54 protein-coding genes, 1 tRNA gene, 1 other RNA gene and 2 pseudogenes (1 of these 58 running past the window's edge) are annotated in these 57671 nt (G+C 29.9%); 27 read left to right on the forward strand and 31 right to left on the reverse strand.

Annotated features, from left to right (window positions below; all coding sequences use genetic code 11):
- The first annotated feature begins 294 nt into the window (after positions 1–294).
- Positions 295–1923 carry a multidrug ABC transporter permease/ATP-binding protein gene (locus tag L8X40_RS05885; protein ID WP_263667517.1) on the forward strand — a complete coding sequence of 543 codons (1629 nt, stop codon included), beginning with the start codon at positions 295–297 and terminating at the stop codon, positions 1921–1923.
- A gap of 9 nt (positions 1924–1932) precedes the next feature.
- Entirely contained in the window at positions 1933–2406 is a 474-nt protein-coding gene (locus L8X40_RS05890; protein ID WP_263667518.1) for a GlcG/HbpS family heme-binding protein, read from the forward strand.
- A gap of 24 nt (positions 2407–2430) precedes the next feature.
- Here the strand turns inward: L8X40_RS05890 and cgb are convergent, their stop codons facing one another.
- Complete coding sequence (gene cgb / locus L8X40_RS05895; protein WP_263667519.1) at positions 2431–2859, reverse strand: single-domain globin Cgb; 429 nt, start codon at positions 2857–2859, stop codon at positions 2431–2433.
- Positions 2860–3049: 190 nt separating this feature from the next.
- On the opposite strand from cgb, the gene L8X40_RS05900 reads away from it, so the two are divergent.
- From L8X40_RS05900 to L8X40_RS05915, 4 genes are all read left to right on the forward strand, one after another.
- On the forward strand, positions 3050–4054 hold the full coding sequence (locus tag L8X40_RS05900) for an extracellular solute-binding protein (RefSeq protein ID WP_261545168.1): 1005 nt from the start codon (positions 3050–3052) through the stop codon (positions 4052–4054).
- 19 nt (positions 4055–4073) lie between these two features.
- Positions 4074–5657 (forward strand): ABC transporter permease, encoded by a 1584-nt coding sequence (locus L8X40_RS05905; RefSeq protein WP_263667520.1) that lies wholly within the window; start codon positions 4074–4076, stop codon positions 5655–5657.
- Positions 5657–6637 carry an ABC transporter ATP-binding protein gene (locus tag L8X40_RS05910; protein ID WP_261545166.1) on the forward strand — a complete coding sequence of 327 codons (981 nt, stop codon included), beginning with the start codon at positions 5657–5659 and terminating at the stop codon, positions 6635–6637. The genes L8X40_RS05905 and L8X40_RS05910 overlap by 1 nt, the downstream gene beginning before the upstream one ends.
- Positions 6638–6721: 84 nt before the next feature.
- Positions 6722–7945: an HD domain-containing protein gene (locus L8X40_RS05915; RefSeq protein WP_263667521.1), complete on the forward strand. Its 1224-nt coding sequence runs from the start codon at positions 6722–6724 to the stop codon at positions 7943–7945.
- 4 nt (positions 7946–7949) lie between these two features.
- Here L8X40_RS05915 and ffs read toward each other — a convergent pair.
- An RNA gene (gene ffs, locus L8X40_RS05920) (signal recognition particle sRNA small type) lies at positions 7950–8047 on the reverse strand.
- Between the two features lie 52 nt (positions 8048–8099).
- Here ffs and L8X40_RS05925 point away from each other — a divergent pair.
- Complete coding sequence (locus L8X40_RS05925) at positions 8100–8543, forward strand: hypothetical protein (RefSeq protein WP_087699830.1); 444 nt, start codon at positions 8100–8102, stop codon at positions 8541–8543.
- A 10-nt stretch (positions 8544–8553) separates the two neighbouring features.
- On the opposite strand, the gene L8X40_RS05930 is transcribed toward L8X40_RS05925, so the two are convergent.
- Genes L8X40_RS05930 through L8X40_RS05950 form a run of 4 tightly spaced genes read right to left on the reverse strand, consistent with a single transcriptional unit; the run spans position 8554 to position 13284 of the window.
- Positions 8554–10179 (reverse strand): flagellar hook protein FlgE, encoded by a 1626-nt coding sequence (locus tag L8X40_RS05930; RefSeq protein ID WP_087699832.1) that lies wholly within the window; start codon positions 10177–10179, stop codon positions 8554–8556.
- A 4-nt stretch (positions 10180–10183) separates the two neighbouring features.
- On the reverse strand, positions 10184–11191 hold the full coding sequence (locus L8X40_RS08595; protein WP_214100422.1) for a flagellar hook capping FlgD N-terminal domain-containing protein: 1008 nt from the start codon (positions 11189–11191) through the stop codon (positions 10184–10186).
- A 50-nt stretch (positions 11192–11241) separates the two neighbouring features.
- On the reverse strand, positions 11242–12942 hold the full coding sequence (locus L8X40_RS05945) for a flagellar hook-length control protein FliK (protein WP_263667523.1): 1701 nt from the start codon (positions 12940–12942) through the stop codon (positions 11242–11244).
- Positions 12943–12945: 3 nt separating this feature from the next.
- A complete protein-coding gene (locus tag L8X40_RS05950) occupies positions 12946–13284 on the reverse strand; it encodes a hypothetical protein (protein WP_039619431.1) in 339 nt (112 codons plus the stop codon).
- Between the two features lie 126 nt (positions 13285–13410).
- Between L8X40_RS05950 and typA the strand changes: the two genes are divergently transcribed.
- Both typA and L8X40_RS05960 read left to right on the forward strand, forming a co-directional pair.
- Positions 13411–15219: a translational GTPase TypA gene (gene typA, locus L8X40_RS05955; protein ID WP_039629177.1), complete on the forward strand. Its 1809-nt coding sequence runs from the start codon at positions 13411–13413 to the stop codon at positions 15217–15219.
- Positions 15219–15851: a poly(A) polymerase gene (locus L8X40_RS05960; RefSeq protein WP_263667524.1), complete on the forward strand. Its 633-nt coding sequence runs from the start codon at positions 15219–15221 to the stop codon at positions 15849–15851. Before typA ends, L8X40_RS05960 begins: the two co-directional genes overlap by 1 nt.
- Positions 15852–15862: 11 nt before the next feature.
- Here L8X40_RS05960 and L8X40_RS05965 read toward each other — a convergent pair whose 3' ends face one another.
- Complete coding sequence (locus L8X40_RS05965) at positions 15863–16603, reverse strand: carbonic anhydrase family protein (protein ID WP_263667526.1); 741 nt, start codon at positions 16601–16603, stop codon at positions 15863–15865.
- A gap of 118 nt (positions 16604–16721) precedes the next feature.
- Here L8X40_RS05965 and L8X40_RS05970 point away from each other — a divergent pair, with 118 nt between their 5' ends.
- On the forward strand, positions 16722–17105 hold the full coding sequence (locus L8X40_RS05970; RefSeq protein WP_263667527.1) for a GNAT family N-acetyltransferase: 384 nt from the start codon (positions 16722–16724) through the stop codon (positions 17103–17105).
- Here L8X40_RS05970 and L8X40_RS05975 read toward each other — a convergent pair whose 3' ends face one another.
- The 9 genes from L8X40_RS05975 to L8X40_RS06015 form a co-directional block, all read right to left on the reverse strand.
- Positions 17106–17735, reverse strand: a complete 630-nt coding sequence (locus tag L8X40_RS05975; RefSeq protein WP_263667543.1) for a protein-L-isoaspartate(D-aspartate) O-methyltransferase — start codon at positions 17733–17735, stop codon at positions 17106–17108. It abuts the gene before it with no gap.
- Between the two features lie 90 nt (positions 17736–17825).
- Positions 17826–19343 (reverse strand): disulfide bond formation protein B, encoded by a 1518-nt coding sequence (locus L8X40_RS05980; RefSeq protein ID WP_263667528.1) that lies wholly within the window; start codon positions 19341–19343, stop codon positions 17826–17828.
- 11 nt (positions 19344–19354) lie between these two features.
- The gene (locus L8X40_RS05985; RefSeq protein WP_087699845.1) at positions 19355–19522 is read right to left on the reverse strand and encodes a dihydroneopterin aldolase; all 168 of its coding nucleotides are present in this window, start codon (positions 19520–19522) and stop codon (positions 19355–19357) included.
- A 124-nt stretch (positions 19523–19646) separates the two neighbouring features.
- Positions 19647–20669 carry a ribonucleotide-diphosphate reductase subunit beta gene (locus L8X40_RS05990; RefSeq protein ID WP_087699847.1) on the reverse strand — a complete coding sequence of 341 codons (1023 nt, stop codon included), beginning with the start codon at positions 20667–20669 and terminating at the stop codon, positions 19647–19649.
- Positions 20666–21082, reverse strand: coding sequence for an RDD family protein (locus L8X40_RS05995; RefSeq protein ID WP_087699849.1), 417 nt, complete (start codon positions 21080–21082; stop codon positions 20666–20668). The genes L8X40_RS05990 and L8X40_RS05995 overlap by 4 nt, the downstream gene beginning before the upstream one ends.
- Entirely contained in the window at positions 21082–21690 is a 609-nt protein-coding gene (gene pyrE / locus L8X40_RS06000; protein ID WP_263667529.1) for an orotate phosphoribosyltransferase, read from the reverse strand. The genes L8X40_RS05995 and pyrE overlap by 1 nt, the downstream gene beginning before the upstream one ends.
- 2 nt (positions 21691–21692) lie before the next feature.
- A complete protein-coding gene (gene frr, locus L8X40_RS06005) occupies positions 21693–22250 on the reverse strand; it encodes a ribosome recycling factor (protein ID WP_066006378.1) in 558 nt (185 codons plus the stop codon).
- 13 nt (positions 22251–22263) lie between these two features.
- Complete coding sequence (gene secG / locus L8X40_RS06010; protein WP_087699853.1) at positions 22264–22608, reverse strand: preprotein translocase subunit SecG; 345 nt, start codon at positions 22606–22608, stop codon at positions 22264–22266.
- Between the two features lie 101 nt (positions 22609–22709).
- A complete protein-coding gene (locus L8X40_RS06015) occupies positions 22710–23411 on the reverse strand; it encodes a Bax inhibitor-1/YccA family protein (RefSeq protein WP_087699855.1) in 702 nt (233 codons plus the stop codon).
- A 160-nt stretch (positions 23412–23571) separates the two neighbouring features.
- Here L8X40_RS06015 and L8X40_RS06020 point away from each other — a divergent pair, with 160 nt between their 5' ends.
- Both L8X40_RS06020 and L8X40_RS06025 read left to right on the forward strand, forming a co-directional pair.
- Positions 23572–24210 carry a carbonic anhydrase gene (locus L8X40_RS06020; RefSeq protein WP_087699857.1) on the forward strand — a complete coding sequence of 213 codons (639 nt, stop codon included), beginning with the start codon at positions 23572–23574 and terminating at the stop codon, positions 24208–24210.
- Positions 24207–26078: a mechanosensitive ion channel family protein gene (locus tag L8X40_RS06025; protein WP_087699859.1), complete on the forward strand. Its 1872-nt coding sequence runs from the start codon at positions 24207–24209 to the stop codon at positions 26076–26078. Before L8X40_RS06020 ends, L8X40_RS06025 begins: the two co-directional genes overlap by 4 nt.
- Here the strand turns inward: L8X40_RS06025 and L8X40_RS06030 are convergent.
- Positions 26075–26389, reverse strand: coding sequence for a hypothetical protein (locus tag L8X40_RS06030; RefSeq protein WP_261545158.1), 315 nt, complete (start codon positions 26387–26389; stop codon positions 26075–26077). The two genes, L8X40_RS06025 and L8X40_RS06030, sit on opposite strands and share 4 nt — an antisense overlap.
- A gap of 31 nt (positions 26390–26420) precedes the next feature.
- Positions 26421–26783, reverse strand: a complete 363-nt coding sequence (locus tag L8X40_RS06035; RefSeq protein WP_263667530.1) for a hypothetical protein — start codon at positions 26781–26783, stop codon at positions 26421–26423.
- Positions 26784–26881: 98 nt separating this feature from the next.
- Between L8X40_RS06035 and L8X40_RS06040 the strand changes: the two genes are divergently transcribed.
- The 4 genes and pseudogenes from L8X40_RS06040 to L8X40_RS08605 all read left to right on the forward strand — a co-directional run.
- Complete coding sequence (locus L8X40_RS06040) at positions 26882–32167, forward strand: MG2 domain-containing protein (protein ID WP_263667531.1); 5286 nt, start codon at positions 26882–26884, stop codon at positions 32165–32167.
- A gap of 47 nt (positions 32168–32214) precedes the next feature.
- Complete coding sequence (gene pbpC / locus L8X40_RS06045; protein ID WP_318530022.1) at positions 32215–34368, forward strand: penicillin-binding protein 1C; 2154 nt, start codon at positions 32215–32217, stop codon at positions 34366–34368.
- 193 nt (positions 34369–34561) lie between these two features.
- Positions 34562–35191, forward strand: a pseudogene (locus L8X40_RS08600) (hypothetical protein); the annotation flags it as partial.
- A gap of 1071 nt (positions 35192–36262) precedes the next feature.
- A pseudogene (locus L8X40_RS08605) lies at positions 36263–36643 on the forward strand (methyl-accepting chemotaxis protein); the annotation flags it as partial.
- A 23-nt stretch (positions 36644–36666) separates the two neighbouring features.
- Here L8X40_RS08605 and L8X40_RS06055 read toward each other — a convergent pair.
- Both L8X40_RS06055 and dnaG read right to left on the reverse strand, forming a co-directional pair.
- Positions 36667–37650, reverse strand: coding sequence for an argininosuccinate synthase (locus tag L8X40_RS06055; protein ID WP_214100431.1), 984 nt, complete (start codon positions 37648–37650; stop codon positions 36667–36669).
- Positions 37651–37715: 65 nt separating this feature from the next.
- Entirely contained in the window at positions 37716–39503 is a 1788-nt protein-coding gene (dnaG, locus tag L8X40_RS06060) for a DNA primase (RefSeq protein WP_263667536.1), read from the reverse strand.
- Positions 39504–39577: 74 nt separating this feature from the next.
- On the opposite strand from dnaG, the gene L8X40_RS06065 reads away from it, so the two are divergent.
- Genes L8X40_RS06065 through L8X40_RS06090 form a run of 6 tightly spaced genes read left to right on the forward strand, consistent with a single transcriptional unit; the run spans position 39578 to position 44479 of the window.
- Complete coding sequence (locus L8X40_RS06065; RefSeq protein ID WP_261545154.1) at positions 39578–40540, forward strand: hypothetical protein; 963 nt, start codon at positions 39578–39580, stop codon at positions 40538–40540.
- Positions 40537–40977 (forward strand): ribonuclease HI, encoded by a 441-nt coding sequence (gene rnhA / locus L8X40_RS06070; RefSeq protein ID WP_087699143.1) that lies wholly within the window; start codon positions 40537–40539, stop codon positions 40975–40977. The genes L8X40_RS06065 and rnhA overlap by 4 nt, the downstream gene beginning before the upstream one ends.
- Complete coding sequence (gene rnc / locus L8X40_RS06075; RefSeq protein WP_087699145.1) at positions 40970–41638, forward strand: ribonuclease III; 669 nt, start codon at positions 40970–40972, stop codon at positions 41636–41638. Before rnhA ends, rnc begins: the two co-directional genes overlap by 8 nt.
- Positions 41635–42723: a chorismate synthase gene (gene aroC, locus L8X40_RS06080; RefSeq protein WP_087699147.1), complete on the forward strand. Its 1089-nt coding sequence runs from the start codon at positions 41635–41637 to the stop codon at positions 42721–42723. Before rnc ends, aroC begins: the two co-directional genes overlap by 4 nt.
- 54 nt (positions 42724–42777) lie before the next feature.
- A complete protein-coding gene (locus tag L8X40_RS06085; RefSeq protein ID WP_087699150.1) occupies positions 42778–43821 on the forward strand; it encodes a Cj0069 family protein in 1044 nt (347 codons plus the stop codon).
- A 31-nt stretch (positions 43822–43852) separates the two neighbouring features.
- Positions 43853–44479: a trimeric intracellular cation channel family protein gene (locus L8X40_RS06090; RefSeq protein ID WP_087699152.1), complete on the forward strand. Its 627-nt coding sequence runs from the start codon at positions 43853–43855 to the stop codon at positions 44477–44479.
- On the opposite strand, the gene L8X40_RS06095 is transcribed toward L8X40_RS06090, so the two are convergent.
- From L8X40_RS06095 to folE, 11 genes are all read right to left on the reverse strand, one after another.
- Complete coding sequence (locus tag L8X40_RS06095; RefSeq protein ID WP_087699154.1) at positions 44476–44919, reverse strand: GNAT family N-acetyltransferase; 444 nt, start codon at positions 44917–44919, stop codon at positions 44476–44478. The genes L8X40_RS06090 and L8X40_RS06095 overlap by 4 nt on opposite strands.
- Before the next feature lie 63 nt (positions 44920–44982).
- A tRNA-Glu gene (locus L8X40_RS06100) sits at positions 44983–45057 on the reverse strand.
- Positions 45058–45113: 56 nt separating this feature from the next.
- Positions 45114–46268 carry a Na+/H+ antiporter NhaA gene (nhaA, locus tag L8X40_RS06105; RefSeq protein ID WP_087699156.1) on the reverse strand — a complete coding sequence of 385 codons (1155 nt, stop codon included), beginning with the start codon at positions 46266–46268 and terminating at the stop codon, positions 45114–45116.
- Positions 46265–47425, reverse strand: coding sequence for a Na+/H+ antiporter NhaA (nhaA, locus tag L8X40_RS06110; protein ID WP_263667537.1), 1161 nt, complete (start codon positions 47423–47425; stop codon positions 46265–46267). The genes nhaA (L8X40_RS06105) and nhaA (L8X40_RS06110) overlap by 4 nt, the downstream gene beginning before the upstream one ends.
- 85 nt (positions 47426–47510) lie before the next feature.
- The gene (locus L8X40_RS06115) at positions 47511–48482 is read right to left on the reverse strand and encodes an iron-sulfur cluster assembly scaffold protein (RefSeq protein ID WP_263667538.1); all 972 of its coding nucleotides are present in this window, start codon (positions 48480–48482) and stop codon (positions 47511–47513) included.
- Between the two features lie 10 nt (positions 48483–48492).
- Entirely contained in the window at positions 48493–49671 is a 1179-nt protein-coding gene (locus L8X40_RS06120; RefSeq protein WP_087699161.1) for a NifS family cysteine desulfurase, read from the reverse strand.
- A gap of 127 nt (positions 49672–49798) precedes the next feature.
- Positions 49799–50944 (reverse strand): hypothetical protein, encoded by a 1146-nt coding sequence (locus tag L8X40_RS06125; protein ID WP_263667544.1) that lies wholly within the window; start codon positions 50942–50944, stop codon positions 49799–49801.
- Positions 50945–51021: 77 nt separating this feature from the next.
- Positions 51022–51201 (reverse strand): putative motility protein, encoded by a 180-nt coding sequence (locus L8X40_RS06130; protein WP_087699165.1) that lies wholly within the window; start codon positions 51199–51201, stop codon positions 51022–51024.
- 53 nt (positions 51202–51254) lie between these two features.
- Entirely contained in the window at positions 51255–51743 is a 489-nt protein-coding gene (locus L8X40_RS06135) for a hypothetical protein (RefSeq protein WP_087699167.1), read from the reverse strand.
- 54 nt (positions 51744–51797) lie between these two features.
- Complete coding sequence (fliI, locus tag L8X40_RS06140; RefSeq protein ID WP_087699169.1) at positions 51798–53108, reverse strand: flagellar protein export ATPase FliI; 1311 nt, start codon at positions 53106–53108, stop codon at positions 51798–51800.
- Complete coding sequence (folE, locus tag L8X40_RS06145; RefSeq protein ID WP_012662169.1) at positions 53108–53680, reverse strand: GTP cyclohydrolase I FolE; 573 nt, start codon at positions 53678–53680, stop codon at positions 53108–53110. Before folE ends, fliI begins: the two co-directional genes overlap by 1 nt.
- 109 nt (positions 53681–53789) lie before the next feature.
- On the opposite strand from folE, the gene tig reads away from it, so the two are divergent.
- The 5 genes in view from tig to L8X40_RS06170 are tightly spaced (at most 14 nt apart) and all read left to right on the forward strand, a layout consistent with a single transcriptional unit that may run on beyond the window.
- Positions 53790–55109, forward strand: coding sequence for a trigger factor (tig, locus tag L8X40_RS06150; protein WP_214100435.1), 1320 nt, complete (start codon positions 53790–53792; stop codon positions 55107–55109).
- Positions 55109–55699 carry an ATP-dependent Clp endopeptidase proteolytic subunit ClpP gene (clpP, locus tag L8X40_RS06155; protein ID WP_087699173.1) on the forward strand — a complete coding sequence of 197 codons (591 nt, stop codon included), beginning with the start codon at positions 55109–55111 and terminating at the stop codon, positions 55697–55699. Before tig ends, clpP begins: the two co-directional genes overlap by 1 nt.
- Positions 55700–55713: 14 nt before the next feature.
- A complete protein-coding gene (locus tag L8X40_RS06160) occupies positions 55714–56754 on the forward strand; it encodes a GGDEF domain-containing protein (protein WP_087699175.1) in 1041 nt (346 codons plus the stop codon).
- Positions 56751–57275 carry a peptide deformylase gene (gene def / locus L8X40_RS06165; RefSeq protein ID WP_087699176.1) on the forward strand — a complete coding sequence of 175 codons (525 nt, stop codon included), beginning with the start codon at positions 56751–56753 and terminating at the stop codon, positions 57273–57275. Before L8X40_RS06160 ends, def begins: the two co-directional genes overlap by 4 nt.
- Positions 57272–57671: the 5' end (the start) of a YifB family Mg chelatase-like AAA ATPase gene (locus L8X40_RS06170; protein ID WP_087699177.1), read on the forward strand. 1109 nt of this gene lie beyond the right edge of the window; only the first 400 of its 1509 coding nucleotides appear in the window; the start codon lies at positions 57272–57274; its stop codon lies beyond the right edge, outside the window. Before def ends, L8X40_RS06170 begins: the two co-directional genes overlap by 4 nt.

Genomic DNA, 57671 nt, shown 5'->3' on the forward strand with positions numbered 1-57671 from the left:
CGTGAGGTGTTTTTTAGATAAATAATTTAACATAAAGAATCCTTTTTTATGTATTTAATAATTATTACCACGCTGTGTTTTATGGTATTAATTACAAACAAGTTCTTAACAATTAAGTAATGTTAATACTATGTTTATAAATTTAAGCTTAATTATAAAAAATAATAAAATATTAGTGTAATAAGAATATATTACATGAGCTTGAATATATTGAAAAATAGGTTTTTTTAAGGATATATTATATTATCAATAAGTGGTTATAATTTCACATTTATTGCTTGAAAAGGTATCATTGTGAGTTTTTTGTGGATTTTATTTCAAGAAAATAAATTTAAAATCATTCTTTTTTTGCTTTTTAGTATTTTTACAAGCTTGTTGGGTGTATTGACTTTAGTTTTTATCAATGAGTTTTTATTAAAAACTAGTCTTGAAAACTCAAATATTATCGTGTATTTTGTGCTTTTGTTGCTTGTATTTTTTGCAAGTTCTTCTTTTGTAGAAATTGCTTTAAGCTCGTTTGGACAAAGTTTTATTTTTAAAATGCAAAGAAGGGTTGTAAAGCAAATTTTAGATACAAGTGTTTTGAGTATTTTAAACACCACCAAAGCAAAGATTTTAGCTTCTTTAAATAATGATGTGCGTAGTATTTCTTTTGGACTTTTAAGACTTCCTGAATTTATACAATCGAGTGTTTTAATTATTTGTGTAAGTGCTTACATAGCTTACCTTTCTTTGGAAATTTTCTTTTTGTGTTTAGCGTGGATAGTGTGTGTTTTTTTGGTAGATAATTTTTTGATGAGCAAAGTGTATTTTTATTTTAAAAATGCTAGAGAAAATGATGATGCTTTGCAAAAAAACTATCAAAATATTTTACAAGGACATAAAGAATTAACCTTAAATCCTTTAAGGGCGAAGTATTATTATGAAAATGAGTTTGAAAAAAATGCCCTAAAAAAGAAAAAAAGCTCTACTATGGGAAATATCTTGCATATTTTATCTAATAACTGGAGTAATAGTGCTATGCTAGCTTTAGTAGGAGTGGAGTTTTATATAGCTTTAAGCTATGAACTTGCTAGTTTGCAAAGTGCTACGACTATAGCTTTGAGTGTGCTTTTTTTAAGAGCACCGCTTGGAGCTATGATAGGAAGTTTTCCTACGCTTATGATGGCAAAAATCGCTTTGGATAAAATTTCAAATTTAAATTTAGAAAACTATTCTCATGAGTTTAAACTCAGTCAAAATAAAAAAACTTGGCAAAAACTTTCTTTTAAAGATGTGTCTTTTGCATACAATGAAAAATTTGCACTAAAACCTGTAAATTTTGAGCTTAAAAAAGGCGAATGTGTATTTTTAATAGGTAAAAACGGTAGCGGTAAATCTACTTTTTCTATGATTTTAGCAGGGCTTTTTACAGACTTTAAAGGAAATATTTTTTTAGATGATGAAAAAATAACTTCGGAAAATATGTATGAGTATAGAAGTTTAATTAGTGCGATTTTTAGTGATTTTCATTTGTTTGAGCATGTTTTAGAAGATGAGAAATTTAGCAAAGAGGATTTAGCATATTGGCTTGAAATTTTAGAACTTAATGAAAAAGTAGAACTTGTAGAAAATACTTTTAGCACTATAAAACTTTCAGCTGGACAAAAAAAGCGCCTTGCTATGCTTAATGCTTTGCTTGAAAAAAGAGATATTTTAATATTAGATGAGTGGGCTGCTGATCAAGATCCTATGTTTAGGAAGTTTTTTTATACTAAGCTTTTGCCACTTTTAAAGCAAAAAGGTATTACTATATTTGCTATAACTCATGATGATGTGTATTTTGATATGGCTGATAGAATTTTACTCGCACAAAATGGTCAAATTTGTGAATTAAAAGGCGATATAAAAGAACTAGCAAAAAATGCAGTAGAAAAATTTTAAAGGAAAAAAATGAAAAAATTACTTATATTATGTTTATTTTTAGGAGTAAGTTTGATGGCAAAATCTTTTGAGCTTGTAAAAGAGCCTGTTTTAACTACGCAAATGGTTGAAGGGATTTTGGAGCTTGCAAAGAAAGAAGCAAGAAAAAACGGCTTTCATGTAAGTATTACCATAGTAGATAAATCCGGTCAAATTTTAGCAGTTTTAAGAGATGATAAAGCGGGTGTGCATACGCTTAGTGCTAGTTATAAAAAAGCTTATACAGCCACTTCACAAAAAAGAGAAACAGCGGTTATTTTTAAAGGTGTAAAAGAGGGTAAAATACCTGAAGATATTCGTTATTTAGATGATAAGTTTTCCATTATGCCTGGTGGGGTACCGATTTTTATAGATGGAGTTGTTGTTGGTGGTATAGGTGTGGGTGGAGCACACTTAGATGAGGATGTAAAAATAGCTAAAGCAGGAATAGCATTTTTACAATAGGCTTTGAAAATTCAAAGCCTATTGTTACTTAGCTTTTGCATAAATTTCTTTTTCAATGTCTATATAAAATTGTGCGATAGCTTTATAAGCTTCTTCCCAAGCTTTTAGCGTAGTTTCATCTGCATTTAACACTACTTTAATAGCCTTTAAAAGACAAGTGCCGACTATAGGGTAATGCTCTTCTTTGACATTTAATTTCGTATGAGTGATAGCTACTTTATCAACAAAGCTTCTCATATTTTCTAAATTTTCTACATTTTTTGCTGCCATTAAAATAGCCATTGCTAAAGCTTTTGGTTGCTCTCCTGAAGCTTGTTTTTCCATATTAAACATAGGCTTTACTTCAGGATATTCTTCAAACATGATTTTATAAAATTCTTTTGTCAAAACTTCACCATTTTTTTGTAAAATTGGTACACAATCTTTGATGATTTGAATTTGCTCTTGTGTCATTTTATCTCCTTTGTATATTGTATTCTTGATGATTATATAAAAATAAGAGAAAAAATATCTTGATTCATGTTAATTTTGTATTATTTTATTTTAAATTGATTATGTATATCAATTTAAGTAAATATAAAGTGAATTATTAATATAATAATCCTTATCAATTTCAAAATTTAAAATTAAGGAAATTTATAAAATGAAAGCAAAAGTAGTTTTACTATCTTTGTTAGCTGCTATGAGCTTAAGTGCTCAAGAGCTTACGATTTATTCTCATCGTCATTATGATTCTGATAAAGGAATTTTCAAATTATTTCAAGAAAAAACAGGTATTAGTGTAAATGTGGTGCAAGCTAAGGCTAATGAGCTTGCTAAAAGATTAGAAGTTGAAGGTAAAAATTCAAAAGCAGATTTATTTATGACTGCTGATGCGGGAAATTTAGAACAAGTTCGCACAAATAATCTTTTTGTTTCAGTTAGCTCGCCTGAGCTAGAAAAACTTTCTCCAAAAGAGCTAAGAGGCAAAAATAACGAATGGTATGCTTTTACAACAAGAGCAAGAATCATCATCGCTTCTAAAGATAGAATTAAAGATGGAGAGGTTAAAACTTATGAGGATTTAACTGATCCTAAATTTAAAGGTAAAGTTTTAGTAAGAAGTTCAAATAATGTTTATAATATTTCTTTGTTAAGTGCAATGATTGATACTTTGGGTAAAGAAAAAGCAAAAGAATGGGCACAAGGCATAGCAAATAATCTTGCACGCACTCCAAAAGGTGGGGATCGTGATCAAATTCGTGCAATCTATGCAAAAGAAGGCGATGTGGCTATATCAAATAGTTATTATCTAGGACATTTAGCAAATTCAAAAAATCCTAAAGATGTTGAAGCTGCAAATTCAGTAAAAGTGATTTTTCCAAACCAAGATGATAGAGGAACACATATCAATGTAAGCGGTATAGGTGTTTTAAAAACTTCTAAAAATAAAGAAGCTGCGGTTAAATTTATTGAGTTTATGCTTTCAAAAGAAGCACAAGAAATTTTAACAAACCAAAATTATGAGTATCCAGTAAATAAAGAAGTAAAACCTGCTAAAATTTTACAATCATGGGGTGAGTTTAAAATCGAAAAACCAAATTTTGAAGCTTACTGGGGTAATGCTAAAGAAGCTTTAATGATTTTTGATGAAGTTCAATGGAAATAATTTTAAGGAAAAATAAAATTTGAAATTTTTAAGTCTAAGGTGGTCTTTTGCCACCTTTTTTTTCTGTAGTTTAATCATACTGCCTATACTTGCTATTATATTGCACCTTCCTTTTATAGATATTAATACCTTAAAACATTTGAGTAAAAATGTCTTGCCACGATATATTTTTGGTAGTGCTTTTATATTGTTTGGGACTTTAGTATTGTGTTTGATTATAGGTTTAGTTAGTGCTTATTTGATAGCTTTTTATAAATTTTTTGGCTCGAAATTTTTTAAATGGTTTTTGATTTTACCTTTGGCAATACCTTCTTATGTGATGGGTTTTGTTTGGATTGATTTGTTTGAATTTCAAGGCTTAATTCCCACACTTTTAGGTGTTGATAGGCGTATAGATATCATGAATGCTTATGGTGTGATTGTGATTTTATCTTTTGCGCTTTATCCTTATGTGTATTTTTTTGCTAAAAATACTTTTGCTTATGGACTTGGAAATATCATTTTAAGTGCTAAAACGCTTAAGGCTTCTAATTTAAAAACATTTTTTAAAGTGATTTTGCCATTTTGCCGTGTGGGTATAGTGGGTGCTTTGCTGTTGGTGGCTATGGAGGTTTTGAGTGATTATGGCTTAGTGGCGTATTTTGGTGTAGATACTTTTAGTGCAGGAATTTTTAGAACATGGGGAAGCGGTGGTGATGAAGTGAGTGCTGTGGCTTTGAGCGTGGCTTTACTTGTATTTATCGCACTTTTAATGCTTTTAGAAAAAATTCAAAGAGGTAAAAAAGGTTTTAATCAAAATGTATTTTTGCCTACTCCAAAAGATGAGTTAAAAGGCTTTAAGGCATTTTTAGCCTTTTTGTGGTGCTTTTTGGTGGCATTTTTAGCTTTTGTCGTGCCTATTATATGGCTTGTTTATTGGGCTGGGTTTGATTTTATGCAAAATTTAAGCAATGTCTTAACACCTGCATTTTATAGCCTTAGTGTGGCTTTGGCGAGTTCTTTTGCTATTGTGGGAGTGGCATTTTATTTGTGTTTTGTGGTGCGTTTAAATGATACAAAAGCTTCTAAAATCATCCTTTGGCTTACGACTTTGGGGTATTCTTTACCTGGAGCTGTGGTAGCTGTGGGAATTTTAGTGATTTTGGGTGTGTTAAATTATATTTTTGACCTTTTATCTTTTGAATATGCCATAGGTGGTGGATTTTTGGTGTTGTTTTTTGGGTATTTTGTGAGGTTTTTGGCTTCTGGAATTTTTGCAACTCAATCAGGCTATGAGCGAATTTCTAAAAACATAGACTATGCAAATTTAACCTTAAAATCAAAACCACTTAAAATTTTCACTCAAATTCATTTTCCTTTGATGAAACATTATTTAGCTTTAGCTGTGGTGATTATTTGTGTGGATATTTTAAAAGAATTACCTATTTCAACTATACTTTCACCTTCAGGTTTTCAAACGCTTTCATCGCTTGTATTTGCTTATAGTGAAAATGAGTTAATTTATAATGTTTCTTTGCCATCTTTGATTATAGTGTTATTTGGGATTATCCCTACATTTTTAATGCATTATTTGCAAAATAAAAACAACCAAAAAGGACGATAATGGAAATCTTAAAAATTGACAATCTTTACAAATCTTTTGGAAAAACAGAGGTTTTAAAAGGAATTTCTTTGAGCTTAAAAGAAGGTGAGATTGTCAGTATTTTGGGAGAAAGTGGCTGTGGTAAGAGTTCTTTGCTTGGTTGTATAGCTGGATTTTTTGAAATCAATGATGGTAGTATTTATATAGGGGATAAACTAGTTGCTTCTAAGAGTGTGTATTTAGCCCCACAAGAGCGTGATGTGGGGGTTTTGTTTCAAGATTATGCTTTGTTTCCGCACTTAAATGTAGAAGAAAATATATGTTTTGGTATAAGCTCTTTAAGCAAAAACGAGCAAAAACAAAGACTTGATGAAGTTTTAGAAATTTTAAATTTAAATACACTTTTAAAGCGCTATCCAAATGAACTAAGCGGTGGACAAGCTCAAAGGGTAGCGCTAGCAAGAACCATAGTTGCAAGGCCAAAAATCATACTTTTTGATGAGCCTTTTTCAAATTTAAATCACACTTTAAGTGTTAAAATGCGCAAAGAAATCAAAAATATTTTAAAAGAGCATAAGCTTAGTGCTATTTTTGTTACGCATGATAAAGACGATGCTTTTTATTTATCAGACAATATCGCTTTGATTAAGGATGGGAAAATTTTAGACTATGGAAGTGCTAAAGAGCTTTTTTATAAGCCTAAAAATATAGATAGTGCTTGCTTTTTAGGAGAAGCATTTTTTATAGATCCAAATACAATTTTAGATGAGAAATTCAAAGTATATTTACAAAGTAAAAATGGCATTTTACGCCCTAATGATATACAAATTTCAACTTCACAAACTCCTTTAAAAGCTAGCGTTTTAGAATGTGTGTTTTATGGGGATTTTTATGAGATAAGTGTGAGTTTAGAAGGACATATTTTTAGCATTTATCATCATAAAGAGCTTAGTAAAAATGATGAAATTTATCTTAAGTTAAGTGATAGAGAAAAATTTTAATCACTCTAATTCATTTTCAAATATATCTAAAATTTGCTAAAGATTATAAAATAAAGTAAAATCACAGCAAAAAAAAGGAAATAAATGGTTAGCGTAGAATTAATAGAGCATATTTTTAAAGCTGCTTCTATATCAAGATGGAATGATTATCCTAGAATGACAAATTTAGTCGAACTTGATAAACAAGCGCATAAATTTATCATTGCTTATTTCATTGCTAAAATGGAAAAAGATGTGAATATGCGTTTTATTGTAGAAGCAGGGATTTTTGAGTTTTTAAGCAGGGTAGTAGTGACTGATATACGCCCTGATGTGTATCATGAGATAACGCGTGCAAAAAATGAGCAAGTAAGTGCTTGGGTATTAAGCAAAATCGCACCGATGATTCAAGATATTGAAAATGGTGCATTTTTAAAACGCTATGAGCTTTTTTTACAAGGTAAAGATTATTCTAAAGAAAGGCTTATTTTAAAAGCTGCTTCGTATTTTGCGACAAGATGGGAGTTTAATATAGTTTATCAAACTAGTTCATTTTTAAGTGATATTGATGAGATTAAGGCTAAGGTTGAAGAAGAATTAGAAGATTATTATGAGTTAATCGGCGCAAGAAAAATCGCCCTTAATCAAAAAATTTCTAAAATAATTGATCTAAGCGGACGTTTGCGTTTTCAAAAAAGATGGGCGCAAACTCCAAGAATTCCAGAAACTGCGGTTTTAGGGCATATGCTTGTGGTGGCTATTTTGTCTTATTTTTATTCTTTAGAAGTAAAAGCATGTGATGGTAGAATAGAAAGCAATTTTTATTGTGCTTTGTTTCATGATTTACCTGAAAGTTTAACTAGAGATATCATCTCTCCGGTAAAATATGGCATAGATGGTTTAAATGAGATCATCAATGAATATGAGATGAAGCTTATTAATGAGAAAATTTTACCTTTTATACCGCTATCTTTTAGAGAAGAATTTAGTTATATACTTGGTATTAGAGAAGGACAAAATGAAGAAAGCGCCTTTGTAAAAAATGAATTTGAAAATCGTATTTTTAATAATAAGCCAAGTGTTTATAGTGGTAGTTTAGATGCTGTTAATGAAGATCGTTTTAAGGCTATTGATGGAAAAGCTTTGAAGTATTGTGATAAACTAGCAGCTTTTATAGAAGCGGCTTTGTCAATTAGCTATGGAGTAAAGTCTAAAGAGCTTGAAAATGGTTTTTTAGGAATGTGTGAGTATTTCAAAACAAATCCGACCATTAATGGGGTAAATTTCTTTAGAATTTGTGAGGATATTAAAGGATATTTTAAACTTTAAAAACCCTCTCCCAGATGACTGCGGCACACACTAAGTCTAAGTGCTCTGCTGTGTTCCCACCCTGAAGCGGTGCTTAAAAATAGCATTGCACAGGTCTAAGAGAAGGCAGTTGAAATAATATCTTAAAATATCTTAAAAAACATTGAGGTGAAGTATGTTGAGTATATTTGCAAACTTTTTATCTAAATTTAGAGAATTTTTTGTTCCAAGTCATTTGTCTTTAGAATTTAGAGCAAAATCTTTTGCTGCTATTATCGTGGCGAATAAAAATATAAAAGCAGAAATTTGGCAAGTTTTAGCTGATATTGCAAATGAAGTTTATCCAAATGATAAAAGCAGACAAGCAATTTTGGTGCAAACTTCTAAAGAATATGTAGATAGAGTTTTAAAAAATGAGCTTAGTTTGGATGCTTTGCTTAAAAATATTGCCTTGCTTTTAAAGAAAAATCCAAGATATGCAAAAAAGATTAATTTTCATAGACTTGAGCGTTTGATGGATAAAAATGAAGAAGAAGCTTTGATACAACTTAGGGTGTATGAGTTTTTTGAGCAAGAAATAAAATATATTTTAGAGAAAAATTCAAAAGAATCAATATGAAAAGCTGAAATTAGCGTTTCATATTGATTGCTTTTTGTATCATTTGATCAGCTGTTGTGATACTTTTACTGCTTGAATCATAGGCTTTTTGTAAGGTGATTAAGTTTGTAAAAGCTACTGATAAATCCACATTAGATTGCTCTAGTTTTCCACCTTCAAAGGTAGCTGTGCTGAAATTTCCATTAGCATCAAGCAAAAAGGTTGGATTACCACTATTTCCTGTTTGCCCATAAAGATTTTCTCCTAGCTTTTCTAAGCCTTGTTCATTTGTAAAATTAAACAAAGCAAGTTTTGCCATAGCTATTTGATCTCCATTTGTAAAAGTCGCTATGATAGTACCATCTGTATTAATAGAATAGTTATTTAAAAATCCCTCACCCTTGCCATCTGTTTGTGTGTGTACCGAAGGTTGTTTATTTTGTAAAGCATGAAGTCCATCATAACCTGAATTTGGTATATTTGGATCATAATAAGAACCAAGATTTATGTTAACCTTTGTGCCATTATTATCTACTGAATTTAAGGTGTTAGATACCAAGGCTCCAGCCTCGTTAAAGGTAATTAAACCTTCAGTTGTTCCACCTATTTTATTGCCATCATTATCATATACTTGAGCAACTGCTTTGTATTCTAAGTCTGTACCATTTTGTGGTAAAACTCTATCTAATTTAACCTTAACCCAACTAGTAGAACCATCAGGATTAATTAATTTTGCAGAAAGTTCTGTGCTATCTGCTACTTCTTTTTCTACACTTAAATGAGATGATTCTAATTTAGCTGTTTCTAAATCTACTTTATCTAATTTTTGATTATCAATACTAAAAGCCAAATTCTCATCTAAAGTAGCTTGTAATGTTTGACTAGCACCTTTTTCATCAGTGATTTTAAAATATATAGTATCGCCAGGTTTTAAGCCATAAATTTGCTCATCTTTTACACTTCCTGAAATTTTTACACTACCATCTTTGTTTTTGCTAAATTCAAACTTAGAAGCATCTACATCTACATTTACCGCTTCTGTTTTGGTGCTTGTATCTAAATTTCCACTCCAAGTGATATTTTGTGTTGGTTGAGGTGGTAAATAAAGATTTTTAGGTACAGAGATAGGTCCTTGAGTATTAACTCCGCCTATTTGGAAATTTTCTCCAGGCGTTCCACTCCAAGCTGTGGTAACTTTTTGTCCCATAACTTGACCAAACATATTTGAAACCCTATCACTTAGTTGAATTTCTTTTAATGATGGATTCATAGTTCCAAGCACATAGTTTCCGTTTGAATCTACTAAAAAACCATTTGCATCAGGTTTAAAAGCACCATTTCTAGTATAATAAACTCCATTGCCATTACTTACACCAAAAAAGCCTTTTCCTGCAATTGCTACATCAAATTCATTATCAGTAGAAACTAATGGTCCTTGTTCAAAAATATCATTAGTAGCTCCTGCTACACTACCATAACCAGTTTGACCTTTGTTATAGGATTGTGTTGTTATGGTGCTATAAAATACATCTTTGAAAGCTACGTCAGAGTATTTAAAACCAACTGTATTAACATTGCTTATATTATGAGCAGTATTGTCTATACCATAACTTTGGGATTTTACTCCATTTACTCCATTATAAAATGCTGTAAACATGATTTTATCCTGTAATCTCTTTAATATCTTCCCATTTAACCCAGCTACCGCCCATACCAACTAGAGCTTCACCTTCTTCAAATCTAACTCCAGTAATAGGATAAGCACCATAAGTTGAGTTCACTGTTGTTCCATCTTCACCTATATAGCTTGCTCTTACATAGTATTTTCCAGATGGCACAGGATTTCCGCTATCATCGGTTCTATCCCAAACAATTTGTTTCATACCAGCGCTCATATCTTTAACACTCATTGTTCTTACAGGATCTCCTGCTTCATTGTAAATAGTAAATGTTACAGGTTCACTATCTGATTTATAAGCTGAATCAATCTTAGCTGTTTTTATATCAACACTTGGAGTGTGTCCTACTATTTTAAATGTTTGATCTTCTCCAACTATTGCCTGAACTGTTTCTTCTTGTCCTTTATCGTCTTTCAATTTAATATGTATGGTTTCCCCAGGTTTTGCTACTTCTTCATCAACTTTACCACTAATATCAAGTTTATCTTCACCATTTTTATTAAGTTCAAAACCTTCTATATCAATATCAGTCTTTTTACCTTTTTGAGGTTCTTTTGGTAAATACATATTAATTTGAAATTGTATATCATCATCTGCCACTACAAGATAATTATCCTTAACCGTTGCAAGTTTTCCAACCGCAGCTAATGCACTCATACCAGTACTTGCTGCAATAGAATTTTGTAGTTTAGTCATTGCTACTACAAGCTGAGTCATAGTTTTATTAGTATTATCTTGCATTTCAAGTGCTGAAAGTTGTGCTGTTTGAGTAAGCATTTTTTCAGTATCCATAGGATCAGTTGGATCTTGATGTTGAAGCTCTATTAGAAGAAGCTTTAAAAATGCATCCTTGTCAAGCTCTGCTCCAGGGTTATAAATTAATCCACTATCACCTTCTCCAGCTCTAGCATTTCCTTTAGTATTTGGCATATCTTTGGTGTTAAGTGCTGCTAAAGGACCTTGAAGAGTTTGTGTATTTATATTTGACATAAAAATCCTTTTTTATATATTTTTAAAGCTTAAAGCAAAAAATATTCCATTTAAAAATATTTTGCTAAAACCATTTCCAAGCTTGGTTTTTCTTGAATTTCTTTTTCAAAATTCACCTTATCTTCTTTATTATTGCTACTTTTTTGTTTTTGTTGATTATTTTGTTCTTTTCTTTCTTGGTTGTTAAAATTCATTTCTAAATTTGTAAAGCCCATGTTTACAAGAGCATTTTTAAACTCAGCTTGATGTTGTATGAAAAGATTTAAAGTATTTTGATTAGAATTAAAACTGATGTTTAGGTTGGATCCTCTTTGGACTAAAGTAACTTCTACTTCCCCAAGATTATGTGGATTTAAAGTTATACTAAAGCGTGTTATAGGTGCTTTATAACTTTCTAGTTTTTCTTTAAATTCTTGAGCAAAATCATTGAAAGTTTCTTTCATAGGAATATTTTGATTTCTTACAAAATTATTAGAAACTCTATTCATTTCTTTCACGTAAGAATTTAAATTTTCTTCATTATGATCACTATCATCTTTTGTAAGTTCTTTGGTGTTTTTGAAAATATCGTTAAAAACATCTGTGTTCTGAGTATTTTTTTCTGTTTTTAATTGTTTGTCTTGAGTATTTAGTAAATTTTCTAAATTAATTTTCAAATCTTGATTTTGATTTTGTAAATTTTGGATATTTTTTGTATTTGTTAATTCGGTTTTTAAATCTTTTGAATTTTCTAAAACAGAACTTATTTTTTTATTAAAGCTATCTTCACTGGTAGTTAGTTTTTCATTTTTTAATATTTCTTTAAAGTCTATCTTTTCTTTGTCTTTGATTTCTTTTTTCAAGTTTGTATTTTGAGTGAGATTGATAAGCTCAATATCATTGGCTTTATCGTTATGTTTAGTGGTTATATTTTGTATGTTTTTTGTATATTTTATTTCTTTTTCATCTTTATCTTGAATTTTTTCTACTAATTTTTCTTTAAAATCTATGTTTTGAATATTATCTTTATTTGGTGTTTTTTCATTTTTTTTAGGAAGTTCTATATTTTTTAAAGCAGAAGAAAGCAAAGAAATACCTTCATTTTCTTTGCTTTTTATATTTTTACCTGAATTTGGTTCTTCTTTTAAAAGTTTGGTGATTTTTTGATTGATTAAATCTTGAAAAACATTAGTATTGTTTTGTTTTTGTGGTTCAATTAAGTCTTTATTGTTTAAATTTGGTGTTTTAAAAAAGCCTTTTTTATCAAGATTTGGAAAGGCTTCTTTTAAATCTTTAATTTGTTCAAATTTTATATTTTTTATATTTAATCCAAGATCTTTTGCTATGTTAAAAAGCTCATTAATATTTTTTATATTTTTTAGCTTGTGCAAGTTTTTTTCAAGAGTTAAAATAGCAGTATTATCTTGCACGAGTTTGTTTAATTTTATATCCTTGCTATCACTTTGTAAAACCTCTAATAAAGAAAGAATTTGCATAAAACTCGCACCTTCAAAAAGTTTTATAGCATCTTTTTCATCTAGTGAAAGTTTATTATTGGTATCTTTTAAGTCTTTATCTTTGCTTGTGTTTTCTTTTTGTGGTGCCTTAAAATCTTTTGATATACTTCCATCTTTTTCATTTATTGCTTGTAACAAGGAATTTAAAAATTCCTCTCCATCGTTTTGTGAATTAGTACTCTCTTTGTTAAGATTTTCATTTTGTGGAGCGATGCTTAATAAATTTAAAGCATCGCCTGCTTGGATATTTGACATTAATTAACCTACTAAAAAATTATTTTTTGCTAAATTTGGAAATAAATTTTGCAATTGTGCTGCACAATCAAGTTTTAAATTTTCATGAGAAAGATTAAAATTTTTAAATATTACTAACAATTCTTCTATATTTTTAGCGTTTAAAACCGCATTTTCATTATGAGCATCATCTAAAATTTCGCTTACTTTGCTTGAAAGCTTTGCATAGTTTAGTTCTTTTTCTTCGTTTGAATTTACAACTTCTAAATAATTTAAAAGTTCCATAAAATGCTTACTATTTAAAACTGAAGTTCCTTGTTTTTCTAAGTTAGCGTTGAAGATTTGAGTATTTAGGTTTGACATATTTTTCTCCTTAAAAATAATTCTTACCCAAACAAAAGCAACAAGTGTTCCAATTTGTTAATCTTAATTTTTAAGCATTTTTTTTATATAATATTAGATTTTAAATTTAAGACTTTGGAGAAAAACTTGGATAATATTAGAAATATAGCCGTTATAGCTCACGTTGATCATGGTAAAACAACGATGGTAGATGAGCTTTTAAAGCAATCAGGAACTTTTAGCGAGCGTGAGCAAATAGCAGAACGCGTAATGGATAGCAATGATATAGAAAAAGAAAGAGGTATTACTATACTTTCTAAAAATACTGCTATTAATTATAAAGGCACTAAGATAAATATTATAGATACTCCAGGCCATGCTGATTTTGGTGGTGAAGTTGAGCGTGTGTTAAAAATGGTTGATGGGGTTTTACTTTTAGTTGATGCACAAGAAGGGGTTATGCCTCAAACTAAATTTGTGGTAAAAAAGGCTTTATCTTTGGGTCTTAAACCTATTGTTGTTATTAATAAAATCGACAAGCCAGCTGCTGATCCTGAAAGAGTAATCAATGAAATTTTTGATCTTTTTGTGGCTTTAGAGGCAAATGATGAACAACTTGATTTTGCAGTGGTTTATGCAGCTGCTAAAAATGGTTATGCAAAACTCGCACTTGAAGATGAAAGCACTAATATGGAGCCATTGTTTAAGACTATACTTGAGCGTGTGCCTGCTCCAAGTGGTAGTGATGAAAATCCTTTACAACTTCAAGTTTTTACTCTAGGTTATGATAATTTCGTTGGTAAAATAGGCATTGCAAGAATTTTTAATGGCAAAGTAAAGAAAAATCAAAATGTAATGCTTGCTAAGGCAGATGGTTCTAAAATCAATGGAAGAATTTCAAAACTTATTGGTTTTATGGGACTAGAAAAAATGGACATTGAAGAAGCAGGGACAGGTGATATCGTTGCGATTGCAGGTTTTGAAGCTTTAGATGTAGGAGATAGTGTTGTAGATCCAAACAACCCTATGCCACTTGATCCTTTACATATAGAAGAGCCAACTTTAAGCATAGTATTTTCAGTAAATGATGGTCCTTTAGCGGGTACTGAAGGAAAGCACGTAACTTCAAATAAAATCGCAGAACGCCTAGAAGCGGAAATGAAAACTAATATTGCTATGAAATATGAAAGTACAGGTGAGGGTAAATTTAAAGTAAGCGGAAGAGGCGAGCTGCAAATAACTATCTTGGCTGAAAATATGCGTAGAGAAGGTTTTGAGTTTTGTATGGGAAGACCTGAAGTTATCGTTAAGGTAGAAGATGGGGTAAAAACAGAGCCGTTTGAGCATTTAGTGATTGATGTGCCTGATGATTTTACCGGAGTGGTGATTGAAAAACTAGGTAAAAGAAAAGCTGAAATGAAAACTATGACACCAACTGGAGATGGTCAAACAAGACTTGAGTTTGAAATTCCTGCGCGTGGGCTTATAGGATTTAGATCACAATTTTTAACAGATACTAAAGGCGAGGGTGTGATGAACCATAGCTTTTTAGAGTTTCGTCCATTTAGCGGAGCAGTTGAAAAAAGAAATAATGGTGCGTTAATTTCTATGGAAAATGGTGTTGCGCTAGGGTATTCTTTATTTAACTTGCAAGATAGAGGGGTGTTGTTTATCGATCCTCAAACAAAAGTATATACAGGTATGATTATAGGCGAGCATTCACGCCCAAATGATTTAGATGTTAATCCTATTAAAGGTAAAAATTTAACGAATGTTAGGGCAAGTGGTAGTGATGATGCGATTAAGCTTGTACCGCCTAGAAAATTAAGCCTTGAAAGAGCGTTAGAGTGGATAGAAGAAGATGAGCTTGTAGAGGTTACTCCACAAAATATTAGAGTTAGAAAAAGATATCTTGATCCTACTCAAAGAAAAAGAATGGAAAAGGCTAAGTCTTAATGGATTTTGAAGCCATAAGACAAGCTTTAAATAAAAGACTCAAAGCTTTGCAAATTTTAGCATTTGCTGAAGCTTTGGTTATATTTTTTCTTGCTTTTCAATTTAGCAAAGATGTGATTATAGCTTTATTTTTTGCTGTTTTAGCAGGAGTTTTGTTTTTTAGAATTTTAGGAAGAAAGCTTATGTGGGGACGCAACGAGCTTGTGTTTAAAATGTGCGAAGAATTTTTAAAACAAAACAAAGCTAAATTTGACAAACAAGGCTTTGTTCAAAAAGATTTTGAAAAAATTGCGTTTGATTTTTCTTTAAAAACTTATCATTCTCAAAATTCTTTTATTTTTGATGATTTTATTCTTTATGATGTGAAATTTAAAGATGAATTTGGGAATTTCTTTTGTGGAATTTTGCTTTATAGTAAGAAATTAAAAGAAGATATTAGTTCAAATGAAAGTATTTTTGAAAAAGTAAAAGATAAAGAATTTTCTACACAAAGAGTTTTGAAAAAAGATGATTATTTGCTTATAGCAAGTTTGAAAAATCCTTTTTTTGCTGATTTAAAAATTTCAAGCGAGTTAAATTTTAAACTTTTTAGAGCTAATTTAGAAAAAATTCAAGCTTTTATACATGATTAAGTTTAGCTTACTTAATCATTTTGTTCTAAATTATTAATTTCTTGTATTTTTAAATTCTCATTTTTTCCCATTAAATTTTGTATGGTTTGGATTTGCTCTTTAGAGGCATAGCTTATATCTTTTAAAACTATCCAAGTGATTTTTTGATTACAAGGCTTGTTGAGTTTATTTTTAAAGATATAAAAAGATTGAAGATTATTTGGCAATAACTCATTAGCACTTAAGCCTTGAACATAAAGCTTATCGCCTTCTTTTTTAGGAAAAGCACGGATGATTTTTTTAATAAAAGGATTTTCCACACCTTCTTGTAAAAATAATGCAACTACTACTATATCGCCTTTTTGACTTACATGACTAAAATGAATTTCTAAAGGATAAGACTTTTTATCAATAGAAATTTTTGATGGGCTATGAAAGTGAAAATGAGATAAATTATAACTTGTATTATCTAGTACAATGTGGCTTCCATTGCTTGCAAAATACATTTTTATGGTATAACCATCATTTATTAAACCAAAAGAATCATTTGAGTAGTTAAATTCTAAAGAATGATTTTTATTTGTAGCCTTTTTACTATTTATATTGATAAAATCTTGATTTAAACCACTTTCACAATAAATCCAGTTTTTATCTAAATTTTTCCATTTGTCTTTGTCTATAAAATTTCCATGCGAGGCATTTTGAGGCATTTGCTCATAGGCAAAAAGCATGCTAGTGGTAAATAAACCAAAAAGTATTTTTTTAAAACTCATAATATTCCTTTTTTTAGTATAATTATAAAAAAATAAATCCTATAAGAAGCTTATGTTTAAAAATAATTATATTAAAATTAAATATTTTAAAAAAATTACAGATGATATTAAGGATAAATTGATCGATATATGGGAGGATAGTGTAAAACATTCCCATGATTTTTTATCTGATTTTGATAGAGAAAAGATTAAAAATGATCTTTTAAATTCTCAAGTATTTTTTAGTTTAAATTATTTGATTTGTTATGATAAAGACGAAATGATTGGATTTTTAGCATTTATGGACGATAAAATTGAAATGTTGTTTTTAAGGTCAAAATATTTTAACAAAGGTATAGGCACTACTTTAATGTTCAAAGCCGTAAATGATTATCATTTGAAATATGTTGAAGTAAATAAAGACAATTATAAGGCGTATAAATTTTATCAGAAAAATGGTTTTATACAAGAGAGTGAATATAAAGATGAATATGGTTTTATTATTTTAAAAATGAAATTTTAACTATTCTTTGCCATCTTTGATAGGCACAAAAAGGCATTCATCTAAAACTTCTTTGCTAATCTCACCATCTTTTTTGGTAAATTTAGTGATGAATTGTTGATTTCCTATAAGTAAAGGAGCTACTAAAATTCCATTATTTTCAAGTTGATCAAACAATGCATTTGGAATGTGTTCTATATAAGCTGAGAGTAAAATTCTATCATAAGGTGCATAATTTTTCCAACCATTTTGCCCATCATCAAATTTTACATGAATATTAGCATAGTTTAGTTTTTTAAATTTTTCTATAGCACTAATTGCAAGTTTTTCAATGCGCTCTATGGTAAAAACTCTTCTAATAAGCTTACTTAAAATCGCGGCTTGATACCCGCTACCACAACCTATTTCTAAAACACTATCGGCATCTTTAAAATCAAGCGCCATGGTCATTTTTGCTACAGTTAAGGGCGAGCTTATCCATTGATTGCCCATTAGAGGAAGCGCATCAAGTCTATAAGCATGCATTTTTAAAGGTGAAAAAATTTCTCTTGGAGTAGAACAAAAAGCTTCAAATAATTCTTCATTGATGAAAGTATTTTTGCGAATTTCTTCTGCCATAGTTTGACATTGTTTTTGTTCAAATATATGAATCAATAAGCACTCCTTGATAAAAAGCGTTATTTTATCTTAAATTTTATTTATCTAGCTTTAAAATCCTTAAGGCGTAAAAACGCCTTAAGATTAATCAAGTGTATAAAGGATGTTTAACCCATCTTGATAAGATAAGATGTGTGCTTTGCCATCTTTAAAGAATAAGCTTCTTGCATTAGTTATATTTTCTGGATAAGAAATAGTTTTTACAACTTCTTCTTTATCTAGATCAATTACAGCAATAACATTATGCTTTTTACTTAATGCATAAATTTTACCATCTTTAAATGCCATTGAAGTTACATAAAGATCGCCCAAAGTTTTTCCTTCTTTTAGTTCAGCTTTAGGAGTAAATTCAGCTGAAAGAACTCTATCTGCTAAAGAAATTTTAGAAATTACAAAAGTTTTAGCGTCTTTATTATTTGGAACAGTTGCTGTATACATATATTTTCCATCGGTAGTTGTACTTAAAATATGATGGAATTTAGCTCTAACTGTATCAATTCTACCACGACCAAGATCTTTACCTTGCCCTTCGAAATTATTTGCTCCTCTCATAAAATCAGCATATTGTAAAGCTTCATCTGCATTAGGATTTTGAGCAAATCTTAAGAAAGATTTATTAGAACCCATTAAGATGTATTTGTTATCTAAATAAGGAATAATTCCTACGATAGGATTAATTGTGGCTGAAAAATATGGATCTAATAGAAAATCTGCTTTAGTGCTAAAATTATCATCTAAGAAAAATACTTCCCATTTAGAGCTTGCAACATACTCTCCATTAATATAATCAAGAGTATTAATAGGCTTAGGAAAATCAATTTTTGTTTCATTTGTTATTTTTAGATTTTCATCAATACTTGCAAATGGAGCATTGCTGATATTATTATCAAACTGAATGCCTAGTTTTTCACTAGCAGGTGCAAAAGCAAAATCAGGTTCTTTAACATCGCGTTTTCCTAAGAAAGAAATGCTTTTCCAGCTTTTACTCCAACCTGAATCATCCCAAATGATGTATTTAGGATTTAAACTAAAGCGAACTGGATCACCTTGCCCACTATATGGAATAGGACCAGTGCTTACGAAAGCTTGGAATACATTTGAAGCTACAATAAAAGCAACAATAACCATAGCGGCTAAGTTAAATTTAGTTAATTTTCTAAAGTTAGCTCCTTCCATTTCTTTTTCAAAAGATCCAAATTTTGGAGCAAAAGCAAAAATAACACCTAGTAGTAAAACAACCGCCCAAAACACTACTTCAGCCCAAAAATAAGTGTGTAGACCAAAAATAGGTAAACCAAAACCTTGATCAAGATCACGATGTGCGTGACCACTTATATGATTAAATGATTGCCATAAACCAAACGCAGTTGCAAATAAAAGGAATGCTAAAAATTTACCTTTCATGCCATAACGCACAACAAATAAAGCCGCTACACCGATATAAATCATTGATTCTCTTTGACCCCAGCAAGAAGTACAAGGGCTATCACCTAGCATATAGCCAAAAATTAAATTTGCAATTCCAACAGGTAATAAAATTATTAAAAAACCTGCCATGCACATTAAAAAATAAAAGAATTTAGTTTTATTAATATCATACATATTCGTCACCTTTATAGATTCATTAGGCCTAAGATTGCGCCTGATTTACGACCTAAATAGTCAAATACCATAATAGCCCATGAAATTACAAGTATAGAAAAAGCTAACTTTTCTTTTTCAGGTTTAGCTATCATGAGAACTATGGCAACAAAAATTAATAAAAGTTCTAAAAACTCCATAATTACCCCTTTATTAATAAAATAAAATGGCGGATTTTACAATAATGAAATAAATAAAAATAAAATATTAAATAAAAAGAGAATTTTAGTTTAAAAAAATGTAAAATATGGGTAGTTTTGTGACTTAAAAGTCATCAAAACTCAAACTTCCCTTGGAGTAATTTGTAACTTTGCTTTCAAAGAAATTGCTTTTTTGATCATTAAATTTAGAAAAATCATCCACCCATTTAATAGGATGTTTTGCATTATAAATTTTATCAAGATTAATAGCGATTAGTCTTTGATCAACAAGATAGTGAATATACTCTTCTATAATATCATCTGTAAAGCCCATGATTTGATTTTGAGTGATGTATTTACCCCATTTGATTTCAAGTTCGCCTGCTTTTTTAAACATATCATAGATTTTGCTTATATTAGTATCATTAAATAAGTCAGGCCTTTCTTTACGTACAGAATTAATCATATTTTGAAATAATAACAAATGAGTAATCTCATCTCTTTGTATAAAGCGTATCATTTGCGCTGATCCTAGCATTTTCCCTGCGCGTGCTAAAGCATAAATAGCGGTAAAACCGCTATAAAAATATACCCCTTCTAAAATTTGATTTGCTACCATAGCAAGCAAGAGTTTATTATCATCTACTTCGCCAGCTAGTTCTTCATAAATACTTGAAATGAAATCATTTTTTTCTCTTAAAGTTTCATCGTGTTTTTCCATTTCATAAATTAAGTCTGTATTTTCACAGATTGCTTCAACCATTACCGCATAAGATTTTGAGTGGTTTGCTTCCTCATAAGCTTGTCTTGCTAAAACTGCATTGATTTCAGGTGCTGTGATGTAAGGATTAATATTATCAGCAAGATTGTTTGTTTGAAAACTATCCATTGAGATAAGTTGAGACCAAACTAAATCATACATTCTTTTTTCTGCTACGGTTAGATTACAGCGATAATCAAGCGCGTCTTTGGTTGTATCTACTTCTTTTGGAAACCAAGTATTTGCTTCCATTAAATCCCAAAGTTTTAAAGCCCAAGTATATTTTGCTTTGGTGAAATTTAAAATCCCGTGAGGATTACCATTGAATACTTTTCTATCATTTAAAGTTTCATTTGATTTTGGGTTGTAAATTCTTTTTCTATTCATTTTTCTACCTTTGTTACAATAACACTTTGGCTTAAAATATCATGCAAAGCCAAAGTATCTTTTCTTAAAAAACTTACCAAAAAGCCAATTAATAAACCAAAACTTACGATAAAAATAATATAGCGTAAAAGTATTCTAAAAAAATTAAGTTTTTGGCCATTTTTAAGATCAATCAAGTATAAATCATAAGCTTTAAGTCCAGGGCTTTGGGCTTTTTTCGCTAAAAATAAGGCTTGTAAAAGCCCAAAAATTAAAGAACATAAAAAAATTATAAGTTGATTGTTTAAAAAGGCTTCTTTGGAACCAAGTGTAAAATAAAACAAATATAAAATAGGCACATAAAGCAAAAATAGATCAATCAAAAAAGCTTTAAATCTTAAAAAGCGAGTAGCTATTTTTGCTTTAGTTTTCATTAGTTTCCACGACTACCAGGTTTGATAGCTTTGGTGCCTTTTTCACAAAGTGGGCAAGTATTTGCATCATAGATGTCAAATTCGAAATTTCCTAATGCAAAGAGTGGTAAATTTTCAGGTAATTTTGCATTTTCTTTTCTTGGGTTATTTAAATTTTTTACCGCGCAAAAACCACGATTTGCTAAAGCTGCAAAGCCAACTACCTCCCCACCTAAACTCTCGATGATTTTCGCACTCTCAAGTGCTGAACCACCTGTTGTGATAATATCTTCACAAATAATAAATTTTTCACTTTTTTTTACTTCAAAACCACGTCTAAGACTCATCGTTCCTTCTACGCGTTCAGTGAAAATAAAACGTTTATTACAAGCTCTAGCAAGCTCATAACCTGCTAAAATTCCACCTAAAGCAGGAGAACAAATACTATCAAATTTAATGTTAAAACTAGCAATAACTTTTGCAAGCTCCTCACAAAGCTCACCCGCTAGTTTCGGATTTTCTAAAACTTTAGCACTTTGAAGGTAAAACTCAGAGTGTTTTCCTGAGCTCAGTAAGAAATGCCCTTGTAAATATGCCCCACAATCTTTATAAATTTGTTCTAAGTTCATTATCAAACCTTTAAAAGTTCTACTTCTTTATTTTTAACTAATTCATCTACTTTTGCTGTGTAGTTATCAGTTTGCTTTTGAACTTCATCATAAGCTTTTTTAGCCTCATCTTCTGAAATTGCTTTATCTTTTTCTAATTTTTTAACCGCATCATTTGCATCTTTTCTAATATTTCTAATAGCTACTTTAGCTTTTTCTCCCATAGCTTTAGCATTTTTAGCATTTTCTTCTCTTTGTTCTCTTGTCATAGGAGGGAAGAATAATTTTACACTTTCGCCATCATTGTTTGGATTTACCCCTATGTTTGCTGCAGCTATAGCACTTTCTATAGCTTTTAGCATTGATTTCTCCCAAGGAGTAATACTAATGGTTGAAGCATCGGTTGCTAAAACCGTTGCTACTTGATTAAGCGGGGTTGCACTACCATAATAATCTACATGAATATGATCAAGTATGTTGATATTTACTTTACCAGTTCTTATAGTGGTAAAATCTTTTTTTAAAGCCTCTAGACTTTTGTCTGATTGTTGTTTTTGCTTAGTATAAATTTCATTTAGCATGGTATTTCCTTTTTTATTTGCTAGTATTGCTTTCACTAATCGGAGCACTTGGTGCGACTGGAATGCTAGTTGTGTTTGTTTCGGGTGCTTTTGGTAAAATTTGTTCTGCTTTTTCAGCAAGTGAATTAGAATTAGCGTTATTATACATATAACTTAGAGCAATTGTGTTGGCAATAAGTAAAATACCCATCACAAAAGTAAATTTGGCTAAAAATCCTGCAGGACCTTTTGCACCAAATAAACTTTCATTGCTTCCACTATAAGCTCCAAGTCCTATACTTGAACTTTTTTGTAATAAAACCGCAATACAAATAATCACAACAATTGCAAATTGCAAAATAATTAAAAGAGTAGTCATGAATTTTCCTTATTGAAAATAAAATGAGTATTTTAACTTAAAAAGTTTGATAAAAACTTGAAAGAGGTAAATAAAATTTGCGAGAAAAAATCTCGCAAATTTTATCTGCTATTAAAACTTCTTAAAATATTAAGAAGAGAGATGAAAAGGTTGATAAAATCAAGATAAAGTGCAACTGCACCTTCGATTGGTGTTTCATAATTGCCTCTAATGATGTTTTGAGTATCATAAAGGATGTAAAAAGAAAATAAAATCGCACCAATTCCAGAAATTGCTAAACTCACAAGTGAGCTTTGGAAAAATAGATTAATTAAAGAAGCTACTACGATAACGATTAAAGCTATAAAAAGCATTTTTCCCATCATAGTAAAATCTTTTTTTGTATTCATAGCAAATACACTTAAAGCACCAAAAGCTACTGTTGTTAAAGCAAAAGCTTGAGCGATAATACTAGCTCCTGCAGGAAGTGCTAAAACTGAATAAAGAAGTGGTGTTAAAGTAAGTCCTGAAACAAAAGTAAAGGCAAAAAGTAAAATTAAATTAAGTGGAGCCTCTCTTTTTTTCCATTGTAATGCAAACAATAAACCAATTTCAACGATAAATAAAATCCAAAAAGTTGCTTGAGATTGTGCAAATAAATGTGCCAAGGCAAAAATTCCTATGTAAGCACCTGCTGTTGCAGCCAACAATGAAGCAGCAAAAAGCTGATAAGTTTGTTTTATAAAAATGCTCAAATCGCTTCTAGCATAACCTTCAAATTCTTGAGTTTTAGAGTTAGAATAATCTCTATCATAAAGACTCATTAAAATCCTCCAATAATTTTTAAAACTAAAATTTACAAAAAAAAGATAAATGAAAGATTAAAACCACATAAAAATGCAATAAAAAATAAATTTAATCGATTTGTTTTAAGTAAAAATAATTTAGTATAATTCTTTATTAAAATGCAAAAAAGGACTTTTATTGAAAGACTTGATTAATGGTGCTTTAAAATTTATGCAAGAAGATTTTAAAGAGCATGCAGAACTTTTTAAAAGTTTAAAAAATAAGCAAAATCCTCATACGCTTTTTATAGGTTGTGCTGATTCAAGAGTAATACCAAATTTAATTACCAATACGGGTCCAGGAGAGCTTTTTGTTATAAGAAATATAGGCAATATAGTCCCACCTTATAGGGTAGGAGATGATTTTTTGGCAACTACTTCAGCTATTGAATATGCTTTTAATTCTTTGCATATAAAAAATGTTATAGTTTGTGGGCATAGTAATTGTGGAGGATGTGCGGCTTTGTATGCAAATGAAAATGATTTAAAAAATATGCCCAATGTTAAAAAATGGCTTACTTTGCTTGAGTCTATAAAAAGTAAAGTTTTGCAAGTAGCAGGAAGTGATTTAGCTATGCGTGCTTGGATGACAGAAAAAATGAATTTGGTTAATTCTTTACAAAATTTATTAACCTATCCAGGCATAGAAGATGCTTTAAATAAAAAAGAAATCGAACTTCATGCTTGGTATTATATTATCGAGACAGGAGAAATTTATGAATATGATTTTAATTTTGAAAATTTTATTTTAATTCAAGAGAGGATAAAAAAAGCATGAAAAAATTTTTTACTATAGTGATATTATGTTGTTTTATTAATATATTATATGCGCAAGAAAAAAATTCTTTAGAACATAAAGATAGTATTTTTACTTTAGTGCAAAATTACATAGAGCTTAATTTGCTTTTAGAAAGTTTTAAAAATAGTGATGTAAATAATACTGAGTTTCAAGATAATATTAAAGAAATAGAAAAGCAAAAAACTACGCTTTTGACTGCCCTTCCTTTAAAAATGGTATCTCAAAAAATTGATGATAAAGAAGCAAAAGATTTTTTAAAAACTAAAAATATTTTACAAAGAAGTGTTGAAAATGCACAGGCTAAAAAAAGATATTATGAGTATGTAGATAATAAAATAAAGCTTTTAAATTTAACTTCTGCAGAACATTTTTATCTTTGTATCTTTGAGCTAGAAAAGATTTTTGCTCAAGGAGCACAAAGTCAAGAAATAAAAAATGTTATTGATAAAAGTATTGACATGCTTAAGGAAGATTTGGTATTTAACTTTACCTTAGATAAAGAAAAAATTAATGATATTACCCAGCTTAGAACTTTAGAAACTAATGAAAATAATTTAAGAAATACTATCAAATCTTATAATGAAATTTTAGTTTATTTAAGAAACAATGCAAATCTACTTGAGACAAATTTTTTATTTACAGGTTTAGGGTTACAAAATGCAATTAATTACATCAATGAGCAAACTTCTATTAGCGGTGTGAATGTTGGAAAGATAGTTATTTCTGTTATTGTTATTGTTTTATTTTATTCTTTGAAATTTTATCTCGCAAAGATTTTGTATTTTATGTTAATACGTTTGTTTGGAAAAAATTCAGCTAATATGGAAATAAAAACCCATTTTTTGGAAAAGCTTCAAGGGCCGGTAGGTTGGTTTTTATTTGCTTATGCTATTGGAATTTGTTTTACTATTTTTTATTATCCTGCGCCTGTAGATATAAGAGTTAGCAATGTTTTATCTATAGTTTATACCATTTTAACTGCTTGGCTTGTGATAAATATTTTTGATAGCTATGGTATGGTAATAGTGGCAAAGCTTGCTGAAAAAAGTGGTAAGCGTGAAGTTGTGAATTTAATCATTAAAATTTTATATTTTATTATCATAGTAATAGCTGTTTTATTTGTTTTGGCTCATTTAGGTTTTAATATTTCGGCATTGATTGCATCTTTGGGTATTGGCGGTTTAGCTGTGGCATTAGCAGCTAAAGATATTATCGCAAATTTCTTTGCTTCTGTACTTTTGCTTTTTGATAATAGCTTTAATCAAGGCGATTGGGTTGAAATTTCAGGTATAGAAGGAACTATAGTTGAAATTGGACTTAGAAAAACAACCATTAGGACTTTTGATAATTCTTTGGTGTTTTTACCAAACTCAACCATAATGGGAACAAACATAAAAAATTGGAGTAAAAGAAAAATAGGACGCCATGTAAAATTATTTGTTGGTGTAACTTATGATGCAAAACCTGAACAACTTGAACAATGTGTAGAAGATATAAGATATTTACTAGCCACTAGCCCTTTGATAGCTCAAGTTGATGATAGTGCGTTAAATCACGGTGGAACACGTGCTAGATATAGACAAAATTTAGTTTCAGTAAATGATTTAGAAGGTTATAAAAATAGTACTTATGTAGCTGTGAGCGGTTTTGGTGCTAGTTCTATTGATATAGAGGTGTATTTTTATACTAAAGCAGTAGATGCTGCAGGTTTTAGAGCAGCAAGACAAAGCATTTTGCTTGAGTTAATGAAAATTGTTGAAAGAAATAAATTAAGTTTTGCTTTTCCTTCTCAAAGCCTTTATATAGAAAAAATCAACAAAGAAGATAAAGAAGAGTTATTATCTTAATAAGCTCTTCTTTGATCATCGCACTCTACTACTATTTTTTCAGCGATGATAATACTTCCATTTTTGCTGCCTTTAATTTTAACAAGGCTTCCTTTTTTTAGATCTTGCACATTGGCTTGTTTTTTATTGCTTCCAAAAATTCTGCAGTTATAAATATCTATATTTGTTTGGGGTAAAATGGTAATAATTAAGTTATTATCAAAACTTGTTTGAATACTTAATGTGTGTGCAGAGGTGTTTTTTAATATACCTTGAACTTTATAAGCAAATGTAAAAGTGCTAATGCAAATTAATATAAGAAAAAAACGCATTAAAATAACTCCTTTTTAGGAGTTATTTTGCTTAATAAGCTCTTTTTTTGCATTCGATTTTGATTTCTTTAGCGGTTATATTTTGAACTTGATTTGGAGTTTGTGGATTTGGTGTTGTTTGGGCATAGCCGTGAAAAACTTCAGCTTCTATAAAAGTTCCTACTTTTAAGTCTCTAAAGGTGCCGTATTTATCCATACCAAAAATACCACAATCATCCATATCAATTTCTGTATTTGGTAAAATTTTTATATTCATTTTCTCTCCATAAGTAGTGTCAATTAAAATAGTCTTTGCACCATCATTTACATCTACAATTACCCCATAAATTCCATCTGCATAAGCAAAGCCTGAAAGGCTTAAAGCTGTTAATAACGTAGCGATTTTCTTTTTCATTTTTTCTCCTTTATTTTTATGCAAGAATTATATAATTTTTTGAGTGAAGCAAGAGTGAATTTAGATATAATTTGAAAAATTTACTAAATGAGGTATATATGAGAGGATTTTTACACTATTTTTTTGCTTTTTTACTTGCAGGTTTATTAGTTGCTTGTTCTAAAAATGAGGATAAAAGTTCTGCTATAAGAGCTTATGGCTTTAATGAAAATACACAGAGTGTTTTTGTAGAGTTTAACACTAATATTATTAACCAAGAAATAGGTGTTATAAAAGAAAGAGAGATTGTTGTTAATAATCAAAAGACAAAAGTTAAATACGAGTTTGAAACGCCTACAAGATTAAATATTTTAACAACTTTGAAAGCAAACCAAAAATACGATATTTTTATAGATTTAAATGATATTTTAGCTGATGAAAAAGTACATTTAAAAGTACAAACTCCTTTTGAAAAGCTAGATATTAAAGGATATTTTCAAAACATTTCAAATGATGAAAGTATGTTAGTCTTAAATATTCAAAGTTTTTATACTCTTAATAAAGACGAGTTGTTAAAAGCTATTAAAATTACTACACAAGAAAAAGAAATTCAAGTAGATAAAATTATCATTCAAGGTGATATAGCAAGTGTGTATTCTAAAGCACTTAATATTAAAAATACTAATACTAATATAAAAGTAGTTTTTGATAAAAATATTTTAGGTTTAGAAAACAATATAGATTTAGAGTATATTTTGCTTGCAAAGAGTGAATTTGTTTTTCAAAATGCAAATATAGTTAATAAAAACATAGAATTACTTTTTTCTCAAAATATCTCACAAGATCAAAATCTAAAAGAATTGATTTTTATTGACCCTGAAGTAGATTTTAAAGCATTGGCTTTTGGAAATAAAATCAAACTTACAGGTGATTTTTCTCCAAATAAAACTTATGAAATTCAACTTGCTCAAGGAATTAAAAGTGCTAATGGAATTGGCACAAAAGAAAATTATAAAACTCAAGTAAGTTTAAAAGACTATGAGCCTTCTATAAGTTTTACAAATCAAGGAGTATTTTTATCTAGTAAAGCAAGCAAAAAAATAGCTTTTAAGAGTATGAATGTTAAAAAAGTTCATTTGGAAGTTTATCAAGTCTTTTCAAACAACCTAAGTGAATATTTAAGATATAAAAACCTTCAAGGTGCAAAAAATTTAAGTGATTATGATAGTGATATTTTTTCAGAGAGTGATTACACTAGCGAAGTAGTATTAAAAAAGGATTTTGATATAAAAAACACTAAAAATCAATGGCAAGAAAATGAAATAGTACTTGATGGTTTAAAAGATTTAAGTGGTGTATTTATAGTCAAGCTTTATTTTAAAGAAGAAGATGTCGATTATGTTTTTGATGAGGGAATGGAGAGTTGGAAAAAATATAGATTTTTCAACCAAAAGGCAAAAGTAAGTAAGAACTTAATTTTTTCAGATATAGCTTTAATTGCTCAAAATTTAAATAAAAAGCTTTTTGTAGATGTGAGGGATTTTACCACGCAAAAGGCTTTGAGTGGGGTCAGGGTTGATATAATTAGCAAAAGCAATCAAATTTTAGCTTCTAAAATGAGCGATGATAATGGTTTGGCTATTTTTGATGATATTGATGAGTCAAGAGCTTTATTTATCATTGCTTCAAAAGATAAGCAAGCTTCTATTTTACGTTTAAGTTCGCCTTTATTATATGATGGTTTTGATGTTGATGGTTTTGATTTGACTTCTCAAAATAAAGTATTTATTTATACAGAAAGAGGGGTTTATAGACCAGGTGATGCTATCCATTTAACTATGGTTGCAAGAAATGATAAAGGAGCTGTTAATCACCCTATATTTTTAAGTTTTTTTGATCCACGCAATAAAAAGCTTTTAGATAAAATCAAGCTTGATCCTTTGAGTAATGGAACTTTTTATAAAAAGATTTCACTTAGTCAACAAGCTTTAAGCGGAGTGTATTTAGCTAGGGTTGAATTTGCAAATGCGGTTTTTGATAAAGAAATTTTAGTGCAAAATATAGTGCCAAATCGTATAAAAGTATCCATGCAAGCTCCAAAAACCATAAAAGAAAATGAAAAATTAGATTTTAATATTAGCTCAAAATATCTTTTTGGAGCACCAGCAAGTAATTTACAATATCAAGCTGATTTATTTGTGAATAAAAAAGAATATAAAAATTCAAAATATCCAGAGTATATTTTTTCAAATCCTAGTGTTTTAGTGCAAAAATATCAAGATAATTTAAAAGGTATTTTAGATGAAAATGGCTTTGTAAAGCAAGAATTTGCTTTAAATGATTTTTTTAAAAATACTCCATATAATCTTGAAGCTAACATAAGGGCTAGGGTTTTTGAAAAAGGTTCAAGATCGGTTGAAGCGCTTGTGAATTCACAAGTGATATTGCATGAGTATTTTGTGGGTATTAAGCGTTTAAAAAATCACTATTTAAGCTCGGGTTCTATTATCAATTTTGAAGCCATTGTGAGTGATTTAGATGAGAATTTAATAGCAAATAGGGAAATTAAATACACTATTTATGCAAATGATTATTCTTGGTGGTGGGATTATGATAATTATGATGATTTTTTAAAATCGCTCAAAAAAGATAAAAACACACAAATCATTACTCAAGGAACTATTTTAAGCAAAGATAAACCAGTTAAAATTGAGTTTGATCCAAAAGAATACCATGGTGAAATGTTCATAGAACTTGAAGATACACAAAGTAAAACAAGCACAGGAGAGTTTTTTTATATTAGTAGTTTTGGTGCGCCAAGTAATGCTGATATAGTGAGTTCTTTAAAAATAAAAAGCGATAAAAAAGAATACAAACCAAATGAAACAGCTTATATAGAATTTGAAAGTGTTAAGGGTGCAAAAGCTATTGTTACTTTAAATGATAATGCAAAGATTTTAAAACGCTTTGTGATAGATACACATGAAGATATTACAAAGGTTGAAATTCCTATTCTTAAAGAATATATGCCAAATGTTTATGTGAGCGTGATTTTACTTCAAGATTATGATCAATATACTAATGATAGAGCCTTAAGACTTTTTGGCGTGGTGCCTTTAAATGTAGTAGATGAACAAAGTAAAATCGAGCTTGATTTAAAAGCACCGGATAAAATCATGCCAAAACAAGATTTTGAAGTAGAAATTCAAAGTAAAAATAAACAAAGTTATACTTATACACTAGCTATTGTAGATGAAGGTTTGCTTGATGTGAATGCTTTTAAAACTCCAGATATTTGGGGGTATTTTTATCAAAAAATTCGCTTTAACATGAGCATATATGATACCTATGATAAAATCATTGCTAAAAATATTTCTAATGCTTCTAAGGTATTAACTACAGGTGGTGATGTTTTCTTAGAAAGTAGAGCAAATAAAAGCAAAAACGATGAAAAAACAAGACGCTTTAAACCGGTTGTATTGTTTCAAGAGCCAGTGCAAAGTGATGAAAATGGTTATGCAAAATTAAAATTTAATATGCCATCATACTTAGGTTCGGTTAGAGTTATGGTGGTGGCAAACAACTTAGCAGGTTTTGGCAGTGCTTCTAAAGATATCCAAGTTAGTGCACCTGCTGTGATGCTTGAAACTTTACCAAGGGCTTTAAGACTTGATGATGAGTTTAAGCTTTTGGTGCAAGTATTTAAGGTAGATGATGATGTAAAAAATGCAAAACTTAAACTAAAAACAAAAAATTCACTCATAAATTTTGAAAACGATGAAATTTTGATTGATTTTGGCAATGAAAAAAGCAAAGATATTTATGTTAATGCAAAAGTAAATTCAAACAAGCTTGGAGTGGAAGAAATAGAGTTAAGTTTAAATGTAAAAGATTACACCTATACTCAAAATACGCAAATTGATATAAAAGCTATAAATACCATTACTTATGAGGGTAAATCTTTTAAAATTCCTGCAAATACTTCTATGGAGTTTAAAATTACACAAGATTATATTAATCCAGTGGCGTTTTTGAGTGTGAGTTCTAAGCCTATTTTGAATATAAATCATAGACTAAAATACTTGCAAAATTATCCTTATGGATGTATAGAACAAAGCACTTCAGCAGTTTTACCACAACTTTTTTTGCAAAAACTTGATCAAGGAGCAAATGAACAAAAAAATATCAACAATATTAATACATTGTTAAGTAAATATGCAAATTTTCAAACTGCTAATGGTGGTTTTGCTTATTGGCAAGGACTTAAAGATTCTGATGCTTGGGGAAGTAACTATGCAGGTATGTTTATGATTTTGGCTAAAGAAAGAGGCTATTATGTGAGTGAGGGAATGTTTAAAGCATGGCTTGATTATCAAAAACGCTATGTTTTAAAAGCTCAAACAAATAAAGAAATTAGAATAAATTCTTTATATCTTTTAGCTTTAGCCAAAGAGCCAAATTTAAGCATAATGAATGCTATTTATGAAGATAGTGCTTATTTGCAAAGCTTAAACAATGTAAGTCTTTGGCAACTTAGCGCAGCTTATAAATTAGCAGGTTTTGATGAGGTAGCTTTAAATATAGCTAAAAACTTAAGCACAAAGCCTGATGAAAAAACTAATTACACTTATACTTATGGATCTTTTTTAAGAGATGAAGCTATTATTGCAAATGCGTATAAAATAATCTATGGTAAAGATAATGATGAATTATTAGATGATATTAAAAAAACTTTAGAAAGCCAAGCTTGGCTTAGCACTCAAAGCACAGGCTATGCTTTATATGCTTTGGCAAATAGCTTTAGTGATGAAAGCTCTAAAGTTATCAATGCAAGAGTAAAAATTAATGGTGAGAGTAAAAAGCTCAATGCAAGTTTTTCTAAATTTGAGTTTAATCAAGGCAGTGCTTTGATAGAAGCTAAAGAAGATACTTTTGTACATTTTGGAGTAGAGGGTATTAAAAAAGGTATTGCTGAGCCTTTTGCACAGCGTATGTATATAGAAAGAAGTTTTTATGATGAAAATGGAAATGAAATAGATGAAAGTGCTATAAAAAGCTCTCAAATTTTTTATATGAAATTAAAAATATCAAATAAAAATTATCCAGGTGCTTCTAATATAGCTTTAACTCAAATTTTACCAAGTGGGTGGGAAATAGTGCATGATCTTTTAGATGATGAAACTCCTGATTTTGTGAAAAATTCTTATTATGATTTTGTTGATATAAGAGATGATAAGATCATGTATTTCTTCCCTTTATATTCTGATGAATCAAGAGAATTTTTTGTGAAATTAAGTGCTGTTACTCCGGGTGTTTATACTTTGAGTGGAGCTTATGCTGAAGCAATGTATGACAATGCCTATAGAACTTTAAGTGAGAGTAAAAAAGTCAAAGTAGTGCAGTGAAAATTAAAATAAGCCTTGCGATATGCTTTTTAAGCCTATGTTTTTACATGGGCTTGATTTATTTTAGTTTTGATAGCAAGGATTTATTTAAAGGCACTTATAGTAAGGTTTTGCTTGATAAAAATAAAGAAATTCTTAGTGTATTTTTAGATGCTAATGAACAATGGCATTTAGAGAGTGAGTTTATACCGCAAAAATTAAAAAGTGCAGTTATTTTATATGAAGATAAAAATTTTTATTCTCATTATGGAGTAGATTTTTTAGCACTTATAAGAGCTTTTAAAAATAATCTTTTTTCAAGTAAAAGAAGTGGTGCAAGTACAATTTCTATGCAAACAATCAAACTGCTAGAGCAAAACAAACGCACATATTTTAATAAATTTAATGAAATCATCAAAGCTTTTGCTTTAGAAAGTGCTTATGAAAAAGATGAAATTCTAAAGCTTTATTTAAACAATACTCCTTATGGAGGAAATTTAGTAGGTGTTGCAAGTGCTGGTTTGTTTTATTTTGAAAAAGATTTAAAAGATCTTACTTGGAGTGAAGCAGCTTTGCTTGCTGTGCTTCCTAATAATCCGGGTTTAATTAATCTTGAAAAAAACAAAGATAGACTTTTAAAAAAACGTAATGCCTTACTTGATAGGCTTTTTGAAAAGGGATATTTTTCTAAAGATATTTTAACTCTTGCAAAGGCTGAAAAACTTCCTAGCTTTAAAGCAAGAAAAAACTTAGCTCCGCATTTAGCGCGTAGGCTTTTAGTAGATAAAGAAAAAATCATTTCTAGTATAGATAAAAAGATTCAAATCAAATTCGAAGAAAAAGCCAAAGAATATTCTTATAAACTACAACAAAAAGGCATAAAAAATTTAGCTATATTGTTAGCAGATACCAAGACAAATAAAGTTTTAGCTTATGTAGGCTCTAATGATTTTTATGATTTTGCAAGTTTTGGTCAAGTTGATGGGGTGATAGCAAAGCGTAGTGTGGGTTCAACTTTAAAACCTTTACTTTTTGCTTTTGCCATAGATGAAGGGCTTATAGTGCCTGAATCTTTAGTGCTTGATGTGCCTACATTTTTTTCCAATTTTGCTCCACAAAATGCAAATAAAAAATACCATGGTTTTATTAGCGTAAAAGAATCTTTACAAAAATCACTTAATATTCCTTTTGTAAGCTTACTTGCAGAATATGGGTATGAGAAGTTTTTTTATAAACTCAAAGATATTTTAGATTTTGAAGATGAAAATTTTAAAAAATATGGACTTTCTTTGATTTTGGGTACAAAAGAGTTTAGTTTAGAAGATATGGTAAAAATTTATCTAGGACTTGGAAATTATGGAAATTTTAAAGAGCTTTTATATGAAGAAAATGCATTTACTAAAGAAGATAAAAAACTTATTAGTGATGGAGCAAGCTTTTTAACCTTGCAAACTTTAAAGGATTTAGATAGAGTGGGTTTGAAACAGTATGATTTTAATACTATCATCTCTTGGAAAACAGGCACAAGTTATGGCAGAAAAGATGCTTGGGCTATAGGAACTTCTCCAAAATATACTTTAGGAGTATGGGTTGGAAATTTTAATGGCGAAGCAAATGCAAATTTATATGGTGTAAGTATAGCAGGGGAATTGTTTTTTGAGCTTTTAGCTTTACTTGATAGAGTTAATTTAGAATTTGAAAAACCTAATGATTTAGTTACTATCAAAATTGAAAATCAAACAGGATATAGATATGATTATAAATTTGGCTTTAAAGAAGTACTTTACCCACAAAGTGCAAATATCTTAAGAACTTCACCATTTTTAAAAGAAGTTTTTATGTACAAAAACAAAGAAGTTGATTCTTTAGATAAAAATTTTATTCACGCAAAGAAAAAGATTATATTAAATTTACCTTCTAACGCTCAAGCTTTTTTTGCTAAAGAAAAACAAAATTTACAAAGTTCTAACCAAAATTTAAAAATCATATATCCATTAAATAATCTTAATATTGTTTTGCCAAAAGACTTAAAAAGTAAGCAAAAACTACTGGTAAAACTTGTAAATCCTAAAAAAGAAAAGCTTTTTTGGTATTTAAATCAGGAATTGATTTTCGAAGGTAAAGAAGAGGCTTTACCTTTAGACTTAAAAAAAGGTAAATATACTCTTAATATTATTAGTGAGACCGGAGAAGCTGAATTTATTACTTTTAATATATTTTAAACAAAAATAAGAAAAAATTATTGCTAAAAAACGCGTATCCCCCCCCCATTTTATAGGCTTTAGTGTAAAAAAGTAAAGTTTTATAATTTTGTTTAAAATAATAAATAAAATTATAATAATTTTTATTATTTTTTAATAAAAAAGATTTATAATAACAAAAAATTTTTACCACTTAATATCTAAGGAGAAAAAAATGCGTAATTGGAGTCTTGGTGCAAAGATTGTTGCTATAACAATCATTACAGTAATTTTAATTTTAAGCATATTATCTTTGCTTATTATTAATAGGTCTACTACTATTTTAAACTCACAGATAGAAAATACATTAACAGCTTCTGTGCATCGCTATGGAAATCAAGCTGAAGCTTCTATAAAATCTTTATTTGTAAGCGCTATAGGTACTCAAAGAACTTTAAATAATCTTATTTCAGAAGGTGCCATAAATCCAAAAAGAATAGAAAATATTCTTGGAGAGGCTATTGATGCTAATAGAGAGATTGCTTATGGTTATTATTTTTTGCAAGATGGAACAGCATATAGAAATTTAGGTGTTGATGATAAATATTTTACAAACCAAAATGAATTTATGATTTTAATGCGTGATGCTGATATTGTAAATTCTGGTGGTATGGAAACTTTGGCAGCAAGCGAAGAGGTTGCAAGTACTCAAGCTATTAAAAATTTAATGAGCGGTGATAAGCTTTATTTTGGTGAGCCAAGATGGTATAACATTCATGGAAATAAATTTCTAGGACTTAATGTTGCTGCGCCTATAACAGATAAAAAAGGTAAAGCAATAGGTGTTGTTGGTATGCTTTTTGATCTTAAGCCTATTGCTACGTTTTTAAATGATTCATCAAGATCAATTTATCAAGGAGCAAGAAGAATTTTAATAGCAAGCAATGGCGTTATAGCTACACATCCAAATGCAGATTTTGTGACAAAGAAAATTACTGAAGTAAATAAAAATGCATCACATGTAGTTGAAGCACAAAAAACTATTCACGCTGGAGCGATTGACTATAAAGCAGATGATGGCGGTGAATATCATGGTGCTATAAGAGTATTTGAAGTGTGGCCAAACACCGGAATTCATTGGGCTATGTTGGCTATTGTTCCAAATGAATCTGTATATGCACCTATCGTGGATTTAAGGAATATTATTTTAGTTAGTTCAGTTATAGCAGTGATTTTTATTGTGATTGTTATTAGCACTTCAGTAAAAAGAATTGTTTCCATAAGAGTGCAAAGATTGCAAACTCACTTAATGAAATTCTTTAAATATTTAAATCATGAAGCTTCGACAGTTGAAGTTTTAACTCCTAGATATAATGATGAGCTTGGAAAAATGGCGTTAATGATTAATGACAATGTTCAATATATTCACACATGTTTAGAAAAAGACGATATAACCGTGCAAAATATTTTAGAAGTTTCTTGTGATATAGAAAAAGGACATTTTACTCAAAGAATAGAAGCAAATCCTGTTAATCCAAAGCTTGTAGAACTAAAAGAAGTACTAAATAAAATGCTTGATGATATGCAAATGAAAATTGGTAAAGACTTAAATGAAATAGAAAGAGTATTTGCTAGTTTTCAAAATCTTGATTTTTCAGATAAACTTGATAATGCAGAAGGTGAGATAGAAAAATCACTTAATGCAGTTGGTGCAGAAATTAGAAAAATGCTTCAAACTTCTTTAAATCAAGGAGAAGTATTGCAACAAAAAGCTGATTCATTAAAAGAAAGCGTTACTCAACTTAATGAAGGAGCGCAAAAACAAGCTGATTCTTTACAAGAAAGTGCGGCCGCAGTTGAAGAAATGAGTGCTTCTATGAATGCAGTGGCAGCAAGAACTGAAGAGGTTATTAAACAAAGTAGTGATATTAAAGATGTAACTGATGTTATCAGAGATATTGCAGATCAAATTAACCTACTTGCATTAAATGCTGCTATTGAAGCTGCACGTGCAGGTGAGCACGGACGTGGCTTTGCTGTTGTTGCTGATGAAGTCAGAAACCTAGCAGAAAGAACTCAAAAGTCTTTAGGTGAGATTGAAGCTAATACTAATATCTTAGTTCAATCTATTAATGAAATGGGTGAGAGTATTAAAGAGCAAGCTTTAGGGATTTCACAAATCAATCAAGCTGTTTCAGTAATAGATGGTTTAACTAAAGAAAACTCACAAATTGCACATGCAACTAATTCTGTAGCAAATGAGGTTGATTTAATGTCGGCTGAAATAGTGGCAGATGTTAGAAGAAAGAAATTTTAAAAAACTACCCTTTAAAGGGTAGTTTAATTTATAAAATACTCTTGAATTTTGTTTTTATCTTCAAAGGCCATACTTTGAAAAATTTTATCTTTAAAGCCTATTTTGTATTTTGTATTATTTTGAGTTTTAGCATAAGTTAGGGCTATGCTAAATGCAAGATCAAGATCTTGAGGATTAATGTTTTCATCCACTAAAGAATAAGCACCTATTAAATCAAAGAGTTTTAATTCTTCATATTTTTGAGTTTTTAATTCTTTTAAAAATTGATTTTCTAGCTCATTTCTACCTATTATCATTTTAGAGCCATTTGGAAGTCTTAAATGACGTCCGTATTTTAAAAGTTGTGCATCATTAACTTGCATATTTTTATCAAATTTAATGAAATCTTTGATTTTATTTGAAAAACTCTCAAGTGTAAGCAAGCATCCACCACCTGGACTTTCAAAATCTTCAAAACCAAATTTGGCAGCTAGTTCAAGTTGTCTTTTTCTGCTTCTTCCGCTGATGTTTTCTAACTTTTCTCTATCAACCCAACCCTCACGTTCGGGCTTAGTTAAAGGTAAATTTTTAGCACACATTGGACGCAAGATTAAATCTTCTTCATCAAGAGCTAGTTTCTTTACCTTGGCCATAGCATCATTTCTTTGGCTCATAGGACGTTGACCAACTACTTCTCCTGTGATGATAAAACTTGCATTTTCATCTTTCAACATAGAAAGAGCGGTTTTAAACATAAAAGCATGGCAATCTATACAGGGGTTAAAATGTTTTCCATAGCCATATTGAGGATTAAATAAAACTTCTTGTAAGTATGCATTTCTCACATCTATCATCTCAAAACTAGCCCCTGCCATAGCAGCGCGTTTTGCCATGAGTTCGCTTTTATCACTTGTGCCACCAAAGCCTATATTGATATTTAAAGCTTTTACTTCTATACCTTGAGAGCTTATGAGTTTTATAGCAAGCATAGAATCAAGCCCACCACTAAAAAGTGCTAATGCTTTCATTTTTTCCTTTCGAAATTTTTGGCATATTGTAATAAATGTTTTTTAATTTTTATACAAGTTTTTATTTAAAAAACTTCTTCTTCAAAGTTATGATGAATTGCTTTTTTATCTTTTATATTTTTTTGCAATCTACTTAAAAATAATTCTAAGCTTTCCTCATCATCTAAAAATTGTATATTTTTTAAAACTTCCATTAGATGATTAAAAAATTTTTCATCGTTTTGATAGTTTTTTTTGATTTTTTCTAAATTTTGATTGAGTAAATTATAAATTTGCTTTTTAAGTGCTTGCTTTAAGTTTATATTTTTTAATTTATTAAAATAAGCAAAATTAATTTTGCAAATAGCATATAAAAATTCTTCTAAATTGCTTAAAATTTTAATATTTTCAATCTCATAAAGTTCTCTTATACTAGGATCATTAAAGTCTTTTTGTTCTAAAATAGCCTTAGCAATATCTTGATGTAAGAAATATTCTTTTGCGCTTAAAAGTTTAAAAAGTCCTATGGCTTTTTGGTTTTCATATAAAAATTTCAAAAGCTCCAACTCGCTTATATTATTGATTTTGCTTTGTTTGATGGGAATGGTAAAGTTTATATTTTTTCTTATATTTTTAGAAAGTTTTATATCGTTAACATTTACCCCTAAAAGATTTGCTACTAAGGTAGTGTAGGAATTTGCTATTAAAGGTTCAAGGCCAAAAGTGTATTTTTGCACCTCTTCTAAGGCTTTTTGCTTACTAAGTGCTGAGTTTAAATCAAAATTTGTGATTAAGCTTCTTATATAAAATTCTCCAAGTTCTATACCTTTTTCTAAAATATTAAAAAGTAATTTTTCTTGATGGCTTGCTACGAGTTCAGCTGGATCTTTTCCACCTTCTATTAAGACTACTTTTCCATCAATTTTTGCTAAGCTTAATAAATGCGCTGAACGCACAGCTGCATTAAGTCCTGCGTTATCATTATCAAAGCACAAAATCACTCTTGCTTCTAGTCTTTTTATTAAAGGTATGTGATTTTCTCCTAAAGCTGTTCCTAAAACCGCTACAGCATTTTTAAATCCTGCTTTATGAAAGGCTATAGCGTCCATATAACCCTCGCAAATTATCATTTCTTTTTGCTTATAAATAGCATCTTTTGCTAAATTGAGTGCATAAAAAACGCGTGATTTGTCAAAAAGTTTACTTTGGGGTGAATTAACATATTTTGCCATATTGTTTTCATCTAAAGTTCTACCACCAAAACCTATGAGTAAATTTTTATGATCATAAATACTAAAAGTAATGCGGTTGATAAAACTTGCATAAGCACCATTTTCATTTTGTTTTATTGCACCTACTTCTAGGGCTTCTTCTTGAGTGATTTGTTCATTTTGTAAAAGTCTTAGTGTTTCATTAGAGCTTGGTGCAAATCCTAGTTCAAAGGTTCTAATATCTTCATCATTTAAACCTCTTTTATAAAGATAAACTAAAGCTTCTTTATTTTTAGCTAAATTTTGTTTATAAAAAGCATTAAGAATAGGTAAGATATGGATGATGGATTTTTTGTTATCTTGTTTTTGTGAGGTGTAAGTAAGTGAAAAATTACTCCACGAAGCGACTTTTTCCACTGCTTCAACAAAGTTTAATTTCTCATAATCCATTACAAATTTAAAAACATTACCCCCAGCCTTACATGCAAAACAATGATAAAATCCTTTAATGGAATTAATATGCATACTAGGATTTTTATCATCATGAAAAGGGCAAACGCATACATAGCTTGAGCCTTGTTTTTTCACTTCAACATAGTGAGCTATGATATCAACAATATCTGTTTTTTGTAAAAGTTGTTCTATACTTGCTTGTTCTATCATCTTTAAACCTTAAAGAAAATTATATAAGCATTTAGCTATAATTGTTATAAATTTGAAAATTAAGTTGCAAGGTTATGGATTTTTTCTTTGTAGAATACCGCGATCCTTTATTTGGTCTTATTGTTTTAACCGCTTTAGTTTTTATCATAGCTAGCTCACATTATATATGGCGTATTTTTGCAAATAAGGACCAAAAAAGCAAACTTGATCGCTTTGTAAAAAAATTTGAAATTAACTCTACACATCAACAAATTTTAAAAAATGCTAATTTAAGCATTGAAAATTTAAATTTTTTAGCTCAAATTTTTACTAAAAGTGGTGAATTTGAAAAAGCTGTAGGGATTTATCTTATAGCTTTGCAAAAATCAAATGAGGCAAGCCAAAAAGAGTTTATCTTTTTTTCGCTAGCACAAGTTTATCTAAAAGCAGGATTTTTAGAGCGTAGCGTAGAAGCTTTATTGAATGCTTTAAAAATCAAAGCACGCAATAAAGAAAGCTTAAAACTTTTGAAAATTGTTTATTTAAAACTTAAAGATTATGATAAGGTTTTAGATGTTTTAGAATGTTTGTTTGAGCTAGGAGAAAATATATATGCAGAAAAAGCTTTAATAAAGGCTTTGAAAATTCAAACAAGCTCTAAAGAGCAAGAGCAAAAAATAAAAGAAATTTTAGCTTTAAGTAAGAATAATGAGTTTATTTTAAGACTTTGCTTTTTGCATTATAAAGACAAACTTACTCAAATGCCTAAATTTGAAAATATCATTGATTTGCTTAATGAATGCAAAAGCCCGCTTAATCTTGAAGATGAAAAATATCATGAGTTTTTTTATGCAAAAAATTTAAGTACAAAATCTATTTCTATCAAAAATCATAAACTAAAAATTTTAAAAATTTTAAATGATAATGAGTTAAGTGCAAATCTTAGCTTTACTTATGTGTGTAATAATTGTAAAAATCAAAGTCCTTTGTTTTTTTACCATTGTCCATTTTGCTATGAATTTGGAAAATGTGAGATTTATTATGAGGTAAAAGCTTGAAAAATATTGAAATTTATACTGATGGCTCTTGTTTAAACAACCCTGGTTTTGGAGGGTGGGCTTATGTTTTAACTTATAAAAATTACCAAAAAGAACAAAGTGGGGCTTGTGAGAATACAACAAATAATCGTATGGAGTTAATGGCTATTATAGAGGCTTTAAAAGCTTTAAAAGAACCTTGTGAGGTAAAATTATACACAGATTCAAATTTAATGGTGCAAAGTATTAATGAGTGGCTTGAAGGTTGGGTAAAAAAAGATTTTAAGGGTAAAAAAAATATTGATCTTTGGAAAGAGTATTTAAAAGTAGCTAAAGATCATAAAATAACTGCTTTTTGGATCAAAGCACACAATGGCCATGAATTAAATGAGCGTTGTGATGAGCTAGCAAGAAATGCAGCCTTAAAGCTCCAAGAAGAAAGGTCAATAAATGCTTAAAAAACTCCAAGAAAGACTAAACTATCATTTTAAAAATGAGCAATTACTCATCGAAGCTTTGACGCATAAAAGTTACAAAAAGCCTTATAACAACGAAAGATTAGAGTTTTTAGGTGATGCGGTGATGGATTTAGTGGTAGGGGAGTTTTTGTTTTTTAAATTTCAAAAAGACTCAGAAGGGAACCTTTCTAAGCTTAGAGCAGCTTTGGTGAATGAAAAATCTTTTGCAACCTTAGCGCAAAAACTTGATCTTGGAACATGTATTTTTATGTCTATTGCAGAAGAAAACAACGATGGACGCAATAAGCCTTCCATACTTTCTGATGCTTTTGAAGCACTAATGGGAGCTTTGTATTTAGAAATAGGTTTTGAAAAAACTAAAAATATAGCATTAAATTTGCTTAATGAAGTTTATCCGCATATTGACACGCAAAGTTTGTTTAAAGATTATAAAACAAGATTGCAAGAAATTACACAAGCAAATATGGCGGGCACTCCTGAGTATATTGTAGTAAAGGCTTTTGGGCCTGATCATAAAAAGCAATTTGAAATTGCAGTAAAAATTCAAGGCATAGAAGTAGCAAGATCTACAGCAGGTAGTAAAAAAGAAGCCCAGCAACAATGTGCTAAAATCGCACTTGAAAAATTAGGAAAACTATGAATAGCTTTGGAGTAAGATTTAAATTTACAAGCTTTGGCGAATCTCATGGTCAAGCTATAGGTTGTGTGATAGATGGTATGCCAGCAGGGGTGAAGTTTGACTTTGATTTTTTACAAGAAATGCTAGATAAAAGAAAACCAGGTCAAAATAAATTTAGTACTCCTAGAAAAGAAGAAGATAAAGCTCAAGTTTTAAGTGGAGTTTTTGAAGGTTATACAACAGGAACTCCTATAAGTGTTTTGGTGTATAATGAAAATACACGTTCAAAAGATTATGAAAAAGATGTATTTCGTCCAGGGCATGCTGATTTTACTTATTATCACAAATATGGTATTAGAGATTATAGAGGTGGTGGAAGAGCTAGCGCTAGAGAAAGTGTAGCAAGAGTAGCAGCAGGAGCTTTAGCTTGTATGCTTTTAAAAGAGTTTGATATAGAAATAATGAGCGGAGTTTTTGGAGTAGGAAGTATTGATAGTAAACTTAGCAATGATGAGTTTGATTTTGATTATGCTAAAAATAGTGAAGTTTATGCTTTAGATAAAAATTTAGAACAAAACTTTAAAGATGAAATTTTGAAAGCCAAAAAGGCTAAAAATAGTATAGGTGCAAGAGTTTTTACTAGAGTAAAAAATCCTATCAAAGGCTTAGGTGAGCCTTTGTATGATAAACTTGATTCAAAACTTGCTCATGCAATTATGGGTATAAATGCGGTTAAAGCTGTAGAAATAGGAAGTGGTATTCAAAGTAGTTATATGAATGGAAATGAAAATAATGATGAATTAAAATATGGAGTGTTTTTAAGCAATCATAGCGGAGGATTGTTGGGTGGAATTTCTAATGGAAATTTTATTGATATAAAAACATATTTTAAACCAACCCCTTCTATATTTTTGCCCCAACAAACACAAAATATTCAAGGAGAAAATATTATACATGAGTTAAAAGGTAGACACGATCCTTGTGTAGGTATAAGAGGTAGTGTTGTAGTAAATGCTATGGTAGCGGTTTGCATGGCCGATGCTTTACTTTTAAATGCAAGCTCAAATTTGCAAAATTTACAACGTATTTATGGAAAAAATAAATAAAAATTTAATACTTGTTTTGATATGATGATAAAATATCTTTAAAAAGGGAGCAATATGAAAAAAAATATCGTATTTTTTGAAGTTAGAGGTGGTAGTGACAAAGGTGAAGATGGCCATAGAAAAGATACTATGCCTATGGTAAATGCTTTAAAAGAACAAGGTTGGAATGCTGAGGTTATCTTCTTTGAAGTAGAAAAAAAAGATGAAATTTATGAATATGTAAAAAATAATGCTGATGCTTATGTTTCTAGAATCAACCCAGGAAATTTAAAAGAAGAAAATGAGTATTTTGATATGCTTAGAAAACTTTGTGCAAATGGGGTTATAGGCATGCCTCATCCTGATGCGATGATAGGATATGGTGCTAAAGATGCTTTGACTAAGCTAAATAAAACTGCTTTAGTACCTGAAGATACTTATGCATATTATGATATTAAAACTTTTAAAGAAAGTTTCCCAAAAACTTTAGCAAAAGGTGAGAGGGTTTTAAAACAAAATCGTGGCTCAACTGGAGAGGGAATTTGGCGTGTTAGATTGATAGATGAGCTACCAGTAGGGGCTGTGAGCGTGCCATTAAACGCAAAAATCAAATGTACAGAAGCTAAAGATAACCACACAGAAGAAAGAGAGCTTGGTGAGTTTATGGATTTTTGTGAGCAATACATTGTAGGCGATAATGGTATGCTTGTAGATATGACTTTCTTACCGCGTATTAAAGAAGGTGAGATTAGAATTTTAATGCTTTATCATACTCCAATTTATGTAGTGCATAAAAAACCTGCAGAAGGTGCTGATGCATTTTCTGCTACACTTTTTTCAGGTGCAAAATATAGATATGATGAACCAAAAGATTGGCAAGAGTTGGTAGATTGGTTTTTAGCAACATTGCCAGAAATTCGCTCAAAACTTGGAAATTACGATATTCCTTTGATTTGGACAGCGGATTTTATCTTAGATACAGATGAAAATGGTAAAGATAAATATGTTTTAGGTGAGATTAATTGCTCTTGTGTAGGATTTACTTCTCCTGCTGAATTTGTTGAGCCGATTGCTAAAAAAGTAGCTCAAAATATTATTAATATCGTAAGTAAAAACTAACCCTTGTTTAAACAAGGGTTTTTAACTCATTATGCTTTTAACTATACTTTATATTATCGGAATTACCGTTGATGCAATGACAGGAGCTATTGCTGCAGGAAGGCATAAAATGGATCTTTTTGGAGTGATATTTATAGCTTTAGTAACAGCCATTGGTGGAGGTTCGATTAGAGATATTTTACTTGATCATCATCCACTAACTTGGATCAAAACTCCTGAGTATGTGATTTTAATTTGTGTTGCAGCTATGATTACAACAAAAATTGCTAAATATGTTATAAGGCTTGAAAAACTTTTTTTGATTTTAGATGCTATAGGTTTGGTTGTTTTTAGTGTTTTAGGTGCACAAATTGCAATAGAAATGGGATATGGTTTTATAGTGGCTGTGAGTTCAGCTGTGATTACTGGTGTGTTTGGTGGGATATTAAGAGATATATTATGTGCTAGGATACCACTTGTGTTTCAAAAAGAAATTTATGCAGGTGTTGCTATATTAACAGGGGCTTTGTATTATATATTGTATATTTTGGGTGTAGATGAGTTATGGGTAATTCTTGCTTCGTTGATTGTAGGAACTATAGCAAGGCTTTTGGCAATATACTATGGCTTAAGTTTGCCTATATTTTCTTTTAAAGATGGGGAAAATAAAGAAGGTTAAAATTCTATCTTATAGACTCTTAAAGGATAAGCTTCATTATCTACAATATTTTCAATAAAAATTCCATCATACTTTTCATAAAATCCTACAAGCTCTGTTAGTAGGTAAAATTTATTTATATTCTTTGTTTTTAAATCATTTTTTATAAATTTTAGCAATTGACTAGATATTTTATTTCCTCTATAATTTTCTTCAACATATAAAGCACATAAATTTGGTTCTAAATCTTTTCTTTTGTGAAAATCATTTTGTATAATCCCAGCTCCAGCTATGATTGTATTTTTATCTAAAACCAAATACCACTGAGGAATTGTTTGGCTATTAAAACTATTTTTTATACTTTTAAAATAAATCTTTTCATCAATGCCCCATTTTTCAGAAAACCATTTAGAAGCTTTTATTAATAGGTCTTTTTTATTTGATATATTAATTATACGCACAAATAAAAAAAACTCCTTATGGGAATGAAATTTATGATATTTTTATATTAGAATTTAAAAGAGTGGTGACCCATACGAGACTCGAACTCGTGTTACCGCCGTGAAAGGGCGATGTCCTAACCGCTAGACGAATGGGCCAATTAAATATAAATAAGAAATGAAATTATATCTTATTTAATTTAAAAAAAACTTAATTACTTAATAAAGCGTAAGTAAATATATCCAAATACACCAGAAGCTAATGAAGCTAATAAAATTGCAAAGTTATCCACAAAATTAAATATATCACTAACTTCATAAGCAAGTGCATCTATAAAAAAACTCATCGTAAAACCTATACCTGTAAGTATGCAAACTCCATAGAGCTGTTTAAAATTTGCATCTTTTGGTAATTTTGCAAGTTTAAATTTAATTGCCATATAAGCAAATCCAAAAACACCGAGTTGTTTTCCGATAAAAAGTCCTAAAAATATACCCATGCTTACACCACTAAATAGCATATGAGTTTGGATTTTAGAAAGATCAACCCCTGCGTTAGCAAAAGCAAAAATGGGAAGTATGACAAAAGCAATCCAAAATTTTAATCCATGTTCGATTTCTTCCAATAAAGCATGATTATTTTTTGTATATACAGGAATAAATAAAGCGGTAATAATACCGGCTAAAGTCGCATGAACTCCACTTTTTAATACACTAAGCCAAAGTAAAGTGCCAAGTATATAGTAAAAAGATTTTCTTTCATTACCTAGACGATTTAATACAAATAAACCTATAATGCAACAAAATGCTACAAAAAAAGCCAAAGTAGAAAGTTCGCTAGTATAAAAAATAGCAATGATTAAAATAGCTCCTACATCATCAAAAATTGCTAAAGACACTAAAAATATTTTTAAAGAACTTGGTATGCGTTGTTTTAACATGGCAAGTATAACTAAAGCGAAGGCGGTGTCAGTAGCTGTTGGTATAGCCCAACCCTTTAAAACATAAGCGTCGTTAAAATTAATAGCGCAAAATATTAAAGCAGGTACTACTATACCACCTATAGCAGCCATTAAAGGTAGAGTGATATTGCTAAGAGTTTTAAATTCACCTTGAACAAATTCTTTTTTTAATTCAAGTCCTATAGCAAAGAAAAAAATTGCAATAAGCCCATCATTAATCCATAGTAATGAGGGTTTAAATAACTCCCATACTCCTACTTTTATACCCATTTCCACGCTAAGAAAATCCATATAATGTTGTCCATAGGGACTATTTTTAAGCATAAGAGCAAGGATTGTTGCTCCTAAAAGCAATAACCCTCCTAATATTTCTAATGATAAAAATTTTTGATAATTCTTAATTTTCATTTTTTAAAGTTATATATAAGTTTTAGATAAAAATATCCTATTACAGCACTTAATAGTGAAGCAACTAAAATGGCTAATTTATCCGAATATGCGAAAATATTGCTGTTTTGATAAGCTAATCCATCTATAAAAAAGCTCATCGTAAAACCTATGCCTGTAAGTATACAAACTCCATAGAGTTGTTTAAAATTAACATTTTGTGGAAGCTTTGCTAGCCCCAATTTTATACTAATATATGAAAATAAAAATACTCCAATTTGCTTTCCTAAAAATAAGCCTAAGATAATTCCTAGGCTAACTGAAGAAAACATAAAGCCTGGATCCATATCTTTTAAATCAACTCCTGCATTTGCAAAAGCAAAAATAGGTAATATAAAGTAACTCACCCAAGGCGCTAAATCGTGTTCAATTTCTTTCAAAAATGATTTTCCATTTTTTGTCTCAAGTGGTATAAATAAAGCAGTAATCACACCTGCTAAAGTTGCATGCACTCCACTTTTTAACATACTTATCCAAAATACTATAGCTATGATGATATAAAAAGATTTTTTAGTAACATGGAAATGATTTAAGAGATAAAGTGCCAACATGCATACTAAAGCAGCAATCATAGCAAAAACCGATAGTTCGCTTGTGTAAAATAAAGCGATTACAATAATTGCACCCAGATCATCAAATATAGCTAAAGAAAGTAAAAATAGCTTTAAAGAACTTGGCACTTTTTTGCCTAAAAGCATTAAAATTCCAACTGCAAAAGCTACATCAGTAGCTGTTGGTATAGCCCAACCTTGTAAAGCAAAAGTATCTTTATAATTAAAAAATGCAAAAATTAAAGCAGGCACTATCATGCCACCAAGTGCAGCAAATACAGGTAGGGACATAGCTTTTATACTATTGAGTTGTCCTTTTGTAACTTCGTATTTTAGTTCAAGTCCTATAGCAAAGAAAAAAATCGCAATAAGCCCATCATTAATCCATAAAAGTAGAGGTTTAAAAATTTCTAAGCTACCTGCTTGAAATCCGAATGGAATATTTAAAAAATTGGTATATTGATCTGTTAAAGAGCTGTTTTGTAAAATTAATGCAAGTACAGTAAAAAATATTAGCAAAACGCCAGGAAAAGTTTCACTTTTGACAAGTGTATGAATTCTATGCATAAATCAAACCTTTTATTTTTACTAAAAAGGAGTATTTTAACATAAAAAGGTTTGATTTTTATATAAAAACTAATACAAAAAACTTTTAAACAGGTATAACGCGTATATTTGGGCTAAGTTCTTCTTGTAAAATATTTTCTATAGCATATAAGGTTGCGCCACTCCCACTTGAACAGCCACTACATGCTCCAAGATAGCGTATATATACATCTATATTTTTATTTTCACTTTTTTGTATATCAATTACTTCTAAATCTCCACCATCTCCGTGTAGCATTGGACGTACATCACTATCTAAAACAGCCTCTACTGCTTTTAATTGTTTAACCATGGTCATATCATCAAAAGTAATATCAGCTTTACTTTGATCTTTTAATCTTTCTCTTTCCATTTCAGCTCTAGTTTCAGCTAAAATATCTACAAGATAATAATCTTTTTTCTCATGTCCACCAGATTTTATACAAGATTTACAAAAAGCACCTGCTTTGGTAAATTGCGTGATTTCTTCTACTGTATGTAAATCATTTAGTTTAATTACTTCTTTGATAGTTCCAAGGCTTACCCTAGCACATTCACAAACTATGATTTGATCTTCAAAGTCCTCAGGATTAACTCCTTTGTAATGTGCTGCAGCTTGTTTGATAACATCATAAGCCATAACCGAACAATGCATTTTTTGCGGTGGTACTGCAGGGGTTTGCGGATTATCTCTCATAGCAAATTCAACATCTAAATTTGTAATTTTTACAGCCTCATCTACGGTTTTACCTATACAAAGATCAACCATAGTATCACTACTTGCTATTGCTGTACCACAACCAAAGCTTTTAAATTTCGCATCAATAATTTTATCTGTTTTTTCATCCACTAGCCAATAAAGTCTAACTGCATCACCACAGCTTTCGGCTCCAAAATCTGCAACAATAAGTTTTGCGTTTGCTTTTTGTGCATCTTCTTGTGTAAATTCTCCCATATGTCGAGGATTATTCATTCTATCTTGTACTTTTTGAGAATACTCATCCCAAATTGATCCGCCAATTAAATTATTCTTTGCCATTTTTTATCCTTTAAATATTTTCAGGCTTATATGCATAAGTACTTGAGATTGCTCTAAGTCTTTGTGTTGCTTTTTTTATTTGCTCTGCTGTATAATCAATTTCATCTTCTGTATTAAATCTTGATAAAGAAAGTCTTAGGGCAGTATGAGCTAAATCATTTTCAGCACCAATTGCTTCCATGATAGGATTACTCTCAAGTGCTTCGCTAGCACAGGCTGAACCAGTACTTGCTGCTATGCCATTTTTATTTAAATCCCAAAGCATAGCTTCGCCTTCTACGCCTTTAATGCTAGCTAAGATGGTATTAGGAACTCTTCTTGATCTATCTCCAACTACACTTGTATCAGGCATAGCTAAAATTAAATCTTCTAATTTATCTCTTAATCTTCTAATGTGTGAGTTTTCAAAATCAAGCATAGTATTTGCAATTCTTAAAGCTTCTGCCATTGCTATAATATACGGCACATTTAAAGTTCCACTTCTTCTACCACCCATATGCTCACCACCATGTAAAAGTGGAGTTAATTCTATATCTTTTTTAATATAAAGTCCACCTACACCTTTTGGGCCATGGAATTTATGTGCAGAAAATGAAGCAAAATCAACCCCAGTTTTTGCAAAATTAACCTTGATTTTTCCAACAGCTTGAGTTGCATCAGTATGAAATAATGCTCCATATTCATGAGCAATTTGAACCATTTCTTCTATAGGAAAAATCATACCAGTTTCGTTATTTGCCCACATAATACTCACTAGGGCAGTTTTATCTGAAATAGCTTCTTTTAGATCTTTTACACTAGAAACACCCTCATGATCAACGCCAAGCTCTATGACCTTAACCCCTAAGGATTTTAAAAACATAGCACTAGCAGCTACTGCAGGATGTTCCACGCTAGAAATGATTACTTCATTTCTATCACTATTTAAAATTCTATCAAAATACACACCTTTTAATACCCAATTAATACTCTCTGTAGCACAGGAAGTGATAATGATATCATCTAAATCACTTGCCCCAAGTCCTGTATAAAGTTTATCCATAGCTTCTTTTAAAGCAGGGTGAGTTGCACTACCCCATTGATGAAGGCTATTTGGATTACCATAATATTCTTTTAAAAAAGGTTTCATAAGCTCGTAAGCTTCTGGTGCAAGTTGTGTTGTTGCATTATTATCTAAATATACTTTCAAATTATACTCCTTTAATTAGGATAATTTTTATCTTTTTTGTTAATATACACTAAAATATTAAATTTAATATTAAATCAAGTAAGTTTTTAACTTGTGCAAAAATTTTTGTTATTATTTTAGCACAAGTTTAAGCCATAGCGTTTAAATAAGAGTGTAAAATTTTATTAATACTAGCTTGTTTTTTGCGATTTTCTAAAAATTGAGTATCTAAAAGTTCTTTTTGAGTATTGATTTTTTCAAGATCAATATTAGGATTGTTTTGATTGAATTCTTCTTTTAAAACTTCAATTTCTTTACTAACTTGTTCGCTATAAAGACTATAAATAGAACTTGAATTTGCAAATTCTTGCATGTTGATACTATGTTGATAGTTAATGTATTGTTGAAAAAAAACCGAAAGTTTATCTTCTGAAGTATTGTTTTTATCCACCCCATTAATATGCAAGTATAGATCAAAACTCATTTTTTCTTTATTGCTTTCACTTAGATAATCTTGCATACTCATTTGACCTCTCATGAGTTTTTGAAAATTTATATTAGAAGATATATCTAATTCAATAGGAGATAAAAAGAAATTAGCCTTTTGATGGTTTTGTTCTTTTAAATCATGGTAAATATAATTAAGCAATAATCCACTTTTAGAAACTGCGCCTTGACGGTTTAGATAAGGTTTTATAATAGGATTGCTAGCTGTGTTTTCTATGCTTGTATTAAAAGCAAAATCACCTATTTTATTATCAAGCATTAAAGTATTTAAATTTTTATTTGTCTCTTTTGCACTTTGTAGACTTTTAGCATTTTCATAAACTTTTAAAATTTTTCCTTCATAAGTATAACTATAGCCTTGATTTAACTCTGAAATTTGAGCTTTATTTAAAAAGCTATTATCATTTTTTTGAAATTCATGATTAATGGTTTTTAATGTATTATGATAAGTATTTAAAAGTCTTGGTAAGTCTATTTTATTATAGTTTAAATTCTCATCAAGCTTTATAAGTTGCTTTGAAATCTCTCTTATACTTTTTATGTTAATATCATAATCAAGAGGCAAAGCAGCTGTTTTATTAAGATCTTTTTCAAAAAAACCTTGCTCGTTGATTCTAAAACCAAATTCACTTGCATAGGTTATCTTGTAATCTAAATTAGAACCTTTGATATCAAGTAAATCACTTTTAATATTAGTATTTTCTTTTTTTTCTTCTGTGTGTTCAGTTTTTACAAAAGGATAATTTGCAAAATTCTGATATGGATTAACATTAGAATTTATAAACATAACTCTTCTCTTCAAAAATATTGCTTAACTGCAAAAAAGCAAAAGTTATGCCAAAATTTTTGAATCGAAGAGAAAATTTAAGCGTAAATGTCAAGTAATCCTGAACTAGTGCTAGGAGTAGTAGTTGGAGTAGGGTTTGCATTTACGCCTTCAAGTACTTGCATTACTGCATTTTCATTGGCTTCTATGGTTTTTTTCATCATAGTAGTTGCAATGTTAAGCATTAAACTTGCTTGATTGTTAGTAACTTCGCCCATAACATACTCCTTTTGTTTGGATTAGTAATATTATCGGCAAAGTTTGGTTAATATTAAGCTATATTGTAAATTTTTGATAAGTAATGATTGTGGGTGTTTTCTTTGGCTTCAAGCGTATCGATATAGTTTTTAAACTCATCCATATCTTTAAAAAGATTTTTCATTATAGTACTGATTTCGCTAGAGAAATTTTGAAGATTGCTTTGCGTTTTTAAATATCTCTCTATTTGATAAATTCTAGCAATCTCTCTTTCATATTCATCTTGAGTCATTCTTTTTGAGTTAAATTCCTCATTCAAAATCTTTTTATCATTAATAATAAAAGATTTTTTTTGATTATTGATTTTAAACTCAACTATAAAATTTTCTTTTGAAGCAATAATTTTTAAATATTTTAATTTAGCTTTACCTTCTAATAGATCAAAACATACACATTCTAAAAACATATGTGTAAAGATTTCTCTTTCAAAAATATTTTGACAAATATCAGTATATTTTAAACCTAAGTTTTGTTGGTGATCTAAAAATGCTACATTTGACATGATCCATCCTTTTTTCATGACTTTTTATCATGAAAAAAGCAAGAATCATTCCAATTATTGCATATCAATCATCTTAAGCATATTAATCGTGTCTTCAAATTCAAAGCTTTCTTCAGGATTTTGGCTTAGAAATTGTTGCATAAAATCTTTCTTGGTAATAGCTTGATCAAGTTCTTTATCAGTACCTTTTTGGTAAGCACCAATTCTAAGTAAAACCTCATTTTCTTTAAGCAAAGAATTTAAACGCTTAAATTTTCTAGCAGCTAGCTTGTGCTCATCACTAATAATATCTCCCATAACCCTTGAAGCTGAATTTTGTATATTTATAGGTGGATAAATTCCAAAGTCAGTGAGTTCGCGACTAAGTACTATATGCCCATCTAGGATAGATCTACTTTGATCGGCTATTGGATCACTCATATCATCTCCATCCACAAGCACGGTAAAAAAAGCTGTTATAGTACCTTTACCTTCTTCTTTTCCTGCACGTTCCATAAGCTGAGGTAAAAGACTTAAAACGCTTGGTGGATAACCTTTTGTTGTAGGTGGTTCACCTAGAGCTAGGCCTATTTCTCTTTGAGCCATAGCAAAACGCGTTACACTATCCATGATAAACAATACATCTTTACCTTGTTCTTTAAAATACTCAGCCACACTCATAGCGCAAAATGCTCCGTATTTTCTCATTAGCGCACTATCATCGCTTGTTGCAACGATAATCACGGTATCATCAAGCTTGCCACCAAGATTTTTTTGTATAAATTCAGGAATTTCTCTACCACGCTCACCGATTAAAGCTATGACTTTAATGGGAGCTTTGGAATTTTTTACTATCATGCCCATAAGAGTTGATTTGCCAACCCCACTTCCTGCAAAAATCCCAAGTTTTTGTCCTACCCCGCAAGTTAAAAGCGCATCTATTGTTTTAACACCTACTGGGAAAACTTCTTCTATTAAACCTCGTTTCATCGCATCGATAGGTGCACGCATAATAGGCATAAATTTACTTGCCTCAATCGGTCCTTTACCATCTTTTGGTCGCATAAAAGGATCAACTACTCTTCCCAAAAGTTCATCACTAACTCCTATTTGCATACCTGCATCATTAATAAAAGCACGATCACCTATTTTAAAACCTTCCACAAAACCAAAAGGACTCAAATAGCTTAAATTTTCATCTACTTCTACCACCATAGCCATAGCTTCTTTGCTCTCATCTTCACTAGAAACTATTTTAATGATATCACCTATGCTAGTTTTTAAGCCATTTATTTCTATACTAGTGCTTGAAATTTTAGTAATTTGCCCAAAAACGCTAGCAAGATTTTGTGAAGCAATTTTGCTACGAAGTTTTTCTAAGCCCATTAAAATCTGACCTGTTTTGCTGAGTTAATTAAGGTAAAAAATTCTTTTCTTGTTTTTTCACTTTTTAAAAAACTACCTCTTAAGGCTGAAGTGCTAGTGGTAGAATTTGCCTTTTGCACTCCACGCATTTCAACACACATATGTCTTGCTTCAATAACCACTCCAACACCTTTTGCACCTACATGTTCCATCAAAGCTTCTGCGATTTGTTCTGTGAGTTGTTCTTGAATTTGCAAGCGTCTTGCAAAAACTTCCACAAGGCGTGGAATTTTACTAAGCCCTACAACTTTTTTATCTGGTATATACGCAACATGTACGCGCCCAAAGAAAGGCAAAAGATGATGTTCACAAAGACTATAAAATTCTATATCTCTTACTAAAACCATTTCATTGTTTGAGCTTTCAAATAAGGCATCATTTAGTATTTGTTTTGGATCTTGTTTATAACCACTATTTAAAAATTCAAAAGCTTTAAAAACTCTTGTAGGAGTTTTTAAAAGTCCTTCTCTTTGTGGATTTTCTCCGATAATTTCTAACATATTTTTTACTGATTGTTCAAATTTTTCTTGCATTTTTTCTCCATCAAAAATTAAAATTTTAACATATTTTTATTTTTATATAAAGTGATAAGGAAAATTTTGGTATATTATCAAAAAATTTTATTTAAAAAGGGAAAATATTATGGAAGTTACAGCAAAACTAATTGATTTTGCAAATGCAAATGCTACTGTGAAAATCGCTCAAGGAGCTATTAAAGCAGAAGTTGAAAAATTAGCTAAAAAAGCATCTAAAACTATGAAAATGGATGGTTTTAGAGCAGGAAAAGTTCCTGTTGCTGCTATACTTAAAAGATATGAAAAAGAGCTTACAAGAGATGCGGAGCAAGATCTTTTAAGAAATGCTGTAGATGGTGCTTTAAAAGAAGTTAAAAAAGAGGCTAAAGATTTAGTAGGTGAACCATATTTTGAAAAATTTGATAGAAAAGATGGCGCTATTGAAGCTCAAATGGTATTATCTTTTAGACCAGAAGTAAAATTAGATGGATATGAAGAACTAATTCCAACTTATAATACACCAAAAGTAACTCAAAAAGAAATTGACGCAAAAAAAGAAGAATTATTAAAAAGATTTGCAACTCCTGAAGCGATTAAAGAGGCAAGAGCTTTAAAAGAAGGCGATTTTGCTAAATTTGATTTTGAAGGTTTTGTTGATGGTAAAGCTTTTGATGGCGGAAAAGCTCAAAATTATGTTTTAGAAATTGGTTCAAAACAATTCATACCAGGATTTGAAGAAGGTATGATTGGTTTAAAAGCAGGTGAGGAAAAAGATATTAATGTAACTTTTCCAAAAGAATATGGCGCAGCACATTTAGCAGGAAAAGATGCGGTATTTAAAGTAAAAATTCATGAAATTCAAGAACTTAAAATGCCTGAATTAAATGAAGAGCTTTTAAAAAGCTTGTTGCCTGAAGAAAAAGAACCAAGTGTTGAAAAATTAGACGCAAAATTAAAAGAGCAACTAAAAAATGAAAAAATCTTTAAACTTATCAATGATGAGCTTAAAAATCAATTTGCAGAAGCTTTGGTAGCTAAATTTGACTTTGTTTTACCAAGAAATATAGTAGAGCAAGAAACAGATATGCAATTTAGAAGCTCTTTAAGAACTTTAAGCGAAGAAGAATTAAAAGAATTTAAAGATGAAGCTAAATATAAAGAAAAAAGAGAAAGTTTTAAAGAAGATGCACAAAAAAGCGTAAAATTAACTTTCATTATAGATGAGTTAGCAAAACTTAGAAATGTTACAGTAAGTGATCAAGAATTAATCCAAGCGATTTATTTTGAAGCTTATAGATATGGCTTTAACCCACAAGAACATTTAGATAATTATAAAAAACAAGGTGCATTACCTGCAATTAAAATGTCTTTAATTGAAGAAAAACTTTTTGCTGATATTTTCAAAAAAAACGATAAAAAGAAAACTGAAAAAGAAAGTGAAAAATAATGAGCTCATACATACCTTATGTAGTTGAAAAAACAAGCAGGGGCGAAAGAAGCTATGATATATACTCAAGGCTTTTAAAAGATAGGATTATTATGTTAAGTGGTGAGATTAATGATGATCTTGCTGCTTCTATCGTAGCTCAGCTTTTATTTTTAGAGGCTGAAGATCCTCAAAAAGATATTTATCTTTATATTAACTCACCAGGCGGGGTTGTAACCAGTGGATTTAGTATTTATGATACGATGAATTATATTAAAGCTGATGTAAGTACTATTTGTATTGGTCAAGCTGCTTCTATGGGTGCATTTTTACTTAGTTGTGGTGCTCCAGGGAAAAGATTTGCATTGCCAAATTCAAGAATTATGATCCATCAACCACTAGGTGGTGCAAGAGGGCAAGCAACTGATATAGAAATTCAAGCAAAAGAAATTCTAAGATTAAAAGCAATTTTAAATGATATTTTGGCTAAAAACACCAAACAAAAACTCTCTAAAATAGAAAAAGACACTGATAGAGACTTTTTTATGAGTGCTGTGGAAGCTAAAGAATATGGCTTAATCGATAAGGTTTTGGAAAAAAGTTTTAAATAAGGAAAAACATAGCAATGTTAGATGATGATTTATTTGCTGATTTAAATTTAAGTAGTGATCCAACTCCAGCCAAAGAAGCTCCAAAAATTCAAAAAATTAGTGGAGGTGAATTTGAAAAATTTGCAAAGTCTATTTTGACTGAGCTTGTAAAAGATAATGTACCTCCAACACCAACTAATTATGGAGTTTATTTTCAAAAAATGCTTGAAGAGCGTCCGGTGGCTTTTAAGAAAAAAGTTAGCGAGATTATGGAATTTGAGCAAAATGATGATGGTATCAAACGTGCAAATATAGAGCAAGAAATCAAAAAAAGTTTTAGTTCTACTTCGGCATTATTGCAATACATTGCTATGATTTATAGGCATCTTGAAACAGTTAAAGATATGCTAAGAAGACGTAATTCAGAGCTTGCAATTAGCACAGGTAATTTAGCAGTTTCTAATGTAATTCACGCTCTTGAAGCAGATCTTTCAAGGTTTTCTAGCATTTTAGATAAATACTCAGATGAGATTAAAGAAAATTTTGATGAGGTTAGACAAACTTATAAACATATAGAAGAGCAAAGTGATTTTGACTCTAAATTTGGAGTTTATAATAAAAAATACTTTTTAGAAAATTTAGAAAAAAGCATTGAAAGTAATGCAAAATATAATTATCATACTTCCTTAATATTTTTTAGAGTAAAAGAAGAAATTCTTGAGCAAACTTATACTCAAAAAGAAAAAAATGCTTTCTTAAAAGGTGTGTGTAGGATTTTTAGTAAAAATGTCTCTTCAAGCGATATAGTAGCCCATTGTGGAAACAATGTCTTTGCTATGATGATTTCTCATACAAATTTAGAAAAAGCACAAGAAATATGCAATAAAATATTAGAATCTTTAGAAAATTCCAATTTTTTTCTAGCAGATAAAGAAATAGAAGTAGATGTTGAAGTGGCTATAAGTGCTGTTAATCAAGACAGCAAAAGCGAAGAATTAATAGAAAAATGTATTGAAGCTTTAAAAGATTCAGGAAAAAATTTAGAACCCTTTATAATAGTGGAAAAAGAAAAATGATAAGAGAGATAATTACCTATCCTAATCCAAGATTATTTTTAGAGTCAAAAAAAGTAGAAAATTTTGATAAAGACTTACATGTGCTTTTAGATGACATGTATGAAACAATGATAGCTAATAAGGGCGTAGGTTTAGCGGCTATTCAAGTTGATGTGCCAATTAGAGCTTTGCTTGTAGATATTGGTGATGAAGAAGGTAAGCAAAAAGAAGACAAGCAAACCCTTTTAGAAATTATTAATCCCATTATAACACCTTTAGATGATGAAAAAATTTCTTGCAATGAGGGTTGTTTAAGCATACCAGGTTTTTATGAAGATGTAATGCGTTATAAAAATATACAACTTGATTATCAAGATAGATTTGGTAAGCCACAAAGTTTACAAGCACATGATTTTTTAGCGGTGGCTATTCAACATGAAGTTGATCATCTTGATGGACATTTATTTATAGAAAAACTTTCTTTTTTAAAGCGCCAAAAATTTGACAAAGACTTTAAGAAAAAATCCAAAAAGAACAAATGAAAAAACTAAAATGTGCAAGTTTTTCTACAGAGCTTGATATTATCGATGTAGAATCAACTTTCACAAGAGGTTTGCCAGGTTTTAGTATAGTAGGTCTTGCAAATTCCACTATTAAAGAAAGCACAGAAAGAGTTAAGGCAACTTTATTAAGTCAAAATTTCAATTTTCCAGCACAAAAAATAACTATTAACTTAAGTCCTTCAGATATCCCTAAAAATGGCTCTCATTTTGACTTAGCCATTGCGATTTTGATTTTATTTCAAAAAGAAAATTTAGATGACTTTTTTGTTTTTGGGGAACTTGGTTTAGATGGAAGTATAAAAAGTACTGCTAGTTTATTTTCTATCTTGCTTTTTTTAAGTGCAAAAGTACAAAATGCCAAGGTAGTGGTGCCAA

It is taken from the genome of Campylobacter sp. CNRCH_2013_0855, from assembly GCF_025773025.1.
Taxonomy (GTDB): domain Bacteria; phylum Campylobacterota; class Campylobacteria; order Campylobacterales; family Campylobacteraceae; genus Campylobacter_D; species Campylobacter_D jejuni_C.

Excerpts from the sequence above, each read along its gene's own strand:
- L8X40_RS05890 (WP_263667518.1), top strand. The coding sequence starts at position 1,933 with ATGAAAAAATTACTTATATTATGTTTATTTTTAGGAGTAAGTTTGATG.
- cgb (WP_263667519.1), bottom strand. The coding sequence starts at position 2,859 with ATGACACAAGAGCAAATTCAAATCATCAAAGATTGTGTACCAATTTTA.
- L8X40_RS05900 (WP_261545168.1), top strand. The coding sequence starts at position 3,050 with ATGAAAGCAAAAGTAGTTTTACTATCTTTGTTAGCTGCTATGAGCTTA.
- L8X40_RS05910 (WP_261545166.1), top strand. The coding sequence starts at position 5,657 with ATGGAAATCTTAAAAATTGACAATCTTTACAAATCTTTTGGAAAAACA.
- L8X40_RS05915 (WP_263667521.1), top strand. The coding sequence starts at position 6,722 with ATGGTTAGCGTAGAATTAATAGAGCATATTTTTAAAGCTGCTTCTATA.
- L8X40_RS05925 (WP_087699830.1), top strand. The coding sequence starts at position 8,100 with ATGTTGAGTATATTTGCAAACTTTTTATCTAAATTTAGAGAATTTTTT.
- L8X40_RS05930 (WP_087699832.1), bottom strand. The coding sequence starts at position 10,179 with ATGTTTACAGCATTTTATAATGGAGTAAATGGAGTAAAATCCCAAAGT.
- L8X40_RS08595 (WP_214100422.1), bottom strand. The coding sequence starts at position 11,191 with ATGTCAAATATAAATACACAAACTCTTCAAGGTCCTTTAGCAGCACTT.
- L8X40_RS05945 (WP_263667523.1), bottom strand. The coding sequence starts at position 12,942 with ATGTCAAATATCCAAGCAGGCGATGCTTTAAATTTATTAAGCATCGCT.
- L8X40_RS05950 (WP_039619431.1), bottom strand. The coding sequence starts at position 13,284 with ATGTCAAACCTAAATACTCAAATCTTCAACGCTAACTTAGAAAAACAA.
- L8X40_RS05960 (WP_263667524.1), top strand. The coding sequence starts at position 15,219 with ATGGATTTTGAAGCCATAAGACAAGCTTTAAATAAAAGACTCAAAGCT.
- L8X40_RS05965 (WP_263667526.1), bottom strand. The coding sequence starts at position 16,603 with ATGAGTTTTAAAAAAATACTTTTTGGTTTATTTACCACTAGCATGCTT.
- L8X40_RS05980 (WP_263667528.1), bottom strand. The coding sequence starts at position 19,343 with ATGTATGATATTAATAAAACTAAATTCTTTTATTTTTTAATGTGCATG.
- L8X40_RS05985 (WP_087699845.1), bottom strand. The coding sequence starts at position 19,522 with ATGGAGTTTTTAGAACTTTTATTAATTTTTGTTGCCATAGTTCTCATG.
- L8X40_RS05990 (WP_087699847.1), bottom strand. The coding sequence starts at position 20,669 with ATGAATAGAAAAAGAATTTACAACCCAAAATCAAATGAAACTTTAAAT.
- L8X40_RS05995 (WP_087699849.1), bottom strand. The coding sequence starts at position 21,082 with ATGAAAACTAAAGCAAAAATAGCTACTCGCTTTTTAAGATTTAAAGCT.
- pyrE (WP_263667529.1), bottom strand. The coding sequence starts at position 21,690 with ATGAACTTAGAACAAATTTATAAAGATTGTGGGGCATATTTACAAGGG.
- frr (WP_066006378.1), bottom strand. The coding sequence starts at position 22,250 with ATGCTAAATGAAATTTATACTAAGCAAAAACAACAATCAGACAAAAGT.
- secG (WP_087699853.1), bottom strand. The coding sequence starts at position 22,608 with ATGACTACTCTTTTAATTATTTTGCAATTTGCAATTGTTGTGATTATT.
- L8X40_RS06015 (WP_087699855.1), bottom strand. The coding sequence starts at position 23,411 with ATGAGTCTTTATGATAGAGATTATTCTAACTCTAAAACTCAAGAATTT.
- L8X40_RS06025 (WP_087699859.1), top strand. The coding sequence starts at position 24,207 with ATGAAAAAATTTTTTACTATAGTGATATTATGTTGTTTTATTAATATA.
- L8X40_RS06030 (WP_261545158.1), bottom strand. The coding sequence starts at position 26,389 with ATGCGTTTTTTTCTTATATTAATTTGCATTAGCACTTTTACATTTGCT.
- L8X40_RS06035 (WP_263667530.1), bottom strand. The coding sequence starts at position 26,783 with ATGAAAAAGAAAATCGCTACGTTATTAACAGCTTTAAGCCTTTCAGGC.
- L8X40_RS06040 (WP_263667531.1), top strand. The coding sequence starts at position 26,882 with ATGAGAGGATTTTTACACTATTTTTTTGCTTTTTTACTTGCAGGTTTA.
- pbpC (WP_318530022.1), top strand. The coding sequence starts at position 32,215 with ATGGGCTTGATTTATTTTAGTTTTGATAGCAAGGATTTATTTAAAGGC.
- L8X40_RS06055 (WP_214100431.1), bottom strand. The coding sequence starts at position 37,650 with ATGAAAGCATTAGCACTTTTTAGTGGTGGGCTTGATTCTATGCTTGCT.
- dnaG (WP_263667536.1), bottom strand. The coding sequence starts at position 39,503 with ATGATAGAACAAGCAAGTATAGAACAACTTTTACAAAAAACAGATATT.
- L8X40_RS06065 (WP_261545154.1), top strand. The coding sequence starts at position 39,578 with ATGGATTTTTTCTTTGTAGAATACCGCGATCCTTTATTTGGTCTTATT.
- rnc (WP_087699145.1), top strand. The coding sequence starts at position 40,970 with ATGCTTAAAAAACTCCAAGAAAGACTAAACTATCATTTTAAAAATGAG.
- aroC (WP_087699147.1), top strand. The coding sequence starts at position 41,635 with ATGAATAGCTTTGGAGTAAGATTTAAATTTACAAGCTTTGGCGAATCT.
- L8X40_RS06085 (WP_087699150.1), top strand. The coding sequence starts at position 42,778 with ATGAAAAAAAATATCGTATTTTTTGAAGTTAGAGGTGGTAGTGACAAA.
- L8X40_RS06090 (WP_087699152.1), top strand. The coding sequence starts at position 43,853 with ATGCTTTTAACTATACTTTATATTATCGGAATTACCGTTGATGCAATG.
- nhaA (WP_087699156.1), bottom strand. The coding sequence starts at position 46,268 with ATGAAAATTAAGAATTATCAAAAATTTTTATCATTAGAAATATTAGGA.
- nhaA (WP_263667537.1), bottom strand. The coding sequence starts at position 47,425 with ATGCATAGAATTCATACACTTGTCAAAAGTGAAACTTTTCCTGGCGTT.
- L8X40_RS06115 (WP_263667538.1), bottom strand. The coding sequence starts at position 48,482 with ATGGCAAAGAATAATTTAATTGGCGGATCAATTTGGGATGAGTATTCT.
- L8X40_RS06125 (WP_263667544.1), bottom strand. The coding sequence starts at position 50,944 with ATGTTTATAAATTCTAATGTTAATCCATATCAGAATTTTGCAAATTAT.
- L8X40_RS06130 (WP_087699165.1), bottom strand. The coding sequence starts at position 51,201 with ATGGGCGAAGTTACTAACAATCAAGCAAGTTTAATGCTTAACATTGCA.
- L8X40_RS06135 (WP_087699167.1), bottom strand. The coding sequence starts at position 51,743 with ATGTCAAATGTAGCATTTTTAGATCACCAACAAAACTTAGGTTTAAAA.
- fliI (WP_087699169.1), bottom strand. The coding sequence starts at position 53,108 with ATGGGCTTAGAAAAACTTCGTAGCAAAATTGCTTCACAAAATCTTGCT.
- folE (WP_012662169.1), bottom strand. The coding sequence starts at position 53,680 with ATGCAAGAAAAATTTGAACAATCAGTAAAAAATATGTTAGAAATTATC.
- tig (WP_214100435.1), top strand. The coding sequence starts at position 53,790 with ATGGAAGTTACAGCAAAACTAATTGATTTTGCAAATGCAAATGCTACT.
- clpP (WP_087699173.1), top strand. The coding sequence starts at position 55,109 with ATGAGCTCATACATACCTTATGTAGTTGAAAAAACAAGCAGGGGCGAA.
- L8X40_RS06160 (WP_087699175.1), top strand. The coding sequence starts at position 55,714 with ATGTTAGATGATGATTTATTTGCTGATTTAAATTTAAGTAGTGATCCA.
- def (WP_087699176.1), top strand. The coding sequence starts at position 56,751 with ATGATAAGAGAGATAATTACCTATCCTAATCCAAGATTATTTTTAGAG.